Origin of the sequence: Tropicibacter oceani (assembly GCF_029958925.1) — a bacterium.
Classification (GTDB): domain Bacteria; phylum Pseudomonadota; class Alphaproteobacteria; order Rhodobacterales; family Rhodobacteraceae; genus Pacificoceanicola; species Pacificoceanicola oceani.
The window spans coordinates 2928814-2984045 of sequence record NZ_CP124616.1 but is presented as its reverse complement, the minus strand read 5'-3'; the positions used below and the strand labels follow the sequence as shown (position 1 = coordinate 2984045).

Annotated in this window: 54 protein-coding genes and 1 pseudogene (2 of these 55 only partly in view); 22 read left to right on the top strand and 33 right to left on the bottom strand. The window is 65.0% G+C overall.

Annotation, left to right across the window (positions count from 1 at the left end):
* A protein-coding gene (locus QF118_RS14325; RefSeq protein ID WP_282299726.1) for a SulP family inorganic anion transporter crosses the window boundary here: on the top strand, positions 1-1099 show its 3' portion. It extends 653 nt beyond the left edge of the window; 1099 of the gene's 1752 nt are visible here — the last part of the coding sequence; the start codon falls outside the window, past its left edge; the stop codon is at positions 1097-1099.
* On the opposite strand, the gene QF118_RS14320 is transcribed toward QF118_RS14325, so the two are convergent.
* From QF118_RS14320 to QF118_RS14310, 3 genes are all read right to left on the bottom strand, one after another.
* Positions 1094-1873 carry a metallophosphoesterase gene (locus QF118_RS14320; protein WP_282299725.1) on the bottom strand — a complete coding sequence of 260 codons (780 nt, stop codon included), beginning with the start codon at positions 1871-1873 and terminating at the stop codon, positions 1094-1096. The two genes, QF118_RS14325 and QF118_RS14320, sit on opposite strands and share 6 nt — an antisense overlap.
* A gap of 212 nt (positions 1874-2085) precedes the next feature.
* Entirely contained in the window at positions 2086-3687 is a 1602-nt protein-coding gene (serA, locus tag QF118_RS14315) for a phosphoglycerate dehydrogenase (protein WP_282299724.1), read from the bottom strand.
* A 96-nt stretch (positions 3688-3783) separates the two neighbouring features.
* Entirely contained in the window at positions 3784-4938 is a 1155-nt protein-coding gene (locus tag QF118_RS14310; protein ID WP_282299723.1) for a phosphoserine transaminase, read from the bottom strand.
* A 225-nt stretch (positions 4939-5163) separates the two neighbouring features.
* On the opposite strand from QF118_RS14310, the gene QF118_RS14305 reads away from it, so the two are divergent.
* On the top strand, positions 5164-5505 hold the full coding sequence (locus QF118_RS14305) for a DUF2794 domain-containing protein (protein WP_282299722.1): 342 nt from the start codon (positions 5164-5166) through the stop codon (positions 5503-5505).
* A gap of 113 nt (positions 5506-5618) precedes the next feature.
* Here the strand turns inward: QF118_RS14305 and QF118_RS14300 are convergent, their stop codons facing one another.
* The gene (locus QF118_RS14300) at positions 5619-6281 is read right to left on the bottom strand and encodes a helix-turn-helix transcriptional regulator (RefSeq protein WP_282299721.1); all 663 of its coding nucleotides are present in this window, start codon (positions 6279-6281) and stop codon (positions 5619-5621) included.
* Between the two features lie 175 nt (positions 6282-6456).
* Here QF118_RS14300 and QF118_RS14295 point away from each other — a divergent pair, with 175 nt between their 5' ends.
* Genes QF118_RS14295 through QF118_RS14280 form a run of 4 tightly spaced genes read left to right on the top strand, consistent with a single transcriptional unit; the run spans position 6457 to position 8947 of the window.
* The gene (locus QF118_RS14295; protein ID WP_282299720.1) at positions 6457-6675 is read left to right on the top strand and encodes a twin-arginine translocase TatA/TatE family subunit; all 219 of its coding nucleotides are present in this window, start codon (positions 6457-6459) and stop codon (positions 6673-6675) included.
* 6 nt (positions 6676-6681) lie between these two features.
* Entirely contained in the window at positions 6682-7158 is a 477-nt protein-coding gene (gene tatB, locus QF118_RS14290; RefSeq protein ID WP_282299719.1) for a Sec-independent protein translocase protein TatB, read from the top strand.
* On the top strand, positions 7155-8096 hold the full coding sequence (gene tatC, locus QF118_RS14285) for a twin-arginine translocase subunit TatC (RefSeq protein WP_282299718.1): 942 nt from the start codon (positions 7155-7157) through the stop codon (positions 8094-8096). Before tatB ends, tatC begins: the two co-directional genes overlap by 4 nt.
* Positions 8097-8149: 53 nt before the next feature.
* Positions 8150-8947 carry an ATP-binding protein gene (locus tag QF118_RS14280; protein WP_282302484.1) on the top strand — a complete coding sequence of 266 codons (798 nt, stop codon included), beginning with the start codon at positions 8150-8152 and terminating at the stop codon, positions 8945-8947.
* Between the two features lie 79 nt (positions 8948-9026).
* Here QF118_RS14280 and QF118_RS14275 read toward each other — a convergent pair whose 3' ends face one another.
* The 6 genes from QF118_RS14275 to purF all read right to left on the bottom strand — a co-directional run bounded on the left by QF118_RS14275 (position 9027) and on the right by purF (position 14597).
* Positions 9027-10199 carry a peptidoglycan DD-metalloendopeptidase family protein gene (locus QF118_RS14275; protein WP_282299717.1) on the bottom strand — a complete coding sequence of 391 codons (1173 nt, stop codon included), beginning with the start codon at positions 10197-10199 and terminating at the stop codon, positions 9027-9029.
* A gap of 69 nt (positions 10200-10268) precedes the next feature.
* Complete coding sequence (locus tag QF118_RS14270) at positions 10269-10910, bottom strand: protein-L-isoaspartate(D-aspartate) O-methyltransferase (protein ID WP_282299716.1); 642 nt, start codon at positions 10908-10910, stop codon at positions 10269-10271.
* Complete coding sequence (surE, locus tag QF118_RS14265) at positions 10907-11692, bottom strand: 5'/3'-nucleotidase SurE (RefSeq protein WP_282299715.1); 786 nt, start codon at positions 11690-11692, stop codon at positions 10907-10909. The genes QF118_RS14270 and surE overlap by 4 nt, the downstream gene beginning before the upstream one ends.
* 217 nt (positions 11693-11909) lie before the next feature.
* Positions 11910-12575, bottom strand: a complete 666-nt coding sequence (locus QF118_RS14260; RefSeq protein WP_282299714.1) for an SDR family NAD(P)-dependent oxidoreductase — start codon at positions 12573-12575, stop codon at positions 11910-11912.
* Positions 12576-12657: 82 nt separating this feature from the next.
* Positions 12658-12951 carry a hypothetical protein gene (locus QF118_RS14255; RefSeq protein WP_282299713.1) on the bottom strand — a complete coding sequence of 98 codons (294 nt, stop codon included), beginning with the start codon at positions 12949-12951 and terminating at the stop codon, positions 12658-12660.
* Between the two features lie 161 nt (positions 12952-13112).
* Entirely contained in the window at positions 13113-14597 is a 1485-nt protein-coding gene (gene purF, locus QF118_RS14250; protein WP_282299712.1) for an amidophosphoribosyltransferase, read from the bottom strand.
* Positions 14598-14756: 159 nt separating this feature from the next.
* Between purF and QF118_RS14245 the strand changes: the two genes are divergently transcribed.
* Positions 14757-16109 carry a methyl-accepting chemotaxis protein gene (locus tag QF118_RS14245; RefSeq protein ID WP_282299711.1) on the top strand — a complete coding sequence of 451 codons (1353 nt, stop codon included), beginning with the start codon at positions 14757-14759 and terminating at the stop codon, positions 16107-16109.
* A gap of 24 nt (positions 16110-16133) precedes the next feature.
* Here the strand turns inward: QF118_RS14245 and QF118_RS14240 are convergent, their stop codons facing one another.
* The 8 genes from QF118_RS14240 to alr form a co-directional block, all read right to left on the bottom strand.
* On the bottom strand, positions 16134-16706 hold the full coding sequence (locus QF118_RS14240; protein WP_282299710.1) for a CvpA family protein: 573 nt from the start codon (positions 16704-16706) through the stop codon (positions 16134-16136).
* A 48-nt stretch (positions 16707-16754) separates the two neighbouring features.
* On the bottom strand, positions 16755-18119 hold the full coding sequence (gene radA / locus QF118_RS14235; protein ID WP_282299709.1) for a DNA repair protein RadA: 1365 nt from the start codon (positions 18117-18119) through the stop codon (positions 16755-16757).
* A gap of 71 nt (positions 18120-18190) precedes the next feature.
* Complete coding sequence (locus tag QF118_RS14230) at positions 18191-18982, bottom strand: DNA repair protein (RefSeq protein ID WP_282299708.1); 792 nt, start codon at positions 18980-18982, stop codon at positions 18191-18193.
* Positions 18983-19118: 136 nt separating this feature from the next.
* Complete coding sequence (locus QF118_RS14225) at positions 19119-19586, bottom strand: paraquat-inducible protein A (RefSeq protein ID WP_282299707.1); 468 nt, start codon at positions 19584-19586, stop codon at positions 19119-19121.
* Entirely contained in the window at positions 19583-19969 is a 387-nt protein-coding gene (locus QF118_RS14220; protein ID WP_282299706.1) for a hypothetical protein, read from the bottom strand. Before QF118_RS14220 ends, QF118_RS14225 begins: the two co-directional genes overlap by 4 nt.
* Positions 19966-20712 carry an ABC transporter ATP-binding protein gene (locus QF118_RS14215; RefSeq protein WP_282299705.1) on the bottom strand — a complete coding sequence of 249 codons (747 nt, stop codon included), beginning with the start codon at positions 20710-20712 and terminating at the stop codon, positions 19966-19968. The genes QF118_RS14220 and QF118_RS14215 overlap by 4 nt, the downstream gene beginning before the upstream one ends.
* Complete coding sequence (locus QF118_RS14210) at positions 20709-21491, bottom strand: MlaE family ABC transporter permease (RefSeq protein ID WP_282299704.1); 783 nt, start codon at positions 21489-21491, stop codon at positions 20709-20711. The genes QF118_RS14215 and QF118_RS14210 overlap by 4 nt, the downstream gene beginning before the upstream one ends.
* Positions 21488-22525 carry an alanine racemase gene (alr, locus tag QF118_RS14205; RefSeq protein ID WP_282299703.1) on the bottom strand — a complete coding sequence of 346 codons (1038 nt, stop codon included), beginning with the start codon at positions 22523-22525 and terminating at the stop codon, positions 21488-21490. The genes QF118_RS14210 and alr overlap by 4 nt, the downstream gene beginning before the upstream one ends.
* 105 nt (positions 22526-22630) lie before the next feature.
* On the opposite strand from alr, the gene cobT reads away from it, so the two are divergent.
* Genes cobT through QF118_RS14190 form a run of 3 tightly spaced genes read left to right on the top strand, consistent with a single transcriptional unit; the run spans position 22631 to position 24893 of the window.
* The gene (gene cobT, locus QF118_RS14200; RefSeq protein WP_282299702.1) at positions 22631-23632 is read left to right on the top strand and encodes a nicotinate-nucleotide--dimethylbenzimidazole phosphoribosyltransferase; all 1002 of its coding nucleotides are present in this window, start codon (positions 22631-22633) and stop codon (positions 23630-23632) included.
* A complete protein-coding gene (gene cobS, locus QF118_RS14195) occupies positions 23629-24396 on the top strand; it encodes an adenosylcobinamide-GDP ribazoletransferase (RefSeq protein ID WP_282299701.1) in 768 nt (255 codons plus the stop codon). The genes cobT and cobS overlap by 4 nt, the downstream gene beginning before the upstream one ends.
* Positions 24387-24893, top strand: coding sequence for a histidine phosphatase family protein (locus QF118_RS14190; protein ID WP_282299700.1), 507 nt, complete (start codon positions 24387-24389; stop codon positions 24891-24893). Before cobS ends, QF118_RS14190 begins: the two co-directional genes overlap by 10 nt.
* Here QF118_RS14190 and QF118_RS14185 read toward each other — a convergent pair.
* From QF118_RS14185 to pyrC, 3 genes are all read right to left on the bottom strand, one after another.
* Positions 24887-26374: a replicative DNA helicase gene (locus QF118_RS14185; protein ID WP_282299699.1), complete on the bottom strand. Its 1488-nt coding sequence runs from the start codon at positions 26372-26374 to the stop codon at positions 24887-24889. The two genes, QF118_RS14190 and QF118_RS14185, sit on opposite strands and share 7 nt — an antisense overlap.
* 194 nt (positions 26375-26568) lie before the next feature.
* Positions 26569-27240 carry an orotate phosphoribosyltransferase gene (locus tag QF118_RS14180; protein ID WP_282299698.1) on the bottom strand — a complete coding sequence of 224 codons (672 nt, stop codon included), beginning with the start codon at positions 27238-27240 and terminating at the stop codon, positions 26569-26571.
* A gap of 100 nt (positions 27241-27340) precedes the next feature.
* Complete coding sequence (gene pyrC / locus QF118_RS14175) at positions 27341-28375, bottom strand: dihydroorotase (protein ID WP_282299697.1); 1035 nt, start codon at positions 28373-28375, stop codon at positions 27341-27343.
* 82 nt (positions 28376-28457) lie between these two features.
* Between pyrC and QF118_RS14170 the strand changes: the two genes are divergently transcribed.
* Complete coding sequence (locus QF118_RS14170) at positions 28458-28733, top strand: hypothetical protein (RefSeq protein WP_282299696.1); 276 nt, start codon at positions 28458-28460, stop codon at positions 28731-28733.
* Positions 28734-28749: 16 nt separating this feature from the next.
* Here the strand turns inward: QF118_RS14170 and QF118_RS14165 are convergent, their stop codons facing one another.
* The 6 genes from QF118_RS14165 to QF118_RS14140 form a co-directional block, all read right to left on the bottom strand.
* Positions 28750-29682, bottom strand: coding sequence for a phosphoadenosine phosphosulfate reductase (locus QF118_RS14165; protein WP_282299695.1), 933 nt, complete (start codon positions 29680-29682; stop codon positions 28750-28752).
* Positions 29683-29814: 132 nt separating this feature from the next.
* Positions 29815-30867, bottom strand: coding sequence for a glycosyltransferase family 2 protein (locus QF118_RS14160; protein WP_282299694.1), 1053 nt, complete (start codon positions 30865-30867; stop codon positions 29815-29817).
* 7 nt (positions 30868-30874) lie between these two features.
* Positions 30875-31576, bottom strand: a complete 702-nt coding sequence (locus QF118_RS14155) for an FkbM family methyltransferase (protein ID WP_282299693.1) — start codon at positions 31574-31576, stop codon at positions 30875-30877.
* Positions 31577-31579: 3 nt separating this feature from the next.
* Positions 31580-33916 (bottom strand): glycosyltransferase family 2 protein, encoded by a 2337-nt coding sequence (locus QF118_RS14150; RefSeq protein WP_282299692.1) that lies wholly within the window; start codon positions 33914-33916, stop codon positions 31580-31582.
* Positions 33913-34569 (bottom strand): hypothetical protein, encoded by a 657-nt coding sequence (locus tag QF118_RS14145; protein WP_282299691.1) that lies wholly within the window; start codon positions 34567-34569, stop codon positions 33913-33915. Before QF118_RS14145 ends, QF118_RS14150 begins: the two co-directional genes overlap by 4 nt.
* Positions 34566-35597: a glycosyltransferase family 2 protein gene (locus QF118_RS14140; protein ID WP_282299690.1), complete on the bottom strand. Its 1032-nt coding sequence runs from the start codon at positions 35595-35597 to the stop codon at positions 34566-34568. Before QF118_RS14140 ends, QF118_RS14145 begins: the two co-directional genes overlap by 4 nt.
* Positions 35598-35811: 214 nt before the next feature.
* Between QF118_RS14140 and QF118_RS14135 the strand changes: the two genes are divergently transcribed.
* From QF118_RS14135 to QF118_RS14120, 4 genes are all read left to right on the top strand, one after another.
* A complete protein-coding gene (locus QF118_RS14135) occupies positions 35812-36720 on the top strand; it encodes an AAA family ATPase (RefSeq protein ID WP_282299689.1) in 909 nt (302 codons plus the stop codon).
* Entirely contained in the window at positions 36710-37798 is a 1089-nt protein-coding gene (locus QF118_RS14130) for a WD40 repeat domain-containing protein (protein ID WP_394357097.1), read from the top strand. The genes QF118_RS14135 and QF118_RS14130 overlap by 11 nt, the downstream gene beginning before the upstream one ends.
* Before the next feature lie 36 nt (positions 37799-37834).
* Entirely contained in the window at positions 37835-39088 is a 1254-nt protein-coding gene (locus QF118_RS14125) for a vWA domain-containing protein (protein WP_282299687.1), read from the top strand.
* Between the two features lie 137 nt (positions 39089-39225).
* Complete coding sequence (locus tag QF118_RS14120) at positions 39226-40980, top strand: OmpA family protein (protein ID WP_282299686.1); 1755 nt, start codon at positions 39226-39228, stop codon at positions 40978-40980.
* 51 nt (positions 40981-41031) lie between these two features.
* Here QF118_RS14120 and QF118_RS14115 read toward each other — a convergent pair whose 3' ends face one another.
* Complete coding sequence (locus QF118_RS14115; protein ID WP_282299685.1) at positions 41032-42477, bottom strand: hypothetical protein; 1446 nt, start codon at positions 42475-42477, stop codon at positions 41032-41034.
* A 137-nt stretch (positions 42478-42614) separates the two neighbouring features.
* Positions 42615-44222, bottom strand: coding sequence for a peptide chain release factor 3 (locus QF118_RS14110; protein ID WP_282299684.1), 1608 nt, complete (start codon positions 44220-44222; stop codon positions 42615-42617).
* 162 nt (positions 44223-44384) lie between these two features.
* Between QF118_RS14110 and QF118_RS14105 the strand changes: the two genes are divergently transcribed.
* Positions 44385-44594 carry a hypothetical protein gene (locus QF118_RS14105; RefSeq protein WP_282299683.1) on the top strand — a complete coding sequence of 70 codons (210 nt, stop codon included), beginning with the start codon at positions 44385-44387 and terminating at the stop codon, positions 44592-44594.
* A 25-nt stretch (positions 44595-44619) separates the two neighbouring features.
* Complete coding sequence (locus QF118_RS14100; RefSeq protein ID WP_282299682.1) at positions 44620-44835, top strand: hypothetical protein; 216 nt, start codon at positions 44620-44622, stop codon at positions 44833-44835.
* A 97-nt stretch (positions 44836-44932) separates the two neighbouring features.
* Here the strand turns inward: QF118_RS14100 and QF118_RS14095 are convergent, their stop codons facing one another.
* On the bottom strand, positions 44933-45949 hold the full coding sequence (locus QF118_RS14095) for a Hint domain-containing protein (RefSeq protein WP_282299681.1): 1017 nt from the start codon (positions 45947-45949) through the stop codon (positions 44933-44935).
* Positions 45950-46091: 142 nt separating this feature from the next.
* Between QF118_RS14095 and QF118_RS14090 the strand changes: the two genes are divergently transcribed.
* Positions 46092-46871, top strand: a complete 780-nt coding sequence (locus tag QF118_RS14090; RefSeq protein WP_282302483.1) for an SDR family oxidoreductase — start codon at positions 46092-46094, stop codon at positions 46869-46871.
* Positions 46871-48028, top strand: coding sequence for a YhaZ family DNA alkylation repair protein (locus QF118_RS14085; RefSeq protein ID WP_282299680.1), 1158 nt, complete (start codon positions 46871-46873; stop codon positions 48026-48028). The genes QF118_RS14090 and QF118_RS14085 overlap by 1 nt, the downstream gene beginning before the upstream one ends.
* 66 nt (positions 48029-48094) lie before the next feature.
* Here the strand turns inward: QF118_RS14085 and QF118_RS14080 are convergent, their stop codons facing one another.
* Together QF118_RS14080 and purL are read right to left on the bottom strand one after the other, a co-directional pair.
* Positions 48095-48781, bottom strand: coding sequence for a M48 family metallopeptidase (locus QF118_RS14080; protein ID WP_282299679.1), 687 nt, complete (start codon positions 48779-48781; stop codon positions 48095-48097).
* Positions 48782-48985: 204 nt separating this feature from the next.
* Positions 48986-51145, bottom strand: a complete 2160-nt coding sequence (gene purL, locus QF118_RS14075) for a phosphoribosylformylglycinamidine synthase subunit PurL (protein ID WP_282299678.1) — start codon at positions 51143-51145, stop codon at positions 48986-48988.
* Between the two features lie 176 nt (positions 51146-51321).
* Here purL and QF118_RS14070 point away from each other — a divergent pair, with 176 nt between their 5' ends.
* From QF118_RS14070 to QF118_RS14060, 3 genes and pseudogenes are all read left to right on the top strand, one after another.
* Entirely contained in the window at positions 51322-52365 is a 1044-nt protein-coding gene (locus tag QF118_RS14070) for a pyridoxal-phosphate dependent enzyme (protein ID WP_282299677.1), read from the top strand.
* A pseudogene (locus QF118_RS14065) lies at positions 52362-53506 on the top strand (M24 family metallopeptidase). Before QF118_RS14070 ends, QF118_RS14065 begins: the two are co-directional and overlap by 4 nt.
* Positions 53503-54252, top strand: a complete 750-nt coding sequence (locus QF118_RS14060; protein WP_282299676.1) for a maleate cis-trans isomerase family protein — start codon at positions 53503-53505, stop codon at positions 54250-54252. The pseudogene QF118_RS14065 and the gene QF118_RS14060 overlap by 4 nt, the downstream one beginning before the upstream one ends.
* A gap of 186 nt (positions 54253-54438) precedes the next feature.
* On the opposite strand, the gene QF118_RS14055 is transcribed toward QF118_RS14060, so the two are convergent.
* On the bottom strand, positions 54439-55232 hold the 3' portion of the coding sequence (locus QF118_RS14055) for a LysR family transcriptional regulator (RefSeq protein WP_282302482.1). The gene runs 112 nt beyond the window's last position; 794 of the gene's 906 nt are visible here — the last part of the coding sequence; the start codon falls outside the window, past its right edge; it ends in the stop codon at positions 54439-54441.

The window sequence follows — 55232 nt, the reverse complement described above, 5'->3', positions numbered from 1 at the left end:
ACCGCGCATGGCGGAAATCCTGGCCAAGGCCGGGCCGGTGGGCGCGGTGATCGTCACCACGCTGGCCACCTTCCTGTTCGGTCTGAATGACAAGGGCGTCAAGATCGTCGGCGAGGTGCCCATGGGCCTGCCACCGCTGACCGCGCCCAGCTTTTCGCCCGAGCTGTGGAACCAGCTCTTCATCTCGGCGCTGTTGATTTCGATCATCGGCTTTGTCGAATCCGTGTCGGTGGCCCAGACCCTGGCCGCCAAGCGCCGCCAGCGCATCGACCCGGATCAGGAATTGATCGGGCTTGGCGCGTCGAACATTTCGACGGCCATGTCGGGCGGTTTCCCGGTGACGGGGGGCTTTTCCCGCTCGGTCGTGAACTTTGACGCGGGCGCCGAAACCCCGGCGGCGGGCGCCTTTACCGCCGTGGGCATCGCCATCGCGACGCTGCTTTTGACGCCGCTGCTGTATTTCCTGCCCAATGCCACGCTGGCCGCGACGATCATCGTGGCGGTGCTGAGCTTGGTCGATTTTTCGATCCTGCCCAAGGCGTGGAAATATTCCAAGGTTGATTTCGCCGCCGTCGCCGCGACGATTTTCCTGACGCTGACCTTCGGGGTCGAGGCGGGTGTTTCCGCCGGTGTGGTCCTGTCGATCGGGTTGCACCTGTACAAGACATCGCGCCCGCATGTGGCCGAGGTCGGGCTGGTGCCCGGCACCCAGCATTTCCGCAACATCAACCGCCATCACGTGGAAACGCAGGACGAAATCGTCACCCTGCGCGTCGACGAAAGCCTGTATTTCGCCAATGCGCGGTTCCTTGAGGATTACGTGCTGAAACGGGTCACCTGCGACGAGCCGCTGGAACATGTAATCTTGATGTTCCCCGCCGTGAACGAGGTCGATTTCAGCGCGCTGGAAACGCTGGAAGAGTTGAACCGCCGTCTGGACGAGATGGGCATCAAGATGCACCTGTCCGAGGTCAAGGGCCCGGTCATGGACCGGCTGCAACGCTCGCACTTTCTGGACCAGCTGACCGGGCAGGTGTTCCTGTCGCAGTATGATGCCTGGCAGACGCTGCGCAAACAGCCCCTGCGCGCGGCGTCATAGACGCGCGCGGCCCATCGGGGTCAGGTGAAAGATGTCGTCGTCTTCAAAGACCGCGACGCTGAGCGGGCGGCCATAGCCCGCGCCGGTATCAAGGTTCAGCCGGTTGGCGCGCAACTCGGGCGCGTCGACCGGCGTATGGCCATGCACGACCAGCGCGCCGTGATGACGGTCGTCGTGCAGGAATTCCTCGCGGATCCACAGCATGTCGTCCTCTTCCTGCTGGTGCAGGGGCAGGCCGGGGCGCACGCCGGCATGGACAAAGAATTTGTCCCTTTCGGTATGGCTTAGCGACAGGTCGCGCAGAAAATCGCGATGGGCCTGCGGGATGGCCTTGGTCAGCGCCGCAAGGAAGGCGTGCAGCAGGTCCTTGGGCATCTGTTCGATGCCAAAGGCGGTCAGGTCGGTGGTCTGTGCGCCAAGGGCGCGCAGCGTTTCCGCCGTATCAAGATAGGAATTCAGCGTGTCGACCCCGCCCAGGCGTTCGTGCAGCCACAGCTTGCCCGACAGGATGCGTTCATCGTCGCTTTGCCCGGTTTCGATGAAACGCTGGAACATGCGGTCGTGGTTGCCCTTGATGAAGGTCCAGTCGCGGCCTTCGGCGCGGGCCTGCAGGAACAGGTCGATCACCGCCTTGGAGTCCGCCCCCCGGTCAACGTAATCCCCCAGAAAGACGATGCGCGCATCGCCGCCGCTGTCCTTGTCGATCTGCGCAAGCTGGTCTTCGAGCATGCCAAGTTGGCCGTGAATGTCGCCGATGGCGTAAAGCGAGGACATGAATGCGGTTCCTTTTGCGCCCGCACGCGGGCCGTTGGGCCGGGGCGGGGGTGGTCCTGCGCCCTTTATAGACGGCGCGGCGGCGTGATGAAGGGCAATTCCCCGCTTTTCTGATCGCAATCGCGGCTTTTGCCCCTGCGGCGGTGCGGGCAGGGGCCAAACGAAAAGCGCCGCCCCGAAGGGCGGCGCGATCCTGGACCTGTGCGGGTCGATCAGACGACGTCGAACTGCAGCGGCTTGATCTGCTTGAACAGACCTGTTTCCGCCAGCTTGGCGCGTGCCTCGGCGGGCACGGGTTCGTCGACGTAAAGCAGGGCAATCGCCTCGCCGCGGGCGGCGGCACGGCCCAGGGTAAAGTTGGCGATGTTCACGCCCATGTCACCCATGGTCTTGCCCAATGCGCCGATGATGCCCGGCACGTCTTCGTTGGTGGTATACAGCATGTGACGGCCGACCTCGGCGTCGATGTTGATGCCCTTGATCTGGATAAAGCGCGGCTTGCCATCCGAGAAGACCGTCCCGGCGATCGAGCGTTCGCGCTTGGGCGTGACGACCGTCACCTTGATATAACCTTCGAAGGCGCCCGACTGTTCCTGGTTGGTGGTCGACACCTTGATGCCGCGTTCCTTGGCGATGGTGGGGGCCGAAACCATGTTCACATCGGGGTTGATCGACTTCATGATCCCCGCGATCAGCGAACAGTTCAACGCCTCCAGGTTCATTTCCGAGGCATAGCCATCATACAGGATATTGATCGCCTTGATCGGCTCATCATCGGTCATCTGGCCGATGAAGCTGCCAAGGTGGTCGGCCAGCTTGATCCAGGGACCCATGATCTTGGCCTCTTCGGCGGTGACCGACGGCATGTTCAGCGCGTTTTCAACCGCGCCGGTCAGCAGGTAGTTGGACATCTGTTCGGCCACCTGAAGGGCGACGTTTTCCTGCGCTTCCGAGGTCGAGGCGCCCAGGTGCGGGGTGCAGACCACGTTGGGCAGACCGAACAGCGGGTTGTCCTTGGCGGGCTCTTCGGCAAAGACGTCGAACGCCGCGCCGGCCACGTGGCCCGAGGTCAGCAGATCGGCCAGCGCCTGTTCGTCGACCAGGCCGCCGCGCGCACAGTTGATGATGCGCACGCCTTTCTTGGTCTTTTCCAGGTTTTCACGGCTCAGGATGTTGCGGGTCTGGTCAGTCAGCGGCACATGCAGAGTGATGAAATCGGCGCGCTTGAGAAGGGTTTCCAGATCGACCTTTTCGACCTGCATCTTTTCGGCCTTCTCTTCCGACAGGAAGGGGTCATAGGCCACGACCTTCATCTTCAGGCCGCGCGCACGATCACAGACGATGCCGCCGATGTTGCCCGCGCCGATGACGCCCAGGGTCTTGCCGGTCAGCTCGACGCCCATGAACTTGGACTTTTCCCACTTGCCCGCGTGGGTCGAGGCCGATGCCTCGGGGATCTGGCGGGCGACGGCGAACATCATGGCGATGGCATGTTCGGCGGTGGTGATCATGTTGCCAAAGGGCGTGTTCATGACGATCACACCGGCCTTGGAGGCGGCTTCCTTGTCGACGTTGTCGGTGCCGATGCCGGCGCGGCCGACAACCTTGAGCTTTTTGGCATGCTCGAGGATCGACGGGGTCACCTTGGTGGCAGAACGGATGGCAAGGCCGTCATAGTTGCCGATGATTTCAGCCAGCTTTTCCTTGTCCTTGCCCAGTTCGGGCATGAAATCGACGTCGATCCCGCGATCGCGGAAAATCTGGACGGCGGCGTCGGAAAGGCTGTCGGAGATGAGAACTTTGGGTGCGGTCATGTCTGTCGCGCCCCGGACCTGATCCGGGGCCTCCTGTCTGGAAAGGAAGGGATGAGATCCCGGGTCAAGCCCGGGATCGGTCGCTTTTGGATCGGCTCAGGCCGCTTCGGTCTGCTCGGCCATCACGGCTTCGAAGGCCCATTTGAGCCAGAGCGTCAGCTTTTCGATATCCGACGCTTCGACCGTGGCACCGCACCAGATCCGCAGGCCCGCGGGGGCATCGCGATAGGCGCCGATGTCATAGGCGGCGTTGTAATCTTCGAGCTTTTTCGCCACGGCCTTGGCAAAGGCGGCGCCGTCCTTGATCCGGTCATCGGTGAACTTGAGGCAGACCGAGGTGTTCGAGCGCGTGGCGGGATCAACCGCGAGGTTGTCCAGCCAGTCGTGACGGTCGCAGAAATCCCACAGGATTTTCGCGTTGGTCGTGGCGCGTTCGATCAGCATCGGCAGCCCGCCGATGGATTTGGCCCAGTCCAGCGCGACAAGGTAATCCTCGACCGCCAGCATCGAGGGGGTGTTGATCGTCTCGCCCTTGAAGATTCCGTCGATCAGCTTGCCGCCCTTGGTCATGCGGAAGATTTTCGGCAGCGGCCAGGCGGGGGTATAGGTTTCCAGCCGTTCAACCGCGCGGGGCGACAGGACGATCATGCCGTGGGCCGCTTCGCCGCCCATGACCTTCTGCCAGGAGAAGGTGGTCACATCCAGTTTGTCCCAGGGCAGGTCCATGGCAAAGGCGGCGCTGGTGGCGTCGCAGATGGTCAGGCCTTCGCGGTCCGCCGGGATCGCATCGCCATTGGCCATGCGCACGCCCGAGGTGGTGCCGTTCCAGGTAAAGACGACGTCGGTGTTGTAATCGATGGTGGCCATGTCGACGATTTCGCCATAACCAGCCTCGCGCACCTCGGCGTCGATCTTCAGCTGTTTGACGACATCGGACACCCAGCCCGAGCCAAAGCTTTCCCAGGCGACCATGGTCGCCTTGCGGGCGCCCAGCATCGACCACATCGCCATTTCGACCGCGCCGGTGTCGGAGGCGGGAACGATGCCGATCTTGTAGTCGGCGGGAATGCCAAGGATGTCGCGGGTCTGTTCGATCGCGGCAAGCAGCTTTTCCTTGCCGACCTTCGCGCGGTGCGAGCGGCCCAGCGGCGCATCGGCCAGCTTGCTCAGTTCGAATGTGGGGATCTTGGCGCAGGGGCCAGAGGAGAAACGCGGGTTTGCCGGCCGCGTTGCCGGGTGTGCAGTGGTCATATCTGCTAACCTTCCAGATAGATGCCCCTCGTTGGGGAGGGGTGTCCCGAAGCCGGATGTATGGGAAGCGCTGAGGCGCGGCAAGTCGGATTCTGCGTCCAAATCGCCGCATTCGAACAAATCCATGCACAAAACGGAGCCGATCGGAAACCCGGGCCGGGGCATGGGCGGGGCGCGCAGTTCAAACCCCTTGATTTCAAGGGGCATTGGCGCAAATCTGAAACAATGAACAGTCTTACACCTTTCCCCGGATCAGCGACGCCGCAACCGGTCGTCATGTTTCACCGCACGGAACTGACCGTCATCCTGTCGCTTTACGGGCGCATGGTGGCCGCGGGGGAATGGCGCGATTACGGCATCTCCAGCCTGCGCGACCTGGCCGTGTTCGCGGTGTTCCGGCGCACCGCCGAAAACCCGCTGTACCGAATCGAGAAGCGGCCCAAGCTGCGCGGCCGGCAGGGGGAATATGCGGTGGTCGGGATGGACGGTCAGGTGCTCAAGCGCGGGCATGACCTGAAGACGGTGCTGCGGGTGCTGGAGCGCAAGCTGATCCGATCGGTCGATTGACGACAGGTCGGGCAGCGCCTTTGCCGGGGCGCCGCCGGGGGTTTTGCACCCCCGGACCCCCGCAGGATATTTGTGGCAATTGGAAACATGGGCGTGTGGAAACATGGGCGTGGTCAGCCCGACGCGGTGCCCTGCCAGTCGGCCAGGCGTTTGCCGGGTTCGTCGACGAAAAGGCCGGGCAGGGGGCTGAGGGATTCGATGCGTTCGAGGGCAAAGCGCTTAAAGCCGCCCAGGGTTTCGTCCCAGCACACGCAGGTCCAGACACGGCCCCAGTAATCAAGGTGCAGGGGGCGGATGTCATGGGCTTTGCTTGCCAGCGTGACGCGCAGTTTCTGCCGGGCGCGGATGGCGGCGCGGATCGCGGGCATGTGGGCAAATCCGCGCGCGGCCTCGGCGAAGGCATCTGTGGCAAAGCCGAAGGGCGCCACCGGGGCACCCGCGTCGGCGGGCAGGACCGCGTCGATCTTGGCGGCAAGGCTGCGGGCGGCGGCGGCGTGTTCGTCAAGGCGCGATGCGCCAAGCGCGGCCAGCGCGATATGCAGCGCGTCCAGTTCGGATTCCGTCAGGTTGAGCGGCGGCAGGGTGACGGCGGCCAGCGCGGTATAGCCGTAGCCGCGCGCGCCCTCGACCGGAACGCCGGAGGCGGCCAGCACTTCCATATCGCGATAGATCGTGCGGACCGAGACGCCAAGGTCCTGGGCCATCGCCTCGGCGGTGTGCAGCTGGCCGTCGCGCAGCCGTTCCATCAGGGCGTAAAGCCTGTCCTTGCGATTCATGTCATGCTCCTGTCCTTGGGTATATACTGACAAAATCCTGACAACTGACAAGATAGTGACAAAACTTGCAGGCCACAGCGCTGTTTTGGCGCTTTTCCCCCTGCAAAATAGCGCCTAGAACCCTTGGATGATTTTCGGGCGGGCCGGATGGGTCTGCTGACAAAGGAGATGAGCCATGCTCAACAATATCGGCCTTCCGGGCCTTCTGCTGATTGCCGTCGTGGTGCTGGTCCTGTTCGGCCGCGGCAAGATTTCCAGCCTCATGGGTGAGGTTGGCAAGGGGATCACCGCGTTCAAGAAGGGCGTGGACGAGGGCAAGCAGGAGCTTGAGGACGCCAAGGCCGCCGATGCCGTGGACGTCACCCCCGAGGAAGAAAAAAAAGACAAGGCGTAACGGGCCATGTTTGATCTCGGCTGGACCGAGCTGCTGGTCATCGGGATCGTGGCGCTGATCGTGATCGGCCCCAAGGATCTTCCGGTGGTGTTCCGCAACGTGGGCCGCTTCATGGGCAAGGCCCGGGGCATGGCGCGCGAGTTTTCGACCGCGATGAACCAGGCCGCCGACGAGGCGGGCGTCAAGGATCTGCAGAAATCGCTGAAGACCGCCACCAACCCGGTGGGCAGCGCCATGGACGGTGTCAAGGATGCGGCCAAGTCGATGACCGACCTGAACCCGGACAGCGAAACCGGCAAGCTTTCCAAGGAACGCGACGCCGCGAGGAAAAAAATCGAGGCCAACGCCGCCCGCATGGCGGCCGAACGCAAGGCCCGCGAAGCCGCCGAGGCGGTAGAGAAGGCCGATGCGCTCGAGGCCTCGTTGAAGGATGATGCGGCCGCCGGGGATGACACCCCCGCCGCCGACAAGGGGAAAGCATGAGCAGCGCCGACGACGACCTCGAAGACAGCTCGGCCCCGCTGATCGAGCATCTGGCAGAATTGCGCACGCGGCTCATTCGCTGCGTGCTGGCTTTTATCGTGGGCATTGTGCTGGCCTTTACGGTGGCCGAACCGATCATGCAGTTCCTGCTGGGCCCGATCGAGGAAACCCTGCGCGATCTGGGGGACCCGTCGCCGACGATGCAGTTCACGTCGCCGCAGGAATACCTGTTCACGCTGTTCCGGATCTCGATGGTCTTTGGCTTTGCGCTGGCCTTTCCGGTGATCTCGTTCCAGCTGTGGCGCTTTGTGGCGCCGGGGCTGTACAAATCGGAAAAGGGCGCCTTTCTGCCCTTTCTGATCGCTTCGCCCTTCATGTTCCTGCTGGGCGCCAGCTTTGCGCATTTCGTCGTCACGCCGCTGGCCATGGCCTTTTTCCTTGGCTTTGCGGATTTTTCGTCGATCTTTGCAAACCTCTTGTCACGGGCCGGTGACGCCACCGGCGCGGCGCTGCCGCAGGGCGCTGCCGTGGTCCCCGAAACCGCCGAGGGGATCAAGATCACCTTTTTCGGCAAGGTGAACGAAAGCCTTGATATCACGTTGAAGTTCATCATCGCCTTTGGCCTGTGCTTTCAGTTGCCGGTGCTTTTGACGCTGATGGGCAAGGTCGGGCTGGTCAGCTCGGAAGGGCTTGGCCGGGTGCGCAAATACGCGATGGTCGGCATCCTGATCCTGGCCGCGGTCGTGACGCCGCCGGATGTCACGACGCAGCTGATCCTGTTCACGGTTGTCTACGGCCTATACGAAGTCTCCATCCTTCTTGTGCGAATGGTCGAGAAGAAGCGCGAAAAAGACCTGCGCGAGCAGGGCCTCTGGTTCGAAGACGACGACGAGGAAGATCCGCTGATGAAAGAGTTCGACGAGGACGACGGCAAGTGAGCAAGCCCACAGCAAGCGACCCCCTGGAACGGATCGCGGCGGCGTTGGAACGGATGTCTCCGCCGCCGCTGTCCGCCCCGGATTTCGCCGCGGCCGAGGCCTTTGTCTGGCACGTGGCGCCGGACCGGCTGGTGCCGGTGGCGGTGGTGAACCGGGTCGATCTGGCGCTGCTGGTCGGGGTGGAACGGTCGCGCGACACGCTGCTGGCCAACACCCGGCAGTTCGCGCGCGGGCTGCCTGCCAACAACGCCCTGCTGTGGGGCGCGCGCGGCACCGGAAAGTCCAGCCTTGTCAAGGCGGTGCATGGCACCGTCGCCGACGAAGGGCATGACCTGAAGCTGATCGAAATCCAGCGCGAGGACCTGTCGTCGGTGTCGCGTCTGCTGACCCTGCTGCGCGGGTCGCCGCAACGCTTTGTGCTGTTCTGCGATGACCTGTCGTTCAGCCATGACGACGAGCATTACAAAAGCCTCAAGGCGGTGCTGGATGGCGGCGTCGAAGGGCGGCCTGACAACGTGGTGTTCTATGCCACCTCGAACCGCCGTCACCTGATGCCCCGCGACATGATCGAAAACGAACGCTCGACCTCGATCAACCCGTCAGAGGCGGTCGAGGAAAAGGTATCGCTGTCGGATCGTTTCGGGCTGTGGCTGGGCTTCCACCCATGCACGCAGGACGATTACCTGGCGATGATCAAGGGCTATTGCGTGGCGTACGGCGTGACGGTCGATGCAGACGAAATGCACGCCGAGGCGATCGAATGGCAGGCCACGCGCGGCGCGCGGTCGGGCCGGGTGGCCTGGCAGTTCTTTGTCGACCTGGCGGGCCGCAAGGGCGTGGCGCTGGACTGATCCAGGTCCGGGTCCGGGCTGGCCATCGGCCACCCGGGTTCTGGAACGCCGCGCGGGCCGATCACACCGTTTCACACCGTTATTGCAGATAGGCCATCGGGTCCGTGCTTTCGAAACCCTTGCGGACTTCGAAGTGCAGGAAGGCGGGATCGCCTGCGCGCACCTTGCCCACGACCTGGCCCCGGCTGACCGCATCGCCCTTTTGAACGGTGATGTCGTCAAGGTGGGTGTAGACGGTGATGACGTCATCGGGATGACGCACCAGCAGGAACTTGACCCCTTCGGCGGTGGTGCTGATCGAGGCGACCTGACCCGAAGCCGCGGCCTTGACCGGGGTGCCGGCGCTGGCGGCGATGTCGATGCCCTCGTTGCGGCCCTTGGCATAGTCGCGGATGATGCTGCCGGCCACCGGCATGGTCATCGCGGCATTCGACGCCGGCTTGCTGGTGCTCTGACCGATATCGGCGACGGGCTCCTTGGCGGGCTCGGGCTTGGTTGCGGCGGCGGGCACTTCTGTCGGCAACGGCTTGGAGGCGGACGGCGGCTGCGGCGTCGGCGATCCGGCGCCGGGCTGGGTCACGGCGGCGGTTTCCACCACGGGCGCGGCATCGCGGTTCACCGGGATCAGCAGGAACTGCCCCTCGCGGACCGAGAATTGTTCATCCAGCCCGTTCCATTCGCCCAGCGAGCGGGGCGAGACATTGTAAAGCCGCGCAATGGTAAAGGCGGTTTCGCCGCGCGCCACCTGGTGGCGGACGGGTTCGACCCCCGTCGCCCCGCCCGAGGCCGCCGGCGTGGTCGAGGCGGCGCGCTCGATCGCATTCCCGGCCAGCGTGGTCACATCGACCTGTGCGGCGGGCCGGATCGGGCCGGTGGTGTCGGCGCCGGTGGCGGGCGAAGGTTCGGCAACGCGGCGCGGCAGGGCGATGATCTCGCCGCGGCGCAGCGGATCGGTTGTGCGCACGCCGTTGTAACGCGCCAGCTCGTCAGCGGGCAGGCCGACCCGGGCGGCCACATCCGCGACGGTATCGCCGCGCCGCGCCACGGCGACTTGGTAGTTGGGATAGGACAGGATGCCGCGATCATCCGGGCTGGGCCGGTTCGCGGGTGAGGCGTTTTGCGCCGCCTGCGCCGTGTCAAAGCCGCTTCCCATCTTGCCCCGCAGATCCAGGTCGATCGGACCGGAACAGGCGGCCAGGGCGGTGCTCAGCGCCAGGGCCGAGGTGATACGGGGAAAGCGGGCGATACTCATCTCGAATGTCCTCACAACGTGCCCCTTGTTGATCGGGGCCTTGGAATTTGCCTGTCGCGCAGGCCGGGTTCAGTCCTTGCCCAGTCCTTCGACCAGGGGCACGAAACGCACGGGGCGCAGCTCTTCATAGTCAAAGCGATCCTCGTGCCGGGTGACACGGATCAGCCGCTGGACAGCATCGGACTGCCCCACGGGCACGATCATGATACCGCCAATCTTCAGCTGGGCCAAGAGCGGCCCGGGCGGGTCCTCGGCGGCAGCGGTCACGAGAATGCGATCAAAGGGCGCCTGATCGGGCAGGCCATGCGACCCGTCGGCGGTAAAGGCGGTGATGTTGGTGATGCCCTGGGCGTCAAAGATCGCGCGCGCCGCCTGCACCAGCCTGCGGTGGCGGTCGACGGTATAGACCCGCCGCGCCAGCTGCGCCAGAACCGCCGCCTGATAGCCCGAGCCGGTGCCAACCTCCAGCACCTTGTCGCGCGGTCCCAGTTGCAGCGCCTGGGTCATGACACCGACCACCGAAGGCTGCGAAATGGTCTGCCCGCAGGCGATGGGCAGCGGCATGTCCTCATAGGCGCGGTCGGTGAAATAGCCCTGGATGAAATCGCCGCGGTCCACGCGTTCCATCGCCTCCAGCACGGCGCTGTCGGTCACGCCCTTCGAGCGCAGGGCGAACAGGAACTGCATCTTGGCCTCGGCGTCAAAGGTCATTCAAAGGCGCCCTTCAGCGCGGCCAGGGTGTCATGCGCGGTCAGGTCCGCGCGCATCGGCGTGACCGTGATATAGCCATCCAGGTTCAGGGCCGCATCGGTGCCGGGCAGGGTCGCGATGCGCTGGTTGCCGCCGCGCGCCCACAGGAACCGCCGCCCCGAAGGCGACAGGTGCGGCTCGACCGAAAAGCGCGTGCCCTGGCGAATGCCCTGCGCCGCCAGCCTGACGCCCTTGACGGCGGCGGCGGGGACGGGGGGAAAGTTGACGTTCCAGAACAGCTTGTAGGGCTGCTCGTCCGCCGCACCAGCCTCCAGGATCTTGCGCAGGGTGGCCGCGCCATGTAGCGCGGAGGCCTCGAAGGGGTCTTCGAGATCCTGGGTTTCCGGCCCCAGGTACTGCGACAAGGCGATCGAGGGCACGCCCTGAAGCGCGCCTTCCATGGCGCCGCCCAAGGTGCCCGAATAAAGCGCATTCTCGGCCGAGTTGTTGCCCCGGTTCACCCCGGACAGGATCAGATCGGGCGGGCTGTCCTTCAGCACGTCGTGCAACCCGGCCAGAACACAATCGGCCGGACTGCCCTCGGCGGCGAACCGGCGATGCCCCATCTCGGCGATCATCGTCGGATGGGTGTAGGAAATGCAATGCGCCACGCCCGATTGCTCGAAGGCGGGGGCCACGATCCAGACCTCGCCGCGGGGGCCGGCCAGCTCGGTGGCGATCGCTTCCAGCACCTTCAACCCGGGGGCGTTGATGCCGTCATCATTGGTGATCAGAATGCGCATGGAAAAAGGCCTGTGTCTGCTTCAGCCCTCAATAGGCGATGGGGACTGACGGGGCAAGCATTGCCGAGCCTTGTCCTGCGTGGCAAAGGCAAGGAGCCTCCAGCGGGAGTATTTTCACCAAGAAGAAGGGGCGGGGCCTGCTCTTCTTCTTGGCGCAAATACTCCGGGGAGTTTGAGGGGCTGGCCCCTCAATACCCGCCCGCCGCAGGCGCGATGGTCAAAGCCCGAGGTCCTGCAACAGCCGCGCGGCCTCGTCCTGCGGTTTGGCAAGAGGGCCGCGGTCTTCGCCGGGATAGAACCGCGCGCGGGTGGCGGTGGCCAGCGGTCTGGGTGCCAGCACATGTACCTTGGGGCCGGTTTTCACGGTTTCGGCCTGCCATGACCGCGCCAGGGCGATCTGGGCGGTCTTGGTGGTGCCGTAATGGCCAAAGAACTTTTCGCCGCCATGCGGATCGTCAAAGAACAGCGCCTGGCCGTCCAGCCCCAGAAGCGGCGCCACAAACGGGATCATGTGCCCCATCGCATCGACATTGGTGGACAGCGATTTCTGCCAGTCCTTCTGGTCCATGTGATGTGCCGGGGTCAGCGGCGCGGCATGGATGGCGGTATGCGCCCAAAGCGCAACGCAGCCCTCCCCGGAGGGCGAACCGGGGCCCCAGCGGTCATGGATGGAACGGCACATATGGGCCATGGCATCGCGGTTGGTGATGTCCATCGGCGCCAGCGTCGCCTCTCCGCCCTTGGCCTTGATGCGGTCGTCAAGGTCCTGCAACCCGCCCACGGTGCGGGCGACGGCGATGATGTGATAGGTGGGCGCAAGGGCCTCGGCCAGGGCAAAGCCAAGACCGCGCGAGGCGCCGGTGATGAGGGCAAGTTTCGTCATGGCACGGGTTTGGAGCGGTTGCGCGAAAACGTCAAGCGACGGGCGTGTCGCAGGCGGTGGTTTTGCCTTCTTGCGGCGGTGCTCAGGGCATCTGCAACCGTCTGGAATTGCCAAGGATCACCGCATCGGGTCCGATGGCGGCGATGACCTGGCCCTGGATCCGGTCTCCCTTGGTCACGCTTTGCACCTTGCCCGAGGGCAGGCGGATCAGCGCGTTCTGCGCGCCTTCCGGGCCGAAGGTTCCCAGCAGCAGTGGTGCGTTCGGGTCAAGCGTGACCTCGACGGTGGCGTTGCGGGTGACGGCCGTGGCCGGTTGGACCAGGGCGGTGTCGATGTCATTCGGGCGCGCCCGGGGGCGGAGGGATCTGGCAAGCATTGCGTGTCTCTGGCAGCTGGGAAAGGGGGTCGCTTCGGCCTGTCGGGCCGGTCAGGCGACGGGACATACTGCCAATGCTGCAGGTGCAAAAGAGGGGCGCCCGTTGCTGAGCGCCCCTTTGCCGGTTGTGGGGATGCAAGGGCGGAAATCCGCGCGCCGCGCTATTGCGCCGCCTTCATCTGAAACCCCTTCTGGATCATGTCCGCCGGTTCCACCGGGTATTCCCCGGAGAAGCAGGCGTCACAATACTGCGGGTGTTTCTTGTCGCGGCCTTCGGCCTCGCCCACGGCGCGGTACAGACCGTCCAGCGAGATGAAGCGCAGGCTGTCGACGCCCAGGTGTTCGCGCATCTCGTCCTCGGACATGGTCGCGGCCAGCAGCTTTTCGCGCTGCGGCGTGTCGACGCCGTAGAAACACGGCCAGGCAGTGGGGGGCGACGCGATGCGGAAATGCACCTCGGCGGCGCCGGCATCCAGGATCATTTCCTTGATCTTGCGCGATGTGGTGCCGCGCACCACGCTGTCGTCGACCAGGATCACCCGTTTGCCGCGGATCAGCGCGCGGTTGACGTTCAGTTTCAGGCGCACGCCCATGTTGCGGATCTGTTCGGTCGGCTCGATGAAGGTGCGGCCCATGTACTGGTTGCGCACAATGCCCATGCCGTAGGGAATACCGCTTTCATGGGCAAAGCCGATGGCCGCCGGGGTGCCGCTGTCGGGCACCGGGCAGACCAGGTCGGCCTCGACCGGGGCTTCGCGGGCCAGTTCCACGCCGATCTGACGGCGCGTTTCATAGACCGAGCGGCCGCCGATGATGCTGTCGGGACGCGAGAAATACACATGTTCAAAGATGCAGAAGCGCGATTTGCGCGGGCGGAAGGGGCGGATGCTTTCGATACCGTCCTTTTCGCTGATCACCACCATTTCGCCGGGCTCGATCTCGCGGACGAACTCGGCGCCGATGATGTCCAGCGCGCAGGTTTCAGAGGACAGGACATAGCCGTCGCCGATCTTGCCCAGCACCAGCGGGCGCACGCCCAGCGGGTCGCGCACGCCGATCAGCTTGGTCCGGGTCATGGCAACCACCGAAAAGGCGCCTTCGACGCGGCGCAGCGCGTCTTCCATGCGTTCGGGGATGGTGCGTTGCAGCGACCGGGCCATCAGGTGGATGATGCATTCCGAATCGGACGAGCTTTGAAAGATCGAGCCACGCTCGATCAGTTCCTTGCGCAGGGCGTCGGCGTTGGTGATGTTGCCGTTATGGGCAATCGCCGCCCCGCCCATGGAGAATTCGCCAAAGAACGGCTGCACGTCGCGGATCGCGGTCTGGCCTTTCGATCCGGCGGTGGAATAGCGCACATGCCCGATGGCCAGTGCGCCGGGCAGGGTTTCCATCAGCGATTGTTTGGTAAAGTTGTCGCGGACATAGCCGAAACGACGGACCGAGTTGAAGCCGTGGTCGGGATGGTGTGACACGATCCCCCCGGCCTCTTGCCCGCGGTGCTGCAGCGCGTGCAGGCCAAGGGCGACAAAGTTGGCGGCATCCGTGACCCCGACAACACCGAAAACGCCGCATTCCTCATGCAGCTTGTCGTCTGAATCGCCGTCACGGGTGGCGTCGAAATCAAACGGGTGGGCGGGGGGCATTTGGCGATCGGACAAAGGCGGCTCCGAATCCTGTCTGTGCGTGATGGCCCTCACATAAAGGCTGAGCCGCCCGGTGTCACGAAACGATGACAGTTTGTCTGAAATCCTTTTGGGTATGGAAAGCCTCGGGAAAGGATTGTGCTGTAGTTCAGGGGCGGAATGAGTAGTGAGGATGCGATGTTCCGCCGTAAACACGTGATCAAGGAAGGCCCGCAAAACTTTGGGGCCATCATGAAGATGATCGACACAACCATGAGTCGTGTCGAATTCAGCCCCGAGGGTAACATCAATTGGGCGAATGACAATTTTCTTGAAGTGACGGGCTATACGCTGGAGCAGCTGAAGGGACAAAGCCGGGCCATCCTGCTGCCCGAGGGGGAGGCCGCATCGGACCTGGGCCCCTGGCCCGAGCTGGACGAGGAGCAATGTTTTTCCGGGCCGCGCCAGTTTCGCGCCCGCGACGGCCAAATCCTGTGGCTGTTCTGCACGATCGCGCCGGTGCATGACAGCGACGGCAACCTGGCGCGCTTCATGCAGTTGTCCCGTGACATCACAAAGCGGCAGGTCGCCAACGAACGGATGCGCGAGGCGCTGCATGCGCTGGGGCAGGGGCGGCTGGACACCCGTCTGGACCTGCCCGATGCTGGCGGCTTTGAAGGGCTCGAAACCTCGTTCAATACGGCGATGCAAGGGCTGGACGCGGCGTTCAACCGGACCTTGGCGACGCTGACCTATCTGAATGACGACGCCTGCGAGGCGCAGTTGCGCACCCACCGTCTGGCCTCGGATTCGCGTACCCAGGCAGGGCGGTGCGAAGGGGCCAGAGACGCGATGGTCGCGGCCAACGACACCCTGACCGAGATTTCGGCCGAGATTGACAGCACCCTCAACAAGGTCGGCGTCAGCGTCAGCATGGCGCAAGAAGGCGCCGAGGAAATGCGCCGCGCCTCGCAGGCGGCGCAGGCCATGCACGACCAGGCCGAGGCGATGATCGAAATCAACCGCCTGATCGACAGTGTGTCCTTTCAGACCTCGCTTTTGGCGCTGAACGCTGGGATCGAAGCGGCCCGGGCCGGGGCGGCGGGGGCAGGGTTTTCCGTGGTGGCGGCGGAGATCCGCGGGCTGGCGGGCCGCGCCGCCGAGGCATCGCGCGAAATCGCCGGACGCATTGGCGACATGACCGACCAGGTCGGCGAAGTGGTGACAAGCGTTGATCGCGGCGACAAGCGGTTGCAGGACCTGGTGAAATGCCTTGACGGGATTTCCGGCGGGATCAGCGGGGTTTCGGCCATCACCGCGCGCCAGGCCCAGGGGTTGGGCGGCGCCAATGACGCGATTGTCGACCTGGCGCGCAGCCTGTGCGATTCGGCGGACCGGACGGAAACTCAGGCCGCCCTCAGCAAGGAGGCGGCCAAGCGGCTGGGCGAAGTCACCGACAAGATCCGCGGGATGGTCGGGCCTTTCACGGCCCAGGTTGAACGCCAGGGCGCGGCCAAGCAACGCGCGGGCTAGCCCCGCGCGCGTTTCAAAGGGGTATCAGGTGTTGCTGCCCGACGGGGCCGCGCAGATGCCGACCAGCTGTTCGTACTGGGTGGTGATCCAGCCAAGCGCGCGTTCCGGGTTCTGTTCTTCGATCCGGCCGGTAAAGCGCGAAAAGACCGCAGCCGAACGCGAGTCGTCCACCATCGGGATGTCCTGCGCGGTGATCACCGTTTCATAGACAAAGAAGCCGACCGCAACCAGCAGCACACCGCGCGCCACGCCAAAGAAGAACCCCAGCGCCTGGTCAAGCCCACCAAGCGCCGAGCGTTGGATCAGCGAGGAAAACAGCGGCGTGAACAGCGAGGTCACGACCAGCGCCACGGTAAAGACGGCGGCAAAGGCGGCAACGATCGACAATTCGCAGCTGTCGGACAGGAACTCTCCGACGACGGGGATTTCCTTGACCAGCGGTTGCACCTGCGGCGCGAACATGAAGGACAAGATGGCCGCCACGACCCAGCCGGCGATGGCCATCGCTTCGCGGACCAGACCGCGCGAATAGGCCAGCAACGCCGACAGAACGATGATAACGGCGACTGCGCCGTCAATGATCGTGAAACCTTCCATCTGTTCTGCCCGTCCTTTTGTGTTGTTCGTCGAACTTGTTTGCGTCTGTTACCCGGCGCCGAAAATCTCGCCCACAAAGGCGGAAAGATCGCCCATTCGGGTCAGCTTCATGGCCTTGGAGCCGGCTGCCTTGCCGCCCTTGGGCAGAATTGCGGTGGAGAAACCAAGTTTTTGCGCTTCTTTCAACCGGTTTTCGGTCTGCCCGACGGGTCGTAGCGCCCCAGATAGGCTGATTTCACCGAAAACGACAGTCTCGGCGGGCAGGGCGGTGTCCTCGCGGGCGGAAAGTAGCGCAGCCGCCACAGCCAGATCGGCCGCAGGTTCGCTGATTTTCATCCCGCCCGCCACGTTCAGGTACACATCAAGCCCGGCAAAGGGGATGCCGCAGCGCGATTCGAGCACCGCGAGAATCATCGCCAGCCGCGATCCGTCCCAGCCCACGACTGACCGCCGGGGTTGCGAATGCGGCGAAGGGGCGACCAGCGCCTGCAGCTCCACCAGCACCGGGCGGGTGCCTTCGATGCCGGAAAACACCACCGAACCGGGCGCCGGTTGCCCGCGTTCCGACAAGAACAGGGCGGATGGGTTGTGCACCTGCGCCAGCCCTCCGCCGGTCATTTCAAAGACGCCGATTTCATCCGCCGGGCCGAAACGGTTCTTCACGCTGCGCAGGATGCGGAACTGGTGGCCGCGCTCGCCTTCGAAATACAGCACCGTGTCGACCATGTGTTCGACCACGCGCGGCCCGGCGATCTGGCCGTCCTTGGTGACATGGCCCACCATGATCACCGCGCTGCCGCGTTTCTTGGCAAAGCTGGTCAGCTCGTGCGCGGCGGCGCGCACCTGGCTGACCGACCCCGGGGCGCTGCCGACGTTGTCGGACCACATGGTCTGAATCGAATCGACGATGGCCAGATCGGGGCGTTCCTGATCCAGCGTCGTCAGGATGTCGCGCAGGTTGGTTTCGGCGGCCAGTTTCACCTGTGCCTCGCCCAGTCCCAGACGGCGGGCGCGCAGCCGGACCTGGGCGCTGGCCTCTTCGCCCGAGACATAGATCACCTTGAGACCGGCATTGGCAAAGGCCGCCGCCGCCTGCAGCAACAGGGTGGATTTGCCGATGCCGGGATCGCCGCCCACAAGCACCGCGCTGGCCGGGACAAGCCCGCCGCCCAGCACCCGGTCCAATTCGCCAAGGGCCGAAGCGGTGCGCGGCGGCGGCGCCTCTTGCGAGTTCAGATCGGTCAGCGCGACGGCACGGCCCCGTCCCACCAGCGCCTGTTTGGCCGGGCCTTCGGACAGCGGCTTTTCTTCCTGGATGGTGTTCCATTCGCCGCAGCCGTCACAGCGCCCCGACCATTTCGAAAAGGCCGCCCCGCAGGACTGGCAGACAAAGTTCAAGGTGGGTTTGGCCATGAAACATCCGGATCGCAAAAGGGGCGGGCCGGGGGGTTATGCCCCAATCCGCAGCCCGCGCCAATGCCGCGTCACTCGGCGGCGCGCTTTTCCAGGATGGCGATGTTGTCGGTTTCCAAAAGCGTCTGAACGGTGGCCTCGACACTGTCATCGGAGTCCTGGTCCTGCGCATCGACCGGGATGCGCGGGCCGGGCGCCAGATCGAATTCGGGCAGCAGCCCCTGCAATTCATCGCGCAGCCGCTCCAGCTGGGCCTTTGCGATGCTTTCCTCCATCTCGACCTTTTCGGTCCAGCGGCGGATGTCGACGGCGATGGCCTTTGCGGCCTCGATCCGTTCGTTGAAGTTGTCGATTTCCTGCTGCCGGGCGATCAGGAAATCGCGGGCGCGGGCCAGGTTGCGGTCTGAATAATTCTCGGCCAACTCGTGGCTGACATGGCTCATCTGGGCGGCCAGTTCCAGGATCGAAGGTTCCAGATCGGCCAGGTTGGGGTGATCGCGCAGAAAGGCGATGCGTTCGCGGATGGAATCGAATTCCCCCTTGATCTGGAACACCCCTTCGCGGTCGGACTGATGGGCCAGCGCATAGGCGCGCGCCACGTCCATTTGCCCCATGTGGAACGAACGGTGCGAGTTCTCGAGCGCCATGATCCGGGCATTGGACGGCAGGAAAAAGCACAATAGCACCGCCAGGGTGGTGACCCCGATCTGAAGATACATCCCCGCCAGGGGGTAAACCGTCTGGCCAAAGCTCAGCGGCAGGTCCAGCCAGGGGGTCTGGCCAAAGGCGCAGGCCAGGGTGTAGCCAAGCGACGCCAGCGCCGCTGCGACGATGGCGGCAAAGGCGATCCTTTGCAGTACCATGCGAACCAGATTGCTGAATGCGCGCAGCTGAGTGATCACCCGTCCCTCCGTTTGAATCCCCGTCCTTTCGGACAGCCATCGTCAGACGACTATCGGCAAGTTTATGCCGATGGGCCGTGATTACAAAGCAGTTTATTCAACTGCCGGAGGAGGTGTGGCCTGTCGGTTCTGTTTTCGCGGATTGTCGCGTTTCAAGAAACCCCAGCAGGATCGACGCCAGGATGCAGGCGGTGAACAGGTACAGCCCCCAGGCGACCTCGACCCGGCCGATGCCCATGCCCTTTGACAAGGTGATGTAGACGGCGATCAAAAAGACGTCCGCCATGGCGAATTTGCCCAGGATGTTGACGATCGGCAGGGCGCGCCGATCCAGCAGGTGGAACTGGATCAAGGCCAAGCCAAGGGTCTTGAGCATGGGCGCGAACAGGGCAAAGACCGTGACCAGAAGCGCCAGAAAGATGTCCGACCGCCACAGGCTTTGCAGCCCGGAAATGACCGAGATTTCGCTAAGCCCGAACAGCGGCAGCAACCCGGCGCGCAAAAGCGGGGCAAACCAGGCGACGGGATAGGCCAGAAACAGGCCCAGGTTCAGCCAACGGATCATGAGACCCACCACCACAGGCCCAGAAGGGCGGTGACCAGCAGCGCGTGCACCGCGTCGATCCAGCGCCAGCGCGCACCCTTGGTCAGGCCGCTGATCCCGAAGATCACCGAAGGCACAAGCAGCGCGGTGATCCCGCCGCCCTGCGCCATCAGGCGCGCCGCGCTGGCATACTGGGGGCTGTCTGTCAGCCCCGCCGCCGGGGCCAGGACCGTTGCGACCCCGGCCAGCGCCAGCATCAGCGCCACCAGCGCCGGCCAACGGGCCAGACCGCGCCCCAGCAACACCCGCAGCAAGGCCAGGCCGGCCAGCAGCTGAAGATAGAGGAACTTCTTGAAGAAGATGAAGGCCAGCAGAACCGGATCGGGTTCCAGAAAGGCGCTCATCGCACCGCCTCGATCGGGCCTTCGGCGCGGCCGGAAATGAACTGGTCCAGGTAGGGATCGCCGGAGTTGTCCATCTGGCTGACCGGGCCGGTCCATTGGATCACGCCGTCGTGCAGCATGGCGACGTTGTCGGCGATGGCGCGCACGCTGGTCATGTCATGGGTGATGGTCATGGCCGTGGCGCCCATTTCCACGACGATCTCGCGGATCAGGTCGTTGATGACCCCGGCCATGATCGGGTCAAGCCCGGTGGTCGGTTCGTCGAAAAAGATGATCTCGGGCTCGGCGGCAATGGCGCGGGCCAGGCCGACACGCTTTTGCATCCCGCCCGACAGCTCGGCCGGGAACAGGTCGGCGACGTCCGGTTTCAGCCCGACCCGGCGCAGCTTTTCTATGGCGATCTCGCGCGCCTCGGCCCTTGGGCGCTGCAAGGACCCGCGCAGCAGGCGAAAGGCGACGTTCTGCCAGACCGGCAGGGAATCGAACAGCGCGCCGCCCTGGAACAACATGCCAAAGCGCGCCAGAAAGGCATCGCGGTCGCCGGTGGTCACGTCCTGGCCATCCAGCGTGATCAGGCCCGCATCGGGCAGCACCAGGCCCAGCACGCATTTCAGCAGCACCGATTTGCCGGTGCCCGATCCGCCGATGATCACCATCGACGTGCCGCTTTCGATGCTCAGGTCGACATCGCGCAGCACCTGTTTGCTGCCAAAGGATTTCCTGACGTGCGACAGTTCGATCATAGCGAAAAGAAAGCCCCGGTCAGAAGGAAGTTGGCGGCCAGGATCAGCACGGCGGCTGCTTCGACGCTGCCTTTGGTGGCGGTGCCCACGCCCTGCGCGCCGCGTCCCGAGTTCATGCCGAAATAGCAGCCCATCAGCGCCGCGATGCCGCCAAAGACGCAGCCCTTGACCATCGAGGAAATGATGTCCAGCGGTTCAAGGAAATCGACCGTGTTCTTGAGATAGGCCGCCGCATTGAAACCCAGCGATCCGGTGGCGACAAGATAGCCGCCAAAGACCCCGATCACATCGCCCACCGCCACCAGCAACGGAACCACGATCAGCGCCGCCAGCAGGCGCGGCGCGGTCAGGTATTTCATCGGATGCGTCGACAGGGTGACAAGGGCGTCGATCTGTTCGGTGACCTTCATGGTGGCGATTTCGGCGGCGATGCTGGACGTGACGCGCGCCGCGATCATCAGCCCCACAAGAACCGGCCCCAGTTCGCGCACCATGCCGATGGCGACGATCTGCGGCACCACCGCCTCGGCGTTGAAGCGCGCGCCGCCGGCATAGATCTGCAGGGCCAGCGCGCCGCCGGTAAAGATCGCCGTCAGCCCGACCACGGGCAGCGACAGCCATCCGATATGCAGCAGGGCCAGCCCGAATTCACGTCCATAGAACGGCGGGCGCAGGATATGGGTCAGCGCGGCAAAGGCAAACAGCCCGACCCGCCCGACCGAGGCAAGGAAGGCCAGCGTGGTGCGGCCCAGCGTTCCAAGAGGGGCAAGCAGGGTCATGCGCCGACATAGTCCCGGGCATACCGGTTGCCCAGCGAGGTCAGGATTTCATAGCCGATGGTCCCGGCCCAATCGGCCAGCGTGTCGACCGACTGGTGCTGGCCCAGCAGCTCCAGCGCCTCGGGGGCGGAATGCAGCGCGGTGACGTCGACGCCGATCAGGTCCATCGAAATGCGGCCCAGCACCTTGCAGCGGCTTTCCCCGGCCCAAAGGCTGGCCTTGGGGCCCATGGCGCGCAGGATGCCGTCGGCATAGCCCGCGCCGATGGTGGCGACGCGCATCGGGTTGCGGGCGACAAAGCTGTTGCCATAGCCGACGGATTCGCCGGGCTCCAGGTCCCGGATCTGGATCACGGGGATCGACAGGGACACCACCGGCCGCGCGTCGATGAAGGGCAGCCCGCCATACATGCCGATGCCGGGGCGGGTGACGTCAAAGTGATACTCGGGGCCCAGCAGGATGCCGCCCGTCGCCGACAGCGAACGCGGCACGTCGATGCCATCGGTCATCTGCCGGAACAGCCGCAGCTGATGCGCGTTCATGCCGTGATCGGGTTCATCGGCGCAGGCCAGGTGGCTCATGATCAGGGCGGGGTTCTGCGCCAGTGCGATGTCGCGCAGCGCGCCCCATTCGGCGGGTTCCATGCCAAGGCGGTTCATGCCGCTGTCCAGCTGGATGCCAAAGGGATGGCCGGGCAGGCCCTCGACGTGGCGCAGCATCTGGTCGATCGAGTTGATCATCGGCACCAGGTTGGCGCCCCGGATCAGGTCGGCGTCGCCAGCCATGTGACCGGAAAAGACGAAAATCTCGGGGCCCGCGCCCAATGTCCGGCGCAGGGCGGCGCCTTCTTCGGCCTGGGCCACGAAAAACCGCCGCGCGCCTTCTTCGGCTAGGGCGGGGGCGACCCGGTCCATGCCAAGTCCATAGGCATCCGCCTTGACGACGGCGCCGGCCTCGGCCTGCGCCTTTTGTGCAAGGGTTCGCCAGTTCGCGCGCAGGGCGCCCAGATCAATCGTAAGACGTGCTTGTGCCATTGTGCGTGTTTGGCATGACCCGCGTGGGCGTCAAGGGGGAATTGCGCCGCACGGCGCCGCTTTGCCCGCTTGTGGGCACCGGCAGGCGGCGCTACTTCTTTGGGCATGAATGATTTCGAACGCAGGCTTCAGGCCAGGATTGACGGGAAAACCAAGCCCTTGGGCGCGCTTGGTCAGGTGGAATTGCTGGCGGCAAAGGTGGCGCGGCTGCAAGGGCGGCTTGACCCGGACATGACGCGCGCGCGCCTGGTGATCTTTGCCGGCGACCACGGACTGGCCCAGGAAGGCGTGTCGGCCTATCCGCCGGATGTGACGCGCCAGATGGTGCTGAACTTCGCGGCGGGCGGGGCGGCGGCCAATGTCTTTTGCCGCGCCAACGGGCTGGATCTTGCGGTGGTCAACGCCGGGGTCAAGGGCGGCCCCTTTGATCTGCCCCAGGTGATCGAGGCCGCGATGGGCGAGGGCACCGCCAATTCCCTGCATGGCCCGGCAATGAGCGCGGCCACCTGCCAGGCGGCGGTCGAGACCGGCTATCGCCTCGGGGCCGAGGGCGACTGGCACGCTGTTGCCTTTGGCGAGATGGGAATCGGCAACAGCTCGGCCGCGGCGCTGGTGGCGCATCGGCTGACCGATGTGCCGCTGCAACTGCTGGTCGGGCGCGGCACCGGGCTGGACGACGACGGGCTGATCCAGAAACACAACATCCTGGCGCAGGTCAGCGCGCGGGTGCCCGGGGCGCTTGGCCCGATGGGCGCGCTGGCGGAATTCGGCGGTTTCGAGATCGCGATGATGACGGGCGCCATGCTGGGCGCGGCCGAGGCGCGCAAGCTGGTCATGGTCGACGGCTATATCGCCACCGCCGCGGCGCTGGCGGCGGTCACGATCACCCCCGCGGCCCGCGACGCCATGGTGTTCTGCCATGTCTCGGGCGAACCGGGGCACCGGGTGGTGCTGGACACCATGGGGGCCAAACCGCTGCTGCAGCTGGGGATGCGCCTGGGCGAAGGTACCGGCGCGGCGCTGGCCTGGCCCTTGATTCGCGCCTCGGTCGCCATGCTGAACGAGATGGCCAGTTTCGAAGAGGCCGGGGTTTCGGGGGCGACATGATGCTGGATTGGCGGCTGGAAAAGACCCTGTTCCTGCTGGCCGTGCAGTTCCTGACGCGCCTGCCTGTGCCGCGCGATCTGGAATTCTCGGACGATCTGCTGGTGCGCGCGACCAAGTATTACCCGCTGGTCGGGGTGCTGGTCGGCAGCATCGGCGCGGCCGTGCTTTGGGTCTTTGGACTGTGGGTGCCGCATGCGGTGGCGGTGCTTTTGTCGCTGGCGGCGACCCTGGCGGCCACAGGTGCCTTTCACGAAGACGGGCTGGCCGATGCCGCCGATGGGCTGGGCGGTGGCCTGACGCGCGAACGCGCGCTGGAAATCATGCGCGACAGCCGCATCGGCACCTATGGCGCCGTGACGCTGGGCACCACCATGGCACTCAAGGTCGCGATCCTGATGTCCTTTGCGCCGCTGCTGGCCGGGGTGATGCTGATCGCGGGCCATGGGCTGGGGCGCATGGCGGCCGTGCATGTGATCGCCACCACCGATTACGCCCGTGACAAGGGGGCCAAGTTCACCGTGCCCACGGTCACGCGCGACGGATACCGCGTGGCGCTGGCGACGGGTATCGCCATCCTGGCCTTTGTGACGCTGTTCGCCGGGCTGACTGCCGCGCTCTGCGCCTTTGTCGGGGCGACGCTGGCGGCGCAGGTGTTTCGCATGATCTTTGTGCGCAAGCTGGGCGGCTATACCGGCGACTGCCTGGGCGGCACGCAGCAGCTGGGCGAAGTGGGGGCGCTGCTGGCGGTCCTGATGTGGCTGTAACGCTGCTGCGCCACACCACGCCCGATGTGACTAAGGGCACCTGCTATGGCATGACCGACCTGGCCCTTGCGGACAGCTTTGCCGCCGAGGCCGCGCAGGTCATGGCCAGCCTGCCCGAAGTGCAGGTGATCCAAAGCTCTCCCTTGCTGCGCTGCCTGCGGCTGGCGCAGCATATCGCGGCTCGGGCATCGCTTGAGGTTCAGGTCGTAAGCGACTGGCGGGAAATGGATTTTGGCACCTGGGAGGGGCGCGCTTGGGCCGATCTTCCGCGCCAGGCGCTGGATGACTGGGCCGCCGATTTCCACGGCTATGACGGCCACGGCGGCGAAAGCGTCGCGCAGCTTTTTGCGCGGGTTCAGGGGGCACTGGCCCGCGCGCCAAGGGACGCGCTGATCGTCACCCACATGGGCTGTATCAAGGCGGCGCTGGCCGCGCAGGGCGACCCAAAGGGATGGGACGCCCAATTGCCATTCGGTGCGCTGGTCAGGCTTCAGTAACCCTGATCGTCGCCCTGCTGCCAGGGCTTCACAAGGTTGCCAAAGCGGGTGAACTGGGCCTCGAAGGAAAGCTCGACCGTGCCGATCGGGCCGTGACGCTGCTTGCCGATGATGACTTCGGCCTTGGCATGCAGACGCGACATGCGTTCCTGCCATTCGGCCATCTTGTCCAGCTCGTGATCGCCGGGCTTTTCGCGCTCGACATAGTATTCTTCGCGGAACACGAACATGACGACGTCGGCGTCCTGTTCGATCGAGCCGGATTCGCGCAGGTCGGACAGCTGCGGGCGCTTGTCCTCGCGGTTTTCCACCTGGCGCGACAGCTGCGACAGGGCAATGACCGGGATGTTCAGCTCTTTGGCGATCGCCTTCAGGCCCATCGAGATTTCACCGATTTCCTGCACCCGGTTCTCGGCGGTGCCACGCAGCAGCTGCAGATAGTCGACGATGACCACATCCAGCCCATGCGTCCGCTTGAGCCGCCGCGCCCGCGCCGCCACCTGGCTGATCGGCAGGGCGGGGGTGTCGTCGATATACAGCGGGCAGGCCTCCAGTTCCTTGGCGGCCTCGACAAAGCGGCGGAATTCGCTTTCGTCCATGTCGCCCTGGCGGATCTTGTGGCTGGAGATTTCCGAGGCTTCGGCAAGGATCCGGCTGGCCAGCTGTTCGGCGCTCATTTCCAGCGAAAAGAACCCGACAACGCCGCCTTCGACGGCGCCGGTGGTGCCATCGGGCCGCGTGCCCTTCTTGTAGGCCTTGGCGATGTTGAAGGCCAGGTTGGTCGCAAGCGAGGTCTTGCCCATCGACGGACGCCCGGCAAGGATCAACAGGTCAGAGGGATGCAGCCCGCCCAACTTGCTGTCCATGTCGATCAACCCGGTGGAAATCCCCGCCATGCCGCCATCGCGCTGATAGGCGGCGTTGGCCACGTTGACCGCCTCGGTCACCGCTTTCAGAAAGGACTGGAACCCGCTTTCGGTCTGGCCCTGTTCGGCCAGCTTGTACAGCGCCTGTTCGGCCTCGACGATCTGTTCGCGCGGCTCGCTGGCGACGTCGACCTTGGCGGCCTTGGCGCTGATGTCGCGGCCCAGCCCGATCAGATCGCGCCGGATCGCCAGGTCATAGATCATCTGCGCGTAATCGCGCACCGCAAAACTGCTGACCGCGCTGGCGGCCAGACGCGCCAGGTAGGCGGGGCCGCCCAGCTCCTTCAGACCCTCGTCATCCTCCATGAAGGCCTTGAGCGTGACCGGAGAGGCAAGGTTGTTCTTGGCGATGCGGGCGGCGGCGACTTCGTAGATGCGCGCATGCACCGGATCAAAGAAATGCTTGGCATTGATGATCGACGCGACGCGGTCATAGATGTCGTTGTTGGTCAGGATCGCACCCAGAAGCTGTTGTTCAGCCTCGATGGAATGCGGCATGGTTTCGGCGGCTTCAACCTGAAGCCCTGTCGGATTGATGGTGGTTATCTCGTTCATCACTGTCCCCCGTCTGCTCAGGCGCGTTGCCTATCCCGGCACCGCGCGGAGGCGCAAATTGTATGTTTGTGTGGATAAGCTGTGGGCCGCACCGAACCACATCATCTTGCCATTTTCCGGGGCCGCCCGTCAACATCTGGACATGGGCCCGGGGCTGCGTGGCCGCAAAGCCACGCAGGAAATTTCTGTTCCGGTCAGTCCTGGGCTTGCGCCGCGCGCCAGGCGTGCGGGTCCTTCAGGAACGACTCGACCTCGCCCAGCACGCCGGCATGCTTGGCCGGGGCCTCGGCCAGAACCTCCCACCAGGTGCACAGGTGGTGCAGCGAAACACCGTGATCGCCCAGCGTCTTGATGGTCTCGGGAAAGATGCCATAGTAGAAGATCACTGCCGTATGCGCGCAGGTCGCGCCGGTCTCGCGGATCGCATCCACAAAGGACAGCTTGCTGCCACCATCGGTGGTCAGATCCTCGACCAGCAGCACCCGCTCGCCCTCGGTCATCGCGCCCTCGATCCGGGCGTTGCGGCCATAGCCCTTGGGTTTCTTGCGCACATAGGTCATCGGCAGTGCCATGCGTTCGGCCACCAGCGCGGCAAAGGGAATCCCCGCCGTCTCGCCGCCCGCGATGTTGTCAAAGGCTTCGAACCCGGCATTGCGCATCACCGTGACGGTCAGGAAATCCATCAAGGTGCTGCGGATGCGCGGATAGGAAATCAGCTTGCGGCAATCGATATAGACCGGCGACAACTGCCCCGAGGCCAGCTTGAACGGCTCGTCCTGCATGAAGTTCACGGCCTCGATCTCCCACAACATGCGGGCGGTCAGGCGGGCCATTTCTTCGGCGGTGGGGTAGGTCGAGGGGATCATGACAACTTCCTTTGTGTTCCAGGGCCCATGTTTCTTTGTGCTTCAAATATCCCGGGGGGGGGCCGCGCAGCGGCGGGGGCAGAGCCCCCATAAGGTCCCCTCAGCCGACGCGCCAGTGCAGCGGCATCATCGGATCGAAAACCGTGACCGGGCCATCGCCGGTCTCGATCTTGGCCGGGTAGGTCACCGGATCGCCTTTGGTCAGGGTCAGCGTCGCCTCATTCGGCGCCAGACCGTAGAACGCGGGGCCATGCAGGGATGCAAACCCTTCAAGCCGGTCAAGCGCGCCTTCCTGTTCGAAGACTTCTGCCAGGATCGACATGGTGTTCGTCGCGGTGAAACAACCCGCGCAGCCGCAGGCGTTTTCCTTCAGCGGGTCGATATGCGGCGCGCTGTCGGTGCCCAGGAAAAATGTCGCATCGCCGCTGGTGGCCGCTTCGCGCAGGGCCAGGCGGTGCTCTTCGCGCTTGGCCACGGGCAGGCAGTAATAATGCGGTTTGATCCCGCCCACCAGAATGGCGTTGCGGTTGATCACAAGGTGATGCGTGGTGATCGTCGCGCCCAGGTCCTTGCCGCCCGAGCGCGCGTAATCGACGCCCTGGCGCGTGGTGATATGCTCCATCACCACTTTCAGCCCCGGCGTCGCCCGGCGCACCGGGTCCAGCACGCGGTCGATGAACACCGCCTCGCGGTCAAAGATGTCGATATCGCTGTCGACCACTTCGCCGTGCACGCACAGCGGAATGCCCGCCTGCGCCATCGCCTCCAAAGTGCCGCGCACCTTGTCGAAATCCTTGACGCCCGAGGCCGAGTTCGTCGTGGCCCCCGCCGGGTACAGTTTCACGGCGGTGATGATGCCGGCCTGATGCGCTGCGACCACGTCGGCCGGGTCGGTTTGCTCGGTCAGGTACAGCGTCATCAGCGGTGTGAAATCCGCGCCTTCGGGCAGGGCCGCAAGGATGCGGTCGCGATAGGCGCTGGCCTGCGCGCCGGTCACCACGGGCGGCACAAGGTTGGGCATGATGATGGCGCGGCCAAAGTGGCGGGCGCTTTCGGGGGCGATACCTGCCAGCATTGCGCCATCGCGCAGGTGCAGGTGCCAGTCGTCGGGGCGGCGGATCACGAGATTTTTCATGGCTTGCCCGTTAGCACGCGGCGCGGCTCTGTACCAGAGGGCGCAGGCGCGTTACCGTTGTGGAAACGAACCGGGGGCCGTGATGATCCTGACCTTGATCCTTGCCGCGCTGGCAGGTTGGGCTGCGCGCCCGGCCGAGCCGCGCATCACCGAAATCCTGCTGTCGGCGCTGGGGCGCGAGGGGCTGCCCGATGCCATCGACCGCCGGGTGGCGGCGCTGCTGGTCACCTTGCTGGGCGCCGCGCTGGTGCTTTGGCTGCTTGATGCGCCGGGCCGTCCGGTGATCTTCGTGATCGGGGCGATCCTGGGGTATTTTCAGCAAGATATCCGCGATCGGCTGACCAACCGCCAGGGCTGAGCGCCAGTCGCTGGCGTCAGGGCTGGTCGTCCTCGGCCTCAAGCTCGGCCAGGCGGCGACGGAATCGCGGGGCGTGCATCCGGCTGACCACGTTCGAACACAGCATCCGCGCCAGTTCCTTGCGATCATCCGCATCCAGCCGTGCCAGCAGCTTGCGCAGGTAGGGCGGGTGGTCGCGCCGCGCCCGCATCATCTGGGCAAAGCTGCGGGTGTCCAGCCGGTCCTCGGCCACCGCCTGCACGATTGAAGGCAGCAGGTCCAGCGCCATCAGATCGCTCTGCAGCGCACCGCCCATGAAGGGCAGGCGCAGCCGCGTGACATTGCGCTTTTCAAACAGGGCCGAATGCATGGCATCCAGCCGTTCGCGCGGATCATACAGCACATAGGCCTGCTGGGCGGCGTCGATCATGTCGGGCGCATAGCCATAGCGCGAGGTAAAGTTCAGCCGCCGCAACTCGGTAAAGCGGTCGTCCCATTCGGTCACCCGCGGGTCCAGCGTGGCCTGCGGTTGCAGCATCAGAACCCGCGCGCCAGGGGAGGCGACCGAATAGGCCCCCGCCGCATAGCCGCAAGGCCCGGCGCCGTAAAAGATCACGTTTTCAAAGTCGTCAAAGAACCCGTCGTCCTGCAGGTGGTCGAAAAAGGCAAAGATCCGCGGATCGCGGAACCAGGTGTCGCGGTGCGCCAGCACCGACAGCGACGACCAGCCAAGCGAGCCGGTCATTTCAAAACCAAAGGGCGTGCGGCTGGGCGACAGCGCCTCGATCCCCGGCATGGTTTCGAAATTGACCAAAAGCGTGTCGCCGTCTTCGACAAAGATCGCCGCATGGGCCGCGCCCAGCGGTTCGGCAAAGCCGGTGTCATTGCCGATCTTGCGAAGGGCGCTTAGCCATTCGGTGCGCGAAAGCCCTGAAAAATCGGGCGGAAAGGAACTCTTTGACTGCGACATGATCTCTGCACGACCCTCTTTTCCGGGAATGGATTGACCCGGTTTGATGGAAACAATGGCCCGTCAATCGGGCTAAATTGTGCCAAATACGCGGAAATTCTAGGGGAAAGGCCCTGCGGGCGGCCCCCTTGCTCAGGTCTTGTCCTGATTGTCCGGATCGCGCAGCGCCTGTTTGGTCAGGAACCGCGCCGCCGCAGGGGTGATCGGGCGCGCCGGGGGTGTCATCAAAAGCCGGGCAAACAGGGCGCGATAGGGTTCCTGCGCCATGAGGCTGTCAAAGCGCGCCTGGCGCCAGCGCAGCGCCGCAGCGTGAAGGTCCTGCAGCACCGCGTCATCGGCCAGATCGGCGCGGTGTTGCGCCGTGGCCTGGTCCAGCGCAAGGATGCTTTTGTCCTCGTCCACGCACCAGTTGCGCTCGGTCCAGTAGTCCATGCCCAGCAGTTGATCGGAATGCACCGCGCGCCCGCGATCGACCTTGAGAAGGTAGCTTTCCATCGCGCCAAGCGGATAGTGGTTCAGCTGCGCCAGCCCGTACATCGGCCGCCCGTAGTTCGAAAAGATCCGTCTGGTCAGGAAATCGGCGCCAAGCGGGGCGCCGTTGCCATCGACCCAGCGGGCCTGGTCCAGACGCGCCTTGTCAGGGCTGCGGGGACGGTGGACGCCCAGTTTGGCATAGGTGCCATCGTTGCGATACAGCGTCTTGAACATGGCGGCGCGCCAGGGCCAGTGCATGATTTCGGGTGCGGCGCGGGTGAATTGCTGGGGGATCGGGCGATCCTCAAAGCGGGTGACGCCGCAATTGCCGAACAATCGCCAGGTCAGGGTGATGGCGGTCGCGCCGGGCAGGGCGGCGATCAGGTCGGGCAGGGTGCGCGCCCCGACATGGACATTGACGAATTCGTCGATGTCCAGCGCCAGAAGCCAGTCGGCCTGTTGCACGGCGGGCGCCCGGTCCGCGAGCTTCAGCCCGCTGAACTGGATGCCGCCCTTGTCGTGCGGGCCATCGTTGCGGATATGGGTGACCAGCCCGCGCTGCGCCAGCCGGTCCAGCATCAAATCGGTGCCATCCTGGCAATCGTTCGACAGGGCGACCACATGGCTGACGCCGCAGGCCAGGTGATGCGCCAGCCAGTCCAGCACAAAGGCGCCTTCGTTGCGCACACACAGGACGGCGGTGATCTTCATCGCGGGCCTACCAGTCGCGGCGGAAGGTGACGACCTTGCCTTCGGAGCCTTTGGGGAAATAGGTGAGGCCGCCCGCATGCATGGCGTCAAAGACCGCCCGCACCCCGGCAGGGCCGATCCATTGCGGGTGCAGTTCAATGATCGCCGCGCGCAGGCCCGACCAGTCGCCGCTGGGCAACAAGGTCGCCTCGGCGCCCTCGATGTCGCAGACCAGAACGCTGGGCTTTTCGGCCTCCAGCACCTCGCAAATGCCATGCTGCGGCACCTGGGCGGTTTCGACGATATCCGCGACATCGACGTCGCCATCCATCGACGAGGCCAGAAAGTTGCGGCGGATGTGAAACGGCAGGGGATCACCGGCGCGCGGCATCAGCAGGGCATTGCGCAGATCGACATTGGTGACGTCATTGGCCGCGTGCACCGACCGGATATAGGGGATCAGGGCCGGGTTTGCCTCGTACGTCACGACGCGCTGAACCTTTTTGACCGACGCCAGCAGGGTCGACATGTAGCCGATGCCGCCCCCCAGTTCCAGAACCGTATCGCCGGGGCGCACGATGCGCATCACCGCCTCGCATTCCTTGCGTTCATAGGTGTCGGATTTCAGCGCCCCGCGCACCCGGCCGGTGGTCAGCTGGGGATGCTTGGGGATCTTCATGCCGCGCGACATGATGAACGGGTTGCGGGGTTTGTCAGTCACCTGATCCATCGGTCAACTATCCATATCCAGCGTCAGCGCATAGGCGACGCGTTCGGTTTCGGTCAGGCGCAGGTCCAGGGCCTGCTGGTACAGCTCCTGGAACTCGGGCATGCGGTGCAATTCGTCCGCCTTGGCGCGGTGCCAGTCCAGCCCGCGCTGGTGCAGCTGGCGCAGGGGCGCGTCCTGCAACAGGCGGTCCATTTCCGCGCGCACCCGCGGGATGTTGCGTTTGATCGTGACGTCGCGGTTGCCGCCCCAATCCATGCGGATCCAGTAGTTCAGCCCGATCGAGCGGTCGACATGCAGCGCGCGCCCGCGCTGGCGCTTGATCAGAAAGCTTTCGGCGCTGCGCAGGGCATAGTGGTTCAGCTGGATCAGGTCATAGCCGATCGACTGCTTGGAACTGCGCCAGCCGTTCCTGATCGCCTCGGCGGTCATGTCCTGGCCCGATCCGTTGACCCATTTCACCTGTCCTTCGCTGCCCTTGGTCAGCTTGTTGGGGCGGTGACAGGACAATTTCTGATAGGCGCCGATATTGCGGAACATGGATTTGAAGCCCCAGACCGTATGCGGTTTGGGGCAGTATTTCGGGGCGCAGCTGTCGAACTGGTCGATCACCAGATCGTCTGACAGGCGCGTGACGCCGTTGTGCCCGAACAGCCGCCAGGTCATGGCGACATTGGTGGCGCCGGGAACGCGTTGCAGGAAATCGTCCAGCGTGCCGTTGCCGCAGCGCACGTTGATGAATTCGTCGACGTCGATATGGATCAGCCAGTCGGCGGCCTTGACCAGCGGTTCATCCAGCGCCGCGTCCAGCGCGAATTGCTGGGGCGACTTGCCGGTCCAGTGCGAATTGTCGCGATGCTGCAGGACGCCCATGTCCTGCAAGCGGTCCAGCAGCGCATCGGTGCCGTCGTCGCAATCGTTGGTGTAGATCAGGAAACTGTCGACGCCGATGGCGCGGTGATAAGCGATCCATTCAAGGATATAGGGCGCCTCGTTCTTCATGCAGCCGACGATGACGCGGCCGGTGCTGCCGCCGGGCAGGGCGCGCGGCGCGGCGGGGGTATAGGCGGCGGCCAGCTGTTCTTCGTCGATCTGGCCCAGGCGGTTGTGCGGCGCAAAGATCGAGCTGCGGATATGGGCAAAGCTTTGCTTGGCGCGGGGGGGCAGCAGGCTGCGCGCGGCGGGCGACAGGATGTCGTCGATCCGTGCGGTTTCGACCGGGTCCGGGGCCTGCGCCGCGCGTGCCTGTTTGGTCGCCTGTTTCAGCCGCCAGTCCATCGCCGCCAGGTATTGCGTGGCGCGAAAGCCGAACAGCGGATCGGCCTCGGTCCAGGGCGGGCAGGGGGCGTCGGGCTTTAGGTGCTTCATCGCCAGGCCGGGATGGGCCTTGCTCAGGTCCTGCAGATCCTTGCGGAACCGGTCCGAGACGGCGGCCAGGCTGCCGGGCGCGATGGCCGGGCCCTGGACCTTGATGTCGCCCAGCAGCTTGCGCCAAAGCGGGCGCGGCAGGATCATGTCGCGCCGGTCCAGCAGCCGCAGCAGCGTGTCGTTGAACTGCCGGCAGCGCGCCATCCAGGCGGCGGGCGGCAGGTCGGGCATCGGTTCGGCCTCGGCCTTGCCGATGCGTTTGTCGATGGCGAAACTTTCGCGGATTTCCTCGGTGCCCTTGTCGGAATATAGCCGCTCCAGATCGAGGCTGCGCAGCTGCACCGTGCCGAACACATCGGCCCAGGCGTCGTGCAGGCCCTTGAAGTCCAGCCAGAAATTGGCGCCCTGCACTTCGGCGAACCGGCCCGAGGGCGGGTCGATGTCGGGCCGGGTGGCCAGGGCGGCGGCGCGAAAATCGGCGGCGTCCAGCAATCCCAGCTCCAGGTCCAGCGGGGCGCTGCGGCCCTCGAACAGCTGCCCGGCATAGCGCCGCACCAGCATGCGCGCCGGATCGTCCAGGTGGGCGACCACCGTGATGTCAGGGCAAATCGGCGCCAGCAGGTCGCGCAGGCGGATCAGTTCGCCGCGCTCGGTCAGACCGCTGCCGAACTGATGGCAGGACAGGATCAGCGTCTCGGCCTCGCTGGCGGCGGCCTCGTCCTTCAGGGCGCGCATCACGTCGGCGCGCAGCGCCGCCTGCTTTTCCGGATCGGTAAAGCCGCGGTTGAAGCGCAGGCTGTCGACGTTGCCCGGTTCGCTGACCGCCATGAACAGCCGGGTGTGGTTGCGCGCGCCGGGGCTGCGCGGATACAGCACGCCCTTGCGCGCCAGCTGTCCGCGCTTGGCATCCAGGATGCGCTGCATCCGGTCGCTGTGCGGGCCGTCCGGGCCGATGTGCAGGAATATCCGTTTCATGCGGCCCCCTGTGCCGGATCGTCGGGCCGTGCCGGGTTGTCCCGGTTGACATTGGCGCGGCCCCACCAGGGCAGGTCCAGGCCGATATGGGCGGCCAGCCGGTCGCGCGCATCGGGCGCGGCCACCGGCAGTTCCAGATAGCGCGGATCGCCGCCGAACAGATCGCGCAGCATGTCGTAATGCCCCTCGATCCAGCGGATGCGTTGGCTGTCGGTCTGCCCAAAGCCGCGCGGCAGGCCCGGCAGGGTGCCCGAGGGCAGGCGATCCTTGCCCAGGTTGTTCCAGCGCCGCATGCTGTCCGACAGCTCTTCGGCCGGGCGCCAGGTGGCGACGAACAGCACATCGCGCCGCGCCATCCGCATCGCCTTGAGCAGTGCGTAATCGCATTGCGGCCACAGCGACACATCCGCCTTGAGCACGCTGATTTCCGTCAGCGCGTCATAGATGTCAAGGAATTCAAAGGGATCGCCGCTGTTGAAATAGCCGTTATAGATCTGGCGCGCAACAAAGGTGCCGCCCAGCAGCGGATCCTTGGTGTGCACCCGGCGCACCTTGTGATCGGCGGCGCACCAGCCGCCACGGGTCAAGGCCTCGGCCAGGGTCGTGGTGCCGGATTTCGGCAGTCCCAGGTTGACCAGCTTGACCCGGCTCATGTCACCAACCCCAGTTCTTGCATCAGCGCGTATTCGGCGGGCGGTTCGGTCGGCAGGCTGCGCAGATGCGCGTGCATCTCGGCATAGGCTGGCTGCGCCATCAGCGCATCGCGCTTGGCCAGGTGCAGCGCGACGCAGTCCGCGTGCAGGGCGGCGATTTCGGGGTCCTGTTTCATTTGCGCCAGCGCGGCGTTCAACGCCGGCAGATAGCGCCGGATGCTGGTGTCTTCCCAGGCTGGATCGTTGCGTTCGCGCCAGTAGGTATCGTCAAAGGCGCGGTTCTCGCGGTTGACGTCGCCGCGGTCGTTCTTGACCAGATAGCTGTCAAGGGACCGCAAGGCATAGTGGTTCAGCGTCGCAAAGCGCCGTGCGCCATGGGCCGGGAACTTGCGGATGCGGCGCGGATTGGCCGCCACCAGGTATTTGTGCGACACCCGCCGCCCCGATCCATCGGTCCAGACCGGCAGCTCGGCCTTGGGCAGGTCGTCGCGAAAGAACGGCCGGTGCGCGCCGAAATAGCGCAGCGGGAAATCCTGGCGCATCAGCGATTTCACCTCGATCGCGGTCTGATCGCACCACAGGTCGGGATTGTGCGACCGGGTGAACTGTTCGATCACCGGCCGGTCCCGGAAACCGTCGATCCCGCAATTGGCAAAGAACTGAAAGGTCACGCTGATCGCCTGCGGATTGCCGCAGGCCCTGATCAGCGCGGGAATGGTGTGGTTGCCGACATGGATGTTCAGAAACTCGTCCACATCCGCGATCCAGACCCAATCGGCGGTCTTGACGATCTTCTGGCGCGCCGCATCCTTCAGCGCCTCCATCTGGTAATTGCGGCCCTGCGCCGGGTTGGGCAGGTGCACCAGCCCGCCGCGCGCCGCCAGCGCATCCAGAAGCCGGTCGGTGCCATCGCTGCAATCGTTCGAGTAAAACAGGAAATCGGTCACGCCCAAGAGGCGGTTGAAGGCGATCCATTCCAACAGGAACGGGCCTTCGTTCTTGACACAGGTCACGGCGGTTATGCGCATTGCGGCGCTCCCGCGGGTTGCAAGGACATCACTGCTCGTCCCGATCCGTCGCTTTTGTCCGGGCCTTGGGCCCGTGGTTGATTATGACATCAAACATCGCATCCGGTGAACAGGGCGTCAACTTTCCAACGAAAAACCGGCGTCACCTGCGACTTTGGCGCTATTGACCGCCCCGGGGATGGCAGGCACTTCCTTGGGACAAGGAGGCCCTGCCATGCAAATACCCAACAGTATCGACGAGGTTCAGAAGGTTCTGGGCGACACAGGCTATGTCTGCGGACGCGCTCTGGCGACGGTGGTCTTCCTGTCGCTGCGCCTTGGCCGCCCGCTGTTCCTCGAGGGCGAGGCCGGCGTCGGCAAGACCGAGATCGCCAAGGCGCTGGCGCTGTGCCTGGGCCGCCGCCTGATCCGGCTGCAATGCTACGAGGGGCTTGATGCCTCCTCGGCGGTCTATGAATGGAACTTCCCGGCGCAGATGATCGCCATCCGCACCGCCGAGGCGCAGGGCAACGCCGACCGCGACCTGCTGAACCGCGAACTCTTTGGCCCCGATTTCCTGATCGAACGCCCGCTGCTGCAGGCCATGCGCCCGGATGAAAACGGCGCGCCGATCCTGCTGATCGACGAGCTTGACCGCACCGACGAACCGTTCGAGGCCTTCCTGCTCGAAGCCTTGTCGGATTTTCAGGTCACCATCCCGGAAATCGGCACCATCAAGGCGCCCGAACCGCCCATCGTCATCCTGACCTCGAACCGCACGCGCGAAGTGCACGACGCGCTTAAACGCCGGTGCCTGTACCACTGGGTCGACTACCCGGACTTTGCGCGCGAGGTCGAAATCCTCAACACCCGCGCCCCCGAACTGGCCGAAACCCTGTCGAAACAGATCGTCGCCTTTGTGCAATCCCTGCGCACCGAGGACGTCTTCAAGAAACCCGGCGTCGCCGAAACCATCGATTGGGCGAAATGCCTGCTGGCGCTGGACGTGATCGACCTGTCGCCCGAAGTGATCAGCGACACCCTGGGCGCGATCCTGAAATACCAGGACGACATCCAGAAAATCCAGGGCTCCGAAGCCAAGCGCATCCTGGACGAGGTGAAATCCTCGCTTGATGCGGCTTGACCTGCCGCAGGCACGGCCCGACCGGGGCCTTGGCGATGCCGGGGCCGATGCGGCGGCTGAGCGGGGTGCAAGAATGAAGCGCCGAGAGTTCCTTGCGTCAATCGGATTTGGTGCCCTGGTCCCGGCAGCTGCCCTTGCGCAGCCGGTCGGGACCAGCGCCTGGACCTTGTTCGACCGAATTAAGCCATCCACCAGCACCATGGCCTACAGCCGCGATGGCCGCCTGATCGCAACCGGCACCGGCGGCATCATCCGCATCTGGATCGCGCAGACAGGCGAGCAGATCCAGGAGATCGTGTACAACGAGACCCCGGCCGAGGATGTCGATGCGCTGGCCTTTCATCCCGATGGCAGGCAGCTTCTGGGCGGCGGAACGGGGCCCAAGCACAGAAATCTGAGGCTTTGGGAAATCGAAACGGGCCAGGAGCTGCGCCGCTACGAAGGGCTTGGCATCGGGCCACTGTCGATTGCGTACAATGCCGATGCCAGCCGGATCGTCGCGGGTGGCAATGACAATACCGTCCGGGTCTGGGACGCGCTGACGGGCAGGCAGATCATGGCCCATGGGGCCAAAGGGCCGATGCATTTCGCCTGCTTTTTGGGGGACGGCAGCCGCGTGCTGGCTGCCGGGCTGGACCTTTTCGTGCGGATTTACGATGCCGAAACCGGGCTGCCGACAAGGACGCTGGCCCCCACGGGCGCGCGGTATCGTTGCGGCGCGCTCAGCCCCGACGGGCAGCTTCTGGCGCTTGGCGGCACCAGGGGCGCGGCCTATCTGTTCGATCTGGACAGCGGCGCAGTGCTGCAGCGGTTGGTCACGGGCTCGGGGTCCGTCCGGGCCTTGGCCTTCACGCCCGATGGCGCGCGGCTTTTGACCGGTGACAGCGGAAGTGATCGCAGCGCAGTGGAATTGTGGGATGTTGCCAGCGGCAAACGGCTTTGGGTGCAGGAACAAAAGATTTCCTTTGGCATGGGCGGGGTGTCAACTCTGGCGCTGAATCCTTTGGGAGACAGTTTCGCGGTCTCGATTTTTCCCGAGGGCGTGCAGATCTGGCCCACGCCGGAGGCGGCGCAATGATGCGCGCCCTGCAGGGCGCAGGGGGAAAGGTGTCCGATGGCTGAATACATCCCGATCGAGCTGCCGGAAAACCCGCGGCTGGCACAGAACATCATCCACTTCGCGCGGGCCCTGCGCCGCGCCGGCCTGCCTGTCGGGCCGGGCCGGGTGATCGACGCGGTGCGCGCCGTCGAAGCGGCCGGGTTCACCGACCGGATGGATTTCTACTGGACGCTGCACGCCTGTTTCGTGAACCGCCCCGAACACCGCACCGTCTTTGCCCAGATCTTCCGCCTGTACTGGCGCGATCCGCGCTACCTTGAACACATGATGAGCCTGATGCTGCCCGCCGTGCGCGGCGTGCAGGAGGAAAAGCTGGCCATGGCCGCCGAAAAGCGCGCCGCGCAGGCGCTGCTGGGCGATCAGATGCCCGAACTGCCCGAACGCGAACAGGGCGAGGAAGAGGGCACCCAGATCGAGATTGACGCCTCGATGACCATGTCGACCGAGGAAAAGCTGCGCACCCTCGATTTCGAACAGATGTCGAACGAGGAAATGGCCCAGGCCAAGCGCATGCTGGCGCGGCTGAAATTGCCGGTCAAACCGATCATGTCGCGCCGTTCCATGGCCTCGGCGCAAGGCCACCGGCTGGATTACCGCAAGACGATCCGCGATGCCCTGCGCCGCGGCGGCGAAATCCACAGCATTGCCCGTGCCAAGCCGCGCCCGCGCTGGCCCAATCTTGTGGTGCTGTGCGACATTTCCGGCTCGATGAGCCATTACAGCCGCATGGTGCTGCATTTCCTGCATGCGGTGGCCAACGAAAAGGGCGCAGGCTGGGCACGCGTGCATGCCTTTACCTTTGGCACCCAGCTGACCAACATCACCCGCCACCTTGCCACCCGCGATGTCGATGCCGCGCTCAAGGCGGCCGGCGCCGAGGCGCACGACTGGGAGGGTGGAACCCGCATCGGCCAGTGCCTGCACCAGTTCAACCGCGACTGGACGCGGCGCGTCATGGGGCAGGGCGCCGTGGTGCTGCTGATCACCGACGGGCTGGACCGCGACGACGCAGGCGCGCTGGAGAAGGAAATGGAGCGGTTGCACCTGTCCTCCCGCCGCCTGATCTGGCTGAACCCGCTGCTCCGCTGGGATGGCTTTGCCCCCAAGGCCACCGGCATTCGCGCCATGCTGCCGCATGTGCACAGCTTTCGCGCGGGCCATTCGATCGCCTCGCTCGAAGATCTTGCAACGGCGATTTCGCGCCCCGACGACATGGGCGAAAAAGCGCGCTTGATGCAGATGCTCTGAGCGCGTCCCTTATCGCGCTTTGTCCGGGCCATTATATACTCTCCGACGCCCCTGGACGGGCTGCGATGAAACCAAACCCGCCGTTGGTGCGTTTCTTCTGCAAGCCCGATCCAGGGCATGGAGGAAAGGACCCCCAGATGAAGTCGATTTTGTTTGCCACCGTATCGGCCAGCGTGCTGGCGCTGGGCATGAGTGCCCCTGTCATGGCGCAGGGCAACGGCTCGCTGCTCGGAGGCCTGCTTGAGGCGCCCAGCGAAAAGCAACTGCGCAAGCTGCAAAAGCTGTGCGAGGCCGGCAAGCCTGCGCCCGAGGGTCTGGACTGCGCCATGCTGGACAGCCTGGCCGCCCCCGCCGAGGCCCCCGAAGCCGCGCCCGAGGCCGAGCCCGCCCCCCAGGCCGCTGAACCCGCGCCCGAACCTGCGCCCGAACCTGCGCCTGCGCCGCAACCAGCCCCGGAACCTGCGCCCGAACCGCAGCCTGAACAATCCACCGCTGCGCCGCAGTCAGCCCCTGCGCCGGAACCCGTCCCCGAACCCGCGCCGCAGGCCGACAGCGCCGCCGCCCCTGAACCGGCCCCTGCGCCCCAGACACCCAGCGTCGATGACCTGTTCAAACGCCTTGGCGGACAGGACACGGCCGATACCGCGCCCAAGGGCGATGCGGCCCCGGCCGCTGACGCTGCTGATGCGGCCCCCGCTGCCGACGATGGCCGCGATGCCCAGCCCGCCCCTGAACCGACCCCCGCGCCCGATACCGCCACCGCGCCCAAACCGCCCAGCGTTGACGATCTGTTCAAGCGTCTTGGCGGTCAGGATCAGGCCGATGCCCTGGCCGATGAGGATGATGCCCCGGCCGCCGCTGCCGCAGGCGACGATAGCCGCGACGGCCAGTCCGAACCGCAGGTGATCGAACAGACGATCACCAAGGACGACGTGCGCCAGTCCTCGGAAGACTTCGACACCGGCCTGCTGTCAGGCAAGAAAGGCAAGGACAAGGGCAAGGACAACGACAGCAATATCGACGTGCTGGCCGGGGCTGCCCTGTTGGGAATTGGCGCCGTAGTTCTGTCGGATATCCTGTCCGACGACCAGCGCGTGGTGTCCAACAGCGGCGACCGCGTGGTGATCGAGGACAAGGGTCAGCTGCGCGTGCTGCGCAATGATGATGCGCTGCTCAGCCGCCCCGGCGCGGATGTGCAGACCTATCGCTATGACGATGGCTCGACCCGCAATATCGTCACCTACGAAGATGGCTCGCAGGTGGAAACCATCCGCGCCGCCGATGGCCGCGTGCTGCGCCGGACCCGCATCCTGACCGACGGCACCGAGGTTGTCCTGTTCGATGACACCCAAGCCAGCGAACGGGTGGTGGTCAACGATCTGCCGCAGGTCACCGACCGGCAGTCGCTGAACTATCGCGACGTCGCGGCGCAGGACCTGGCCGCCGCGCTGGCCGCGCAGCAGGGCATCGACGCCGGGCGCAGCTTTTCGCTGAGCCAGATCCGCAACATCGACGCGGTGCGCAAACTGGTGCCAGAGATCACCGTGGACACGATCAACTTTGCCACCGGTTCGGCCGCGATTCGTCCCGAAGAGGCGGCGGACCTTGCGGCGCTGGGCAACGCCATGCGCCGGATGATCGACGCCAACCCGGCCGAGGTTTTCCTGGTCGAAGGCCATACCGACGCGGTGGGGCAATACAGCTATAACCTTGCGCTGTCTGACCGCCGGGCGGAATCCGTGGCGCTGGCGCTGACCGAATACTTTGCCGTTCCGCCGGAAAACCTGGTCTTGCAAGGCTATGGAGAGGGCGATCTGCGCATCCAGACCGATCTGGCCGAACGCGCCAACCGCCGCGCCGCCGTGCGCCGCATCACGCCGCTGCTGCGCTGACGGAACTGGAAATCAGGCCCCCACCCAAGACGCGGGTGGGGGCCTTTTTCGTTATTGGGTCAAGGGGTTGAGGCTGCCAAAGATATGGCTGACGCCGACGCCCGGGTCGGTTTCGCTGCTGACCGAATGGCAGGTAAAGCAGTTCTCCGAGGTAAACCCGTTGTGGTCGGGGTATTGGTGAAAGGTTTCCATCGTGGAGTTGGCCAGACGCAGCCCGCCGCGAATGTTGCCGTCGCTGCCGCCCAGCGGCAATTGCCCGTCCACCGTCCAGATCCCGCCGATCTGGTAGTAATTCCCCCGCACATCGCCAAGCGCGTCCAACTGGGACATGAGCGAGACGTTCAGCGACACCAGATCGGTGTTGTTGCCCGCATCGTTGTTCGGCCCCGGCGCCACACCCCAGGGATTCTTGAGCGCGTTCTGCACCGGACCGATCGTCATGCCTGTCGCCGCCGCGATATCGCCGTTGCTTTGCTGCGAGGCATTGGGGACGATTTCGGGCGGGGTATAGGTATCGTCCACCTCGAAAATCCAGTCGCCCTTGGCGCTGTAGGCCTGCAGCGACTGGGTGCCTGCGGTGGTGGTATAGACATAGTCAGCCATCGGCGCGTTGTTGACGTGCTCGTAGCTGATCCAGACCAGTTCGGGATGGCCCAGAACCGGGGCGACGATGTGAATGCCGACCAGCGCCAGTTCCATCGGCTGTGTGCCGTCCAGCGTCCATTGCGTGTCCGAGGTCATCGTATACTTGGGCACCGTCGCGCTGGCGGTGACGAATTGCGTCTTGTCCGCGACGGTGCTGGCATCCACCCACGAGGTTTTCAGCTCCATCGTCGAAGCATCCAGATCACTGATCGTTGCGCCCTTGGCGGTTGCATAGTCGACGACCTGCTGCGCCGCCGCCTGCGTGGTCGGAAAATCCTTGGCCATGTCGCCGGTAAAGGTGCCGTCAACCACCCCGGTGCGGAACCAGGCGTAGATGTCATTGGCGTGCACCCCGTAATAGACCAGCGAATTGTTGGCGCTGATCAGCACATCGCCGCCGCCGGCCTGTCCGGTGCCTTCGGAGTCGATCGGCTTGACGCTGCGGGTCTGCATGACGGTCGGGCCCGCGTCATTGGGCACGAACTGGCGTTTGCCGCTGCCATCGGGCATCACGTCGTAAAAGCTGTCGCCGTCGATGGTCACGCCGCCCGCCGGGTCGGGCGAGGTCAGCCACAGGAACATCTGCGCGCCCCATTTATAGAAATCGCACTTGGTGTTGGTGGCCGAGGGCGGAAAGTCGAAACCGTTGGCAGGCTTGACAGCGCCGCCGCCTGCGGCCGTGCCGCTGTCGAACCATGTACCAAAGGCGGTCGGATCCACCGCGCAGCTGGCCTGCGCATCGGTCGGCAGCACGTTTTGCGCCTGCGCGGGCGCGGTAAGTCCGCAAAGGGCGATCACACTGACCGAACAAAGATGAGCCCGCGCGCGGGCCGTGTCGAAGAACCGTTCCATGAATTTTCCCCCGTTGAAATATGACGGGGATAGTCACCTTTCGGGTGACGTTAAGTCAAGAAAAATTCCCCAAAAGGTTGTGCCCTGCGGAGAATCTGAAATTTCAGATTGCACAAGCCCGTCTCGCAGGCGGCAGGTCAGACCATCATTTCCTTTGTCGCCGTCAGGGTGATGTCGGGGTAATCCCGTTCGATCCGGTCGATGTCCCATTGCAGGCGCGTCAGATAGACGACGTCGCCATCGTGGTCATAGGATATATGCTGCTTGTTGGCGTTGATGAACTTGTCCACCGCCGCCTTTGGTCCGGTGACCCAGCGCGCGCTGGTGAACTGCGAGGCGTCAAAGCGCACCGGCAGACCGTATTCCAGCTCGATCCGGCTTCCCAGAACCTCGAATTGCAGGGCGCCGACGACGCCGACGATAAAGCCCGAGCCGATCATCGGTTTGAACACCTTGGCGGCACCTTCCTCGGCGAATTGCATCAGCGCCTTTTCAAGGTGCTTGGCCTTCATCGGATCGCCCGCGCGCACAGTTTGCAGCAGTTCCGGCGCAAAGGACGGAATGCCCGACACGCGGATCGCTTCGCCCTCGGTCAGGGTGTCGCCAATGCGCAGCTGGCCGTGGTTGGGAATGCCGATGATGTCGCCGGCCCAGGCCTCTTCGGCCAGTTCGCGGTCCGAGGCAAGGAACAGCACGGGGTTCGAAATCGCCATGGGTTTCTTGGTGCGCACATGGGTCAGCTTCATGCCGCGCAGGAAATGCCCCGACGCCAGCCGGACAAAGGCCACGCGGTCGCGGTGCTTGGGGTCCATGTTGGCCTGCACCTTGAAGACAAAGCCGGTGACCTTGGGTTCCTCGGGCGCGATGCTGCGCGGCGTTGCCTTTTGCACCTGCGGTTCGGGGCCATAGGTGGCGATGCCCTCCATCAGTTCCTTGACGCCAAAGGAATTGATCGCCGAGCCGAACCAGATCGGGGTCATGTGCCCCTCAAGCACCGATTGCGGGTCAAGGGTGGGCAGCAGTTCGCGCGCCATCTCGACCTCTTCGCGCAGCTGCGTCAGCAGGTGGGCGGGGATGTGATCGGCAAGGCGGGGATCGTCCAGACCGTCCAGCCTGATCGACTCGGCCACCACGTTGCGGTCGGCCCGGTCCATCAGTTCCAGCCGGTTGTTGAGCATGTCGTAACAGCCCAGGAATTCGCGACCCATGCCGATGGGCCAGCTGGCCGGGGTCACGTCGATCGCCAGATTTTCCTGAATTTCGTCAATGATGTCAAAGACGTCGCGCGCCTCGCGGTCCATCTTGTTGCAAAAGGTCAGGATCGGCAGATCGCGCAGGCGGCAGACCTCGAACAGCTTTTGGGTCTGGCTTTCCACGCCCTTGGCCCCGTCGATCACCATGACGGCGGCGTCCACGGCCGTCAGCGTGCGATAGGTGTCTTCCGAGAAATCCGAGTGCCCGGGCGTGTCCACCAGATTGAAGCGGAAGGATTTGAAATCAAAGGACATGGCCGAGGCGCTGACCGAGATCCCGCGATCCTTTTCCATCTGCATGAAGTCCGAGCGCGTGCGCCGCGCCTCGCCCTTGGCGCGGACCTGTCCGGCCATCTGGATCGCCCCGCCGAACAGCAGGAACTTTTCCGTCAGCGTCGTCTTGCCCGCATCAGGGTGCGAGATGATGGCAAAGGTGCGCCGCCGGGCAATCTCGGCGGGCAATTCGGGGCGATTTGAGGCGGTGTCCAACATGAGCGCGCGTATAGGCAGACGGCGCGTCCTTGTCCACTGCTGCGTTGGCGCGGACGGCGCGGCGCGAACAAAGCGCCAGATTTTTACCGGTGTTAATGCGCGAACGCCCCGGGTTTGCTTCAATCAAAGGGCGAAGCGCGCCCCTTGGAGAGGAGACAAGCCATGACCAATACCGACGACATCTATGGTGTGGGCGGGTTCGGCAACACGCAGAAAAAACTGCTGGTCGAGCAGGCCTATAAAAAGGGCAAGGACCGCCGCAAGAAACACCACGACGATCCGGCCAATTCGGGTGGTCCGCGCGATGACGGGTATCAGAACATGAGCCCCGAGGAAAAAGAAGCCTACAAGCGGGGCCATCGTGGCGATTGAGGATCGCCCGGGAAAGGACAGCGACATGCCCAAGATGCCCAAGACCGAAGACGGCCGGGACATCTGCCCGCATTGCGGTGCGGTGCTTTTGACGCGGACGGACTATCGCAATCACCTGACCTTGCAGATGTGCAGCGCGCAATCCGAGGGCGGGCTATGGCCCAAGGAGTTGCGCGGCGCACCCGAAAGACCAGGCTGGGACGACAGCGACATGGCGCCGCCCAAGGGGCTGCGCAAATAGGCACAAGGCCTGGCGCGGCCAGGCAAGGGGGGGCAGGCGGACCGGCAGGGGAGGGCCGGTCCGCCAATGCGCCCGGTGCCGATATGGGCAATGGCGTCTAGCCGCCCGAGGATTTGCGCAGGATGTCGGCCGCATCGGGGCGCGCCAGCAGGGTTTCCTGCACTTCCAGCGCGCGGTGGCCGCTGCCGGCGTGACCGGGGATCAGCTCGGCCAGCTTTTCATTCAGCTCGTCCGGTAGGACCGCCGAGGTGCGGCTGTCCACCAGCATGCTTTCGGCGGCGATGCCTTCGGCATAGATGATCTGGTGATCGTCGAACAGCATCTGGTAATAATCGACAAAGCCGCCGGTCAGCCTTGTGATGGTATCGCCGTTCACCAGGTGTCGCGCCCGCACCAGCAGTTCGGCGCGGCCTGCGCCCAGCCGGTCCTGGCGCTGATAGATGAACAGCCGGAAATCGGGCGAAACGATCAGGTCTCGGGTGTTGTTCAGCGTGCCCTGCCGGATGCAGATCGGCGCAAAGGCCCCGACGGCGCGCACGGTCTGGTGACCGATCCAGCGAATTTCCTGGATGCCGGCGTCGCGGGTCAGCACCTTGTCACCGATGGCGATCTCTTCGACCGGCTTTTGCGCCCCTGATGCCATGGTGATCGCGGTGCCCTTGGTAAAGGACACGCAGGCCACCTGGGCAAAGCGTTGCAGGGCATTGTCGCGGTTCACCCCGACCAGCACGTAATCGGCCTTTGGGTTCATCGGGGCCAGCGGCAGGGCATAGACCTGCATGGCATGGCCCTGGGCATCGGTTTCCACCAGCACAAGGCATTCGGTGGTGGCGCCATCGCCGCTCATGAAGGTGACGCAGCAATCCAGATGCAGATCGGCGCCGGGGGTGCCGCTTTCGCTGTCTTCGGCGATTTCAAAAGGCGAGGTGGCGGAATTGATGACACCCAGCTGAACCGTCGAGGCCAGCGGCGACAGGCTGTAAATGTCGTCCATGCACAGCTCGTCCGCGAACCCCAGCGCGTCGCCCAGGTTTGCGCCATTGACCACGCGCAGGAACTCTGCCCGGTAGACAGGCAGGCTTTGACTGGGGCGTGGGGTGTCGGACTGGTTCATGATAAGGTCTCAGGGGGCCACATAACCTGTGGGAAATCAATAGCGCACCCCCATTGTATGCCGGGGGAATGTGGCATCATATGGCCCGGTAGCTGGCCATTTACCGGCCATGAACGGCGAACAGGATATCAGGGAGAAGGCGATGGATCTGGGAATTCGTGGAAAGCGCGCGCTGGTTTGCGCGTCCAGCAAGGGTTTGGGACGCGGCTGCGCCGAGGCATTGGCCGAGGCGGGGGTCGATCTGGTGATGAACGCGCGCGGCTCCGAGGCTCTGGAACAGACCGCCCAGTCGATTCGGGATCGGTTCCAGGTGCAGGTGACGACCGTGGCCGCCGATATCGTGTCCGAGGAGGGCCGCGCCAAGGTGCTTGAGGCCGCCGGCGACGTCGACATCCTGGTGACCAACGCGGGCGGTCCGCCCCCGGGCATGTGGAGCGATTGGACGCGTGATGATTTTCTCAAGGCGCTGGACGGCAACATGCTGACGCCGATTGCCCTGATGACCACGCTGATGCCCAAGATGATCGACAAGGGCTGGGGCCGGGTGGTGAACATCACCTCGCAATCGGTCAAGGCGCCGATCGCGGTGCTGGGCCTGTCGAACGCGGCGCGCACCGGTCTGACCGGCTATGTCGCGGGCACCGCGCGGCAGGTGGCGCCGCAGGGGGTGATCGTCAACAACCTGCTACCGGGCATTCATGCGACGGACCGGGCGATTTCGCTGGATACCGGCGTGGCGCAGCAGCAGGGGATTTCGCTGGACGAGGCGAAGGCGCAGCGCGAGGCCACGATCCCGGCACGCCGCTATGGCACGCCCGAGGAATTCGGCGCGATGTGCGCCTACCTGTGTTCGCAGCATGCCGGGTTCATCGTTGGCCAGAACATCCTGCTGGATGGTGGCGCGACGCTTGCCACGATCTGATGGCGCGCGGGCCTGACGGCAAGGGCGGCGGCGCGGGGTTTTCGCTGGCTGACCAACTGTTCAACGCGGGCAGCATCGGGGATCTGGCGCGCGACTTTGCCGTGCTGCCCGGCTTTGACGCCGATGGCTTTGCGGCGCAGGTCGTCGCGGGCCTGGCGGGGCGCGGGCTGATGGAACGGCTCGACTGGATCGCCGATTGCCTTGAAGCGCGCCTGCCCGCAGGCTTTCCGGCCATGGCCGAGGCGCTGGAGGCGGCGATGCCGCCGCCTCTGGACCCGAGCTTGCGGGACAACGACTTTGGCCGGTTCATCCATGCTGTGCCGGGAATTCTGGCGGTACGCCATGGGCTTGAGGATCACCGCGACCGCGCGCTGGACCTGCTGCACAAGGCCACCCAGCGGTTTTCGATGGAATACTACATCCGTCCCTTCCTGAATCGCTGGCCGGACGAAACCCTGGCCCGGCTTGACGTTTGGGCGCGCGACGACAATTACCACGTGCGCCGGCTGGTCAGCGAAGGCACCCGGCCCAAGCTGCCCTGGGCGCGCAACATCACGCTGGACCCCGCCGTACCCCTGCGGTTTCTGGATGTGCTGCATGGCGACAAGACGCGTTTTGTCACGCGCTCGGTCGCCAATCACATGAACGATCTGTCCAAGATTATGCCGGACGCGGTGGTGACGCGGCTGCGCGCATGGCAGGCCGAGGCGCGGCAGGACCCGCGCGAAATGGCCTGGATCACCCGCCACGCCCTGCGCACGGCGGTGAAACGCGGGGAACGCGGGGCGCTGGACCTGCTGGGGTACCGCGCCGGGGCGGTGTCGGGATCGGTGGCGATTGCCACGGACCCGGTGGCGATTGGGGACCGCCTGCGGTTCAGCGTGACGCTGCAAACGAATGAGGACCTGCCGCTGCTGGTGGATTACCGGCTGCGCTTTGCCCGGCCAGGCGGGACGGCGGAAAAGGTGTTCAAGCTGAAAAGCGTGCAGGCAAAGGCCGGGCAGCCGGTGGTTCTGGACAAGAGCCATGTCATGAAGGGTGATGCCACGACCTTTCGGCTGTATCCAGGCGCCCATGCGGTGGTTGTTCAGGTCAATGGACAGGACGTGGCAGAGGCCGGGTTTGACCTGATCGAGGCCGACTCGGCAGCGGGGTAGAAGCCCGTCCTACTCAGGTGGCCTGCGGACCTGTAGGGCGGGGGGCTGTGCCCCGCAGGCGCTGCGTCAGGCCTTGGCCCATTTCGCTTCGAGTTTTTCCAGCGCCTTGATGCGCTCTTCGGTCTTGGGGTGCGACATCATCCAGGCGGGCACGGCGCCGCCGCGCGACTGGGTCAGCGCCTCGAGTTTGCGGAACAGCGACTTTTGCGGCGCGACGCCGATGCCGGCCTTGACCAGCAGCGCGGCGGCGTATTCGTCCGCCTCGTATTCGTCGGACCGCGACAGGCGCGCGGCCAGAAGCGAAGTCAGCCCGTTGGCGATATAGACCCCGATGCCGGGCAAAAAGCGCGACAGGACCATCGCCATGGCGGTGCGCAGGGCGTTCTGGCCGGAAAAGTCGATCATCCTGCGGCGCGAATGCCCAAGCGCCACGTGCCCCAGTTCATGGGCGATGACGCTGGCCATTTCCTCGGCGGTGACTTCGCCGCTTCGGTACTTGGCAAAGAAACCGCGGGTGATGAAGATCCGCCCGTCGGGGGCGGCCAGCCCGTTGACCGGCTCGATCTCGTAGATGTTCACGCGGATGCGCGGCAGGTCCAGCGCTGCGGCCATGCGGTCGGTCAGCTGCTTGAGGCCCGCATCGGCGAGCTCGGTGGACTTGGCGTCCAGTTCCTTGCCGGTGCGCCAGGCCGAGAAACGGTACATGACGAGCGCATAGGCGATGGCGAGAAGGATCGGTGTGAACTTGATCATGGTGGGAATATGGGGCGGCTGCGGGCGCAGGGAAAGGGGGGCTGCGGTCTTTGTGTGCCGGGCGCCGTGTCGGGCCGTGGCATGGGGGCGCTGCCCCCGGCTCTGACGAGCCTCCCCCGGGATATTTGTCGCACAAAGAAACACGGGGGGGGGGGAGAGAAGGGTCAGGCCGCCCGGAAAGGGGGCGGCCTGTGTGGTGCGGTATCAGCCGAAGAGTGCGCCGAAGGTGCCACGATAGAGGTCCGAAAGCTCGGCCAGCGGGGCTTCGGACTGGCCCATGCGGATGCTGTCGCCGGTGAACTTGCCGACCGATTTGATCGTGACGCCGGCCTTGCCGGCAGCGATCATCAGCGCCTCGGCATTGTCGAAGCTGCAGGCGATCAGGTAGCGGGCCTGGTCTTCGCCGAAGAGGGTGGCGGTGTCGTCGGTGTCGAGGTGCACGCCGACGTTCGAGGCCTCGGCCATTTCGAAGGCGGCCAGTGCAAGGCCGCCGTCGCTGAGGTCGGTGCAGCATTTGATCAGCGCGCGGTTGGCGCGGATGAAGTCGCCGTTGCGCTTTTCGGCGGCCAGATCCACATGCGGCGCGTCGCCATCGGTGCGGTTGAAGACCTCGGCCAGCAGGGCGGATTGGCCAAGGTGGCCGGCGGTTTCACCCACCAGCAGGGCAACATGGCCGTCGCGCGCATAGCCAAGGATCGGGTCCTCGTTCGCGGCGATGAGGCCCACGGCGCCGATGGTGGGGGTCGGCAGGATGCCCTGACCGTCGGTTTCGTTGTAAAGCGACACGTTGCCCGAGACGATCGGCATGTCCAGCGCGATGCAGGCCTGACCGATGCCGTCCAGCGCGCCGACGAATTGGCCCATGATGGCGGGCTTTTCGGGGTTGCCGAAGTTCAGGTTGTCGGTGGTGGCAAGGGGTTTTGCTCCCACGGCGGTGAGGTTGCGATAGGCCTCGGCCACGGCCTGCTTGCCGCCTTCGACCGGGTTTGCCTTGACGTAGCGGGGGGTGACGTCGCTGGTGAAGGCCAGCTTCTTGTCGGTGCCGTCGACGCGGATCACGCCGGCGCCAAAGCCCGGGATGCGCACGGTGTCGGCCATGACCTGACTGTCGTACTGGGTGTAGACCCATTCGCGCGAACAATAGTTCGGCGATGAGATCAGCCCGCGCAGCCCGTCGATCGGGTCGATCTGCGGGACATCGTCCAGCGGGGCGGCGGGGGCGGTGGGCTCCCATGGGCGGTCGTATTCGGGCGCGGAGGAGGACAGGCGCGACAGCGGCATGTCGGCCTTGCATTCCCCGTTGTGCATGATGAGAAAGCGGTCTTCGGCGATGGTTTCACCGACGATGGCGAAATCGAGGTCCCATTTGTCAAAGACGGCCTTTGCCTCGGCTTCCTTGGCCGGGTCGAGAACCATCAACATGCGTTCCTGGGATTCGGACAGCATCATTTCATAGGCGGTCATGCCCACTTCGCGCTGGGGGACCTTTTCCAGATCCAGCCGGATGCCCAGCTTGCCCTTGTCGCCCATTTCCACGGCCGAGCAGGTCAGGCCCGCCGCGCCCATGTCCTGAATGGAGATCACCGCGCCGGTCTGCATCAGTTCCAGCGTCGCCTCCATCAGGCGCTTTTCGGTGAAGGGGTCGCCAACCTGAACGGTGGGGCGCTTTTCCTCGATGCTTTCGTCGAATTCGGCACTCGCCATGGTGGCGCCGCCAACGCCGTCGCGCCCGGTCTTGGCGCCCAGGTAGACAACCGGGCGGCCAACGCCCGAGGCGGCCGAGTAGAAAATCTTGTCCGCATCCGCCAGACCGGCGGCAAAGGCGTTCACAAGGCAGTTGCCGTTGTAGGCGGGGTCAAAGCGGACCTCGCCGCCGACGGTGGGCACGCCAAAGGCGTTGCCGTAGCCGCCGACGCCTTCGACGACGCCATGCACCAGCTGGCGGGTCTTGGGGTGGTCCTTGACGCCAAAGGACAGCGAATTCATCGCCGCGATGGGACGCGCGCCCATGGTAAAGACATCGCGCAGAATGCCGCCGACGCCCGTGGCCGCGCCCTGGTAGGGTTCGATGTACGAGGGGTGGTTGTGGCTTTCCATCTTGAAGACCACGGCCTGCCCGTCACCGATATCGACCACGCCGGCGTTTTCACCGGGGCCGCAGATGACCTGCGGGCCGGTGGTCGGCAGGTTTTTCAGGTGGATCTTGGAGGATTTGTAGGAACAATGCTCGTTCCACATGGCCGAGAAGATGCCCAGTTCGGTGAACGTGGGTTCGCGGTTCATGATGCGCAGGATCTCGGCGTATTCGTCCGGCTTGATCCCGTGTGCTTCGATCAGCTCTTGTGTGATGGCAGGTTCTTGCATGTCGTCCCCCAAAATCGTCCCCACGTGTGGCGTCGCGCGCTCTTTACGACAAGGAAGGCAGGGGGGGAAGGGTGCAGTCAAGAAATGTGGCCTGCTGTTGTGACGCGGGCAGGGCGCGCGGGATTGACCGCCCCGTGCAAAGCGGGTTGAGTTGCCCAAGGCCAAAAGGGGACCCCATGCAGATCATCGACAACCCGTATGCGGGACAGGGGCTGACAATGCCCGGCATTCCCGCGCCCAGCATTGATCACAAGGCCCCCGCATCGCTGTTGCGGCAATGCCCTGAACATGGGGTGACCCCGATGATCGACGCGCAAGGCCTGGCCAGGCGGCTGGGGGTGGCGCAGGTCCGGGTCAAGGATGAACGCGGGCGCATGGGGCTGGGCAGCTTCAAGGCGCTGGGCGCGGCCTATGTGATCGCGCACGAGGCGGTGCAGGCGGGCGGCGATTTTGCGACGGCACTGTCGGGGCGCTGCTATGTGACGGCCAGCGCCGGGAACCACGGGTTGTCGGTGGCGGCTGGGGCGCCGGTCTTTGGTGCGCGGGCGGTGGTTTACCTGTCCGACACGGTGCCCGAAGGCTTTGCCGCAAGGCTGCGCGCCAAGGGGGCCGAGGTTGTGCGCGCGGGCCATGACTATGAGGAGTCGATGCAAGCCGCCTTTGAGGCCGCCGAGCGGAACGGCTGGACGCTGCTGAGCGATTCCTCGTGGGAGGGATATACCGCGCTGCCGCATCGCCTGATGGAAGGGTATCTGCAAATGGCGGCTGAATGCCTCGATCAGATCGAAGAGCCGACCCATATCCTGTTGCAGGCCGGTGTCGGCGGTCTGGCCGGGGCCTGCGCGGCGCTGTTTCGTGCACGATATGGCGAAGGGCCGCGGATCATCGTGGTTGAACCAGATGCCGCGCCCGCCCTGCATGCCAGCATCGGCGCGGGGCAGGCGGTGGAAACCCGGGGGCCTGTGTCGATCATGGGGCGGCTGGACTGCAAGGCGCCGTCGCTGATCGCGCTCAAGGGGCTGTCGCGCGATGCCAGCGCCTTTGCCCTGATCACCGAAGCCGAGGCCGAGGCGGCGATGCCCATCCTGCACGCCGAGGGGTTGGAGACATCGCCATCGGGCGGCGCGGGCCTTGCGGCGGCGCTGGCGGACCCCGGGGCGCTGGGCCTTGGCCCGTCGTCGCGGGTGCTGGCGATCCTCAGCGAAGGGCCGGATGCATGAGGGGCTTTGATCGGGCCGAATATCAGGCCCGGGTCACGCGTGCGCAGGCGGGCATGGCGAAACGCGGTCTGGCGGCGCTGTTGCTGACCACCGAGGCCGAGATGCGGTATTTCACCGGTTTCCTGACGCGGTTCTGGGAAAGCCCGACGCGGCCCTGGTTCCTTGTGGTCCCTGATAGCGGCAAACCGATTGCGGTGATCCCCTCGATCGGGGCTGCGTTGATGGCCAGGACATGGATCACCGATATCCGCACATGGTCCGCGCCCGATCCTGACGACGATGGCATCAGCCTGTTGGCCGATACGCTGCGCGAGGTCGCAGGCGCCGGGATGGTGGGGATGCCCATGGGGCGCGAAAGCGTGCTGCGGATGCCCCTGCGCGATTTCACCCTGCTCGAGGCGCAATTGGGCACCCTGGCCATCGTCGATGACACCGGGCTGATGGCGGGCTTGCGCGCGGTGAAGTCATCCGCCGAGATCGACAAGATCCGCACCGCCTGCCAGATCGCCGGACGCGCCTTTGACCGGGTGGGCGAGATCGCCGCGCCGGGGGTGCCTCTGGCGCAGGTGTTTCGCGACTTTCAGGGCCTGTGCCTTGCGGAAGGCGCTGATTGGGTGCCCTATCTGGCCGGGGGCGCGGGGGCGCGGGGGCGCTGGGCTATGACGATGTGATCTCGCCGGCCTCGGACGTGCCCTTGCAGGCGGGGGATGTGCTGATGCTGGACACCGGGCTGGTCTTTGACGGCTATTTTTCGGACTTTGACCGCAACTGGGCACTGGGCCGTGCCGATCCGCGCGCGCAAGACGCCTGGCACAGGCTGCAAGAGGCGCGCGAGGCCGCGCGCAGCATCGCGCGCCCCGGCGCCACGGCCGCCGATCTGTTCCACGCCATGCACGCGGTTGTCGGCGGCGGGGACGCTGGGCGGCTGGGCCACGGGCTGGGAATGCAACTGACCGAAGGGCTGTCGCTGATCGCCGGGGACCATACGGTGCTGCAACCGGGCATGGTGATCACGCTGGAACCCGGGATCGGGCTTGAGGGCGGCGGTATCATGGTCCACGAAGACGTCTTTGCCATCACCGAGGACGGGGTCGACCAGCTGTCGCCGCCTGCCGCGCCTGATCTGCCGGTGCTGGCATGACGCAGGTCTTTGACTTTACCCTTGGCCCCGCCTTGGGTGAACGCGCCGCGCTGGGCCTGATCGTGCTGCAATCGGACGAGACGATCGAACACGACTTTCGCCGCCTGATCCCGTCACAGGGCGTGTCGCTGTTCGTCTCGCGCATCCACTCCGCGCCCGAGGTGACCACCGAAACCCTTGCGCAGATGGAGGCGCGGATGCCCGAGGCCGCAACTCGCCTGCCGCGTCCCATCGGGTTCGATGCCGTGGGCTATGGCTGTACCTCGGGGACCTCGGTGATTGGCGCGGCGCGGGTGGCGGACCTGATCCGGCAGGGCTGCGCCACGCGCACCGTCACCGAACCGCTGTCGGCGCTGATCGCGGCCTGCGGGGCGCTGGGCGTGACCCGGCTGGCATTGCTGTCGCCCTATGTCGAAGAGGTGTCCGAAGGGCTGCGCCGGGCGCTGGGCGGGGCCGGGATCGCAACGCCGGTTTTTGGCACCTTCAACGAGGCCGAGGAAACCCGCGTCGCGCGCATCGACGGGGCGTCGATCCTGGCGGCAGGGCGGGCGCTGGCACAAAATGGCGGGGCGCAGGCGCTGTTCTTGTCCTGCACGAACCTGCGCACGCTGGATGTGATCGACCGACTGGAGCAGGAAACCGGCCTGCCGGTGCTGTCCAGCAACCAGGTGCTGGCCTGGAACATGCTGCGTCAGGCCGGGATCGCCGATGCGATTCGAGGGGCTGGCCGCCTGATGTTGGGCTAAAAAAAAGGCCGAGCTGAAAGCTCGGCCGTAGTCCAACAGGGAGGTATGAAGATGCTGCGCCAAACAGCGCTGCACCGTCCATGTGCCAAATATTGCATCGAAAATGATTCAATCAAGGCAAAACATGTCGCAGGTGCAGCAATTCCGGTATGCGTGTTTTGCAGGCCACACCACCTGAGGATGAGTTCAGTCAGCCCCCATAGCCCTGCGGGACCGGCGGTGTGCCATGATTTCCTCTTGGACAAAGTCGCGAAAGGCGGCGACGCGCTTGGATTGGCGCAATTCTTCGGGGTAGGCCAGAAACACCGGCACCTCGGTGGATTCGATTTCCGGCAGGACCCGCACAACATGCGGGAAATCCTCGATGATATAATCGGGCAGAACGCCGATGCCCAGGTTTGACAGCACCGCCTGCAACACCCCAAAGTAGTTGTTTACCGTCAGCGTCGAGTGGATGTCATAGGTCATCAGCTCTTGCACCAGCTGCATCCCGGAACTGACCTGCGCCGACCGGATGTTCTGACAGATCAACCTGTGATTGCTCAGGTCCTCGGCGCGTTCGGGCGTGCCATGCGCCGCCAGATACTCGGGAGAGGCGTAGAGGCGCATCTTGATCGTCATCAGGCGCTTGCGCACAAGGTCCGCCTGGCTGGGTTCCTTCATGCGGATGGCCACGTCGGCCTCGCGCATGGGCAGGTCAAGAACCCGTTCTTCCAGCATCAGGTCGATGTTCAGATCGGGGAACTTTTCGTACAGCTTGGTCAGGCGCGGCGCCAGCCAAAGCGCGCCAAAGCCATAGGTGGTGGTGACCTTGAGCTCGCCGAACACCTCTTCTTCGCTGTCGCGGATGCGGGCGGTGGCGGCGTCGATGCGTTTGAGCATGGCCTGCGTGGCATCGAACAGCAATTCGCCCTGTTCGGTCAGAATCAGGCCGCGCGCATGGCGGTGGAACAGCGTGGTGTTCAGCGATTCCTCGAGCG

Bases quoted from the DNA above. Each gene is read 5' to 3' on its own strand.
- radA (WP_282299709.1), bottom strand. From the start codon at position 18,119: ATGGCCAAACCCACCTTGAACTTTGTCTGCCAGTCCTGCGGGGCGGCC.
- purF (WP_282299712.1), bottom strand. From the start codon at position 14,597: ATGCCCCCCGCCCACCCGTTTGATTTCGACGCCACCCGTGACGGCGAT.
- tatC (WP_282299718.1), top strand. From the start codon at position 7,155: ATGAGCAGCGCCGACGACGACCTCGAAGACAGCTCGGCCCCGCTGATC.
- purL (WP_282299678.1), bottom strand. From the start codon at position 51,145: ATGCAAGAACCTGCCATCACACAAGAGCTGATCGAAGCACACGGGATC.
- QF118_RS14140 (WP_282299690.1), bottom strand. From the start codon at position 35,597: ATGCGCATAACCGCCGTGACCTGTGTCAAGAACGAAGGCCCGTTCCTG.
- QF118_RS14115 (WP_282299685.1), bottom strand. From the start codon at position 42,477: ATGGAACGGTTCTTCGACACGGCCCGCGCGCGGGCTCATCTTTGTTCG.
- QF118_RS14095 (WP_282299681.1), bottom strand. From the start codon at position 45,949: ATGAACCAGTCCGACACCCCACGCCCCAGTCAAAGCCTGCCTGTCTAC.
- QF118_RS14255 (WP_282299713.1), bottom strand. From the start codon at position 12,951: ATGCTTGCCAGATCCCTCCGCCCCCGGGCGCGCCCGAATGACATCGAC.
- surE (WP_282299715.1), bottom strand. From the start codon at position 11,692: ATGCGCATTCTGATCACCAATGATGACGGCATCAACGCCCCCGGGTTG.
- QF118_RS14110 (WP_282299684.1), bottom strand. From the start codon at position 44,222: ATGTTGGACACCGCCTCAAATCGCCCCGAATTGCCCGCCGAGATTGCC.
- QF118_RS14105 (WP_282299683.1), top strand. From the start codon at position 44,385: ATGACCAATACCGACGACATCTATGGTGTGGGCGGGTTCGGCAACACG.
- QF118_RS14150 (WP_282299692.1), bottom strand. From the start codon at position 33,916: ATGAAACGGATATTCCTGCACATCGGCCCGGACGGCCCGCACAGCGAC.
- QF118_RS14170 (WP_282299696.1), top strand. From the start codon at position 28,458: ATGATCCTGACCTTGATCCTTGCCGCGCTGGCAGGTTGGGCTGCGCGC.
- QF118_RS14300 (WP_282299721.1), bottom strand. From the start codon at position 6,281: ATGAATCGCAAGGACAGGCTTTACGCCCTGATGGAACGGCTGCGCGAC.
- QF118_RS14180 (WP_282299698.1), bottom strand. From the start codon at position 27,240: ATGATCCCCTCGACCTACCCCACCGCCGAAGAAATGGCCCGCCTGACC.
- QF118_RS14135 (WP_282299689.1), top strand. From the start codon at position 35,812: ATGCAAATACCCAACAGTATCGACGAGGTTCAGAAGGTTCTGGGCGAC.
- QF118_RS14220 (WP_282299706.1), bottom strand. From the start codon at position 19,969: ATGAGCGCCTTTCTGGAACCCGATCCGGTTCTGCTGGCCTTCATCTTC.
- QF118_RS14230 (WP_282299708.1), bottom strand. From the start codon at position 18,982: ATGGTACTGCAAAGGATCGCCTTTGCCGCCATCGTCGCAGCGGCGCTG.
- QF118_RS14245 (WP_282299711.1), top strand. From the start codon at position 14,757: ATGAGTAGTGAGGATGCGATGTTCCGCCGTAAACACGTGATCAAGGAA.
- QF118_RS14310 (WP_282299723.1), bottom strand. From the start codon at position 4,938: ATGACCACTGCACACCCGGCAACGCGGCCGGCAAACCCGCGTTTCTCC.
- QF118_RS14215 (WP_282299705.1), bottom strand. From the start codon at position 20,712: ATGATCGAACTGTCGCACGTCAGGAAATCCTTTGGCAGCAAACAGGTG.
- QF118_RS14225 (WP_282299707.1), bottom strand. From the start codon at position 19,586: ATGATCCGTTGGCTGAACCTGGGCCTGTTTCTGGCCTATCCCGTCGCC.
- QF118_RS14270 (WP_282299716.1), bottom strand. From the start codon at position 10,910: ATGACCTTTGACGCCGAGGCCAAGATGCAGTTCCTGTTCGCCCTGCGC.
- QF118_RS14295 (WP_282299720.1), top strand. From the start codon at position 6,457: ATGCTCAACAATATCGGCCTTCCGGGCCTTCTGCTGATTGCCGTCGTG.
- QF118_RS14210 (WP_282299704.1), bottom strand. From the start codon at position 21,491: ATGACCCTGCTTGCCCCTCTTGGAACGCTGGGCCGCACCACGCTGGCC.
- QF118_RS14080 (WP_282299679.1), bottom strand. From the start codon at position 48,781: ATGATCAAGTTCACACCGATCCTTCTCGCCATCGCCTATGCGCTCGTC.
- serA (WP_282299724.1), bottom strand. From the start codon at position 3,687: ATGACCGCACCCAAAGTTCTCATCTCCGACAGCCTTTCCGACGCCGCC.
- QF118_RS14320 (WP_282299725.1), bottom strand. From the start codon at position 1,873: ATGTCCTCGCTTTACGCCATCGGCGACATTCACGGCCAACTTGGCATG.
- QF118_RS14120 (WP_282299686.1), top strand. From the start codon at position 39,226: ATGAAGTCGATTTTGTTTGCCACCGTATCGGCCAGCGTGCTGGCGCTG.
- QF118_RS14155 (WP_282299693.1), bottom strand. From the start codon at position 31,576: ATGGATCAGGTGACTGACAAACCCCGCAACCCGTTCATCATGTCGCGC.
- QF118_RS14240 (WP_282299710.1), bottom strand. From the start codon at position 16,706: ATGGAAGGTTTCACGATCATTGACGGCGCAGTCGCCGTTATCATCGTT.
- QF118_RS14060 (WP_282299676.1), top strand. From the start codon at position 53,503: ATGACGCAGGTCTTTGACTTTACCCTTGGCCCCGCCTTGGGTGAACGC.
- QF118_RS14145 (WP_282299691.1), bottom strand. From the start codon at position 34,569: ATGAGCCGGGTCAAGCTGGTCAACCTGGGACTGCCGAAATCCGGCACC.
- QF118_RS14165 (WP_282299695.1), bottom strand. From the start codon at position 29,682: ATGTCGCAGTCAAAGAGTTCCTTTCCGCCCGATTTTTCAGGGCTTTCG.
- QF118_RS14090 (WP_282302483.1), top strand. From the start codon at position 46,092: ATGGATCTGGGAATTCGTGGAAAGCGCGCGCTGGTTTGCGCGTCCAGC.
- QF118_RS14275 (WP_282299717.1), bottom strand. From the start codon at position 10,199: ATGAGTATCGCCCGCTTTCCCCGTATCACCTCGGCCCTGGCGCTGAGC.
- QF118_RS14305 (WP_282299722.1), top strand. From the start codon at position 5,164: ATGAACAGTCTTACACCTTTCCCCGGATCAGCGACGCCGCAACCGGTC.
- cobT (WP_282299702.1), top strand. From the start codon at position 22,631: ATGAATGATTTCGAACGCAGGCTTCAGGCCAGGATTGACGGGAAAACC.
- QF118_RS14160 (WP_282299694.1), bottom strand. From the start codon at position 30,867: ATGAAGATCACCGCCGTCCTGTGTGTGCGCAACGAAGGCGCCTTTGTG.
- QF118_RS14260 (WP_282299714.1), bottom strand. From the start codon at position 12,575: ATGACGAAACTTGCCCTCATCACCGGCGCCTCGCGCGGTCTTGGCTTT.
- QF118_RS14070 (WP_282299677.1), top strand. From the start codon at position 51,322: ATGCAGATCATCGACAACCCGTATGCGGGACAGGGGCTGACAATGCCC.
- QF118_RS14280 (WP_282302484.1), top strand. From the start codon at position 8,150: ATGTCTCCGCCGCCGCTGTCCGCCCCGGATTTCGCCGCGGCCGAGGCC.
- QF118_RS14100 (WP_282299682.1), top strand. From the start codon at position 44,620: ATGCCCAAGATGCCCAAGACCGAAGACGGCCGGGACATCTGCCCGCAT.
- QF118_RS14085 (WP_282299680.1), top strand. From the start codon at position 46,871: ATGGCGCGCGGGCCTGACGGCAAGGGCGGCGGCGCGGGGTTTTCGCTG.
- pyrC (WP_282299697.1), bottom strand. From the start codon at position 28,375: ATGAAAAATCTCGTGATCCGCCGCCCCGACGACTGGCACCTGCACCTG.
- QF118_RS14130 (WP_394357097.1), top strand. From the start codon at position 36,710: ATGCGGCTTGACCTGCCGCAGGCACGGCCCGACCGGGGCCTTGGCGAT.
- alr (WP_282299703.1), bottom strand. From the start codon at position 22,525: ATGGCACAAGCACGTCTTACGATTGATCTGGGCGCCCTGCGCGCGAAC.
- cobS (WP_282299701.1), top strand. From the start codon at position 23,629: ATGATGCTGGATTGGCGGCTGGAAAAGACCCTGTTCCTGCTGGCCGTG.
- QF118_RS14125 (WP_282299687.1), top strand. From the start codon at position 37,835: ATGGCTGAATACATCCCGATCGAGCTGCCGGAAAACCCGCGGCTGGCA.
- QF118_RS14185 (WP_282299699.1), bottom strand. From the start codon at position 26,374: ATGAACGAGATAACCACCATCAATCCGACAGGGCTTCAGGTTGAAGCC.
- tatB (WP_282299719.1), top strand. From the start codon at position 6,682: ATGTTTGATCTCGGCTGGACCGAGCTGCTGGTCATCGGGATCGTGGCG.